Raw genomic sequence first — 57,671 nt, 5'->3', positions numbered from 1 at the left:
TTTTGCAGCGGTTTTTATGTCTTCTTTGTCTTTTTGGGTCAGCGCTTCTGCAGAAAGGCCGCCGCCTTGGCGGTTGATGCCCTTATTGTTAGACAGTTTGCCGCCTACCGTAACAACAGTATGTACTTTGCGATCAACGACTTCGGTAACTTCAAGTTGAATTCGGCCGTCGTCAAGAAGGAGAATATCACCGGCGTTTACGTCGTCAGGCAAGGCTTTGTAGTCTATGCCTACAGTATTGATGTCGCCTTCTTCCTTACCGAGTTCCGCATCGAGAATGAAGGGGGCACCCACAGCCAGTTCTACGGCACCTTCCTTGAAACGCGCAACGCGAATCTTGGGACCTTGCAGGTCCCCTAAAATAGCAACATACTTATTGAGGTTCTTCGCCGCTTGACGTACTTTGCGCGCACGCTCAATGTGATCTTCGGCTTGACCGTGTGAAAAATTCATGCGGACGACGTTGGCGCCGGCAGCGATAATTGCCTCTATCATTTCCAGGGTATCAGTTGCGGGTCCTAGTGTGGCAAGTATCTTTGTTCTTCTAGTCATAGTAATAGGTCACTTTATTTATTTCGTCGTTAAAGGAATGTATCAGTCTTTTAAGACAACAGTGATGAAAATGCGTTCACTCTGTTGTTGTAATGGCTTTACGTAATTTTATTACAGAATAGTAGTGCAATCTGACAATAATGTGAATCTTAGAAAGTTTTTTTGTTACTGGACTTACCAGTAACAATGGAAGACAAGGGTAATATACAAGCCGCTCAGTTGGCGGCATTAAAGTATAAAGGGGCGACAAAACTAGTCGCGTTTGTCGTAGCGGGAGCCGCGCAGTGTATCTTTTACCCGCTTCAGATTCTCTCTGAATTTATTGCCCCGACGCAACGTAAAGCCCGTTGCCAGCACATCGATGAGGGTAAGCTGGGCAATCCGGGAGGCCATGGGCATGTACATATCGGTATCCTCAGGGACTTCCAGAGACAATACATGAGTGCATTCTTTTGCCAGTGGGCTGTCCGCTGACGTAATGCCAACTACTGTAGCGTCATTGCTTTTGGCGATCTGTGCAATTTCTACCAGGCTTTTGGTACGTCCGGTGTGTGATATCAGCACTACAACGTCACCGTCTGAACAGTTCATGCAACTCATGCGCTGCATAAGGATATCTTCGAAGTACACCACGGGCACATTGAATCGGAAAAACTTGTTTAAGGCATCATGGGCAACAGAAGCCGATGCCCCTAAACCAAAAAACGAAATTTTCTGTGCCTGGGTTAACAAATCGACCACACGGTTGACGGTGGCAACATCAATAGATTGCTTCGCAACTTCAAGCGATGCCATGGTAGATTCAAATATTTTGTTGGTGTATTCGCCAGGACCATCACTTTCATCCACGTGACGGTTTACGTAAGGCGTACCATTGGCGAGGCTTTGGGCCAGATGGAGTTTAAAATCGGGAAACCCCTTAGTGTCCAAGCGACGACAAAACCGGTTTACCGTCGGTTCGCTGACATCCGACATTTTTGCCAGGGTTGCTATACTGGAGTGAATGGCTGTTTGTGGATTTGCCAGGATCACTTCTGCTACTTTGCGTTCAGACTTGCTGAAAGCCGTTTTGTTTTGTGTAATTTTTTCAAGAATATTCATACGGATATAACAAATAATAGGGTAAGGTTATTGTCATTCTGGTTCTCTATATTACGCAATGTGTCACGGGTGACAAGAAAAATGTAATTTTTTGACAAGAGAAACGACAAAACAGGGGGTATTCAGACAAAAAATGCCCCTTTATTTATATATAAACGAAGCAAGTTGTAATTTTACTACATTTAGTGTTAACTATGTGCTAACAACAACGGGAACAGGATGCAGGTATTGCCTGTCCGACATTTTGTTTCTGCGGATTATCATTAAGAAGGTCGACAATTATGGTAATGGATAATTCCTTTGAGCCCTGTGATTTTGTGCTTTTCGGCACCCTGGGGGATCTGTCACGACGGAAGCTGTTGCCGTCTCTCTATCAACTGGAAAAAGCTGAACTCATTCATCCTGATACGAAGATTATCGGGGTAGCGCGTCACGAAATGACCGATGAAGCCTATCGCAAGGAAGTGCGGGCCAATATTGAAAAATTCAGTGATAAAAAAACCTGTGAAGAAACCTGGGCTCGTCTGGAAGCACGTTTGAGCTACGTTCGTGTCGATATGAAAGACATGGAAAGTTACTGTGTCTTTGACGGCGTAGTAGACGCCGATAGAACAATGGTGTGTTACCTGGCGACGCCGCCAGCCATTTATGGCGACATCTGCCGCGGCTTACACAGTTGTAATATTATCGATAGTTCTGTTCGCGTGGTACTTGAAAAACCCATTGGCCACGATCTTGAATCGTCAAAGGTTATCAATGATCAGGTTTCGGAATATTTCAACGAATCGCAAATTTACCGTATTGACCACTACTTAGGTAAAGAAACAGTTCTGAATCTTATTTCGTTGCGATTTGCAAATTCAATATTTGCCACTAACTGGGACCACAACTCCATTGACCACGTGCAAATTAGCGTGGCGGAATCAGTGGGAATTGAGGGGCGCTGGGGTTATTTTGATGACGCCGGACAAATGCGGGATATGGTACAAAATCACCTGCTGCAAATTCTCAGTCTGGTTGCTATGGAGCCACCAGCCACACTGGATGCAGACAGTATTCGGGACGAAAAACTGAAAGTATTAAAAGCACTGCGCCCGATTAACATGAGTAACGTTAACGAATCTACTGTAAGAGGGCAGTATACGGCCGGTTTTGTCAAGGGCGAAGAAGTACCGGGTTATCTAGAGGAAGAGGATGCCAACACGAAGAGCCAGACTGAAACGTTTGTCGCCCTTAAGGTCGACATCGACAATTGGCGCTGGGCAGGCGTGCCGTTTTATCTTAGAACCGGTAAGCGTTTGCCAACGAAAGTGTCTGAGGTTGTGATCTACTTTAAACGTCAGCCTCATAACTTGTTCGGCGACAGTTTCCAGAAATTACCACCTAACAAACTGGTTATTCGTCTGCAGCCTGATGAAGGCGTTGAAATCACGGTTATGAATAAGGTGCCGGGTCTTACCAGTTCGGGCTCCATGGATTTACAAAAGTCAAAACTCGATTTGAGCTTCTCTGAAGCGTTTGGTGAAGAGCGGATCCCCGATGCATATGAAAAATTATTGCTAGAAGTTATGTTGGGTAATCAGGCGTTGTTTGTTCGCCGCGATGAAATAGAACAAGCTTGGTCTTGGGTTGATTCTATTTTAGATGCGTGGAAACAAAGTAATGAACCACCTGAGCCATACCAGGCGGGTACGTGGGGACCGGTAAACTCCATTGGTTTGCTGGCACGGGAAAATCGCAGTTGGTATGAAAGTAAAGTTACGCGGAAGAAAAAATAATATGTCATTGAAAACAGAAGCTTTTGACACGGCCGATGCACTGACGGACGCGTTTGCCAACAAGCTGGTTGCACTTCTGCAGGAAGGCATTACAAAACGGGGCCGAGCAAGTCTTGTAGTTAGTGGTGGGCGCACGCCATTGGCACTGTTTAAGCAACTTAGTCACGCGACGCTCGATTGGAGCAACGTGGATATTACGCTTGCCGATGAACGATGGGTAGACGAGTCCCACGAGGCGAGTAATACCGCACTGGTGAAACAGAATTTGATTCAAAACAAGGCGTCAAATGCGCATTTTGTATCGTTAAAAACGGATGATCATGACGCCAATGATGGCATTGCAGAAGCGGAAAGCCGTTTGAGCAGTTTCAGCCAGCCTTTTGATGCATTGATCCTGGGCATGGGAGAAGACGGTCACACGGCGTCGCTGTTCCCTTGCTCTGAACAGGTTGCCGACGGACTTAACATGTCCAGCGGAAAAGTGTGTATTGCGGTGCAACCTACAACCGCTCCTCATCAGCGTATTTCTTTGACGTTGCCGGCATTGCTAAACAGCCGGAATATTTTTATTCACCTGACCGGTGAAAAGAAAAGAGCCGTACTCGAAGACGCACTGAAAAACGCCACTGAAATTGAAAAGCCCATTACGGCGGTGGTTAACCGCGCCGACGTAACATTAATGTGGGCACCATAGGAGAAGATAATGAATTCTCAAATAGCAGAAGTTACTCAGCGCATCATTGAGCGCAGTAAAGCTACGCGTAAAGCGTATTTAGAAAAAATTGAACATGCACGTCGTGCAGGCCCACACCGTGGAGTCCTCTCCTGCGGAAACCTTGCTCACGGCTTTGCGGCTTGTGGAACGGAAGAAAAAGCCGATTTGCGTTCGATGACAAAGGCAAATATCGCGATTATTTCGTCATACAACGACATGTTGTCAGCTCATCAGCCTTACGAAAATTATCCGGCTATAATTAAACAAGCCATTCGCGAAGTAGGCAGTGTTGCTCAATTCGCCGGCGGTGTTCCTGCCATGTGTGATGGTGTTACCCAGGGTAACCCGGGGATGGATCTCAGTTTGATGAGTCGCGACGTGATTGCTCAAGCCACTGCTGTTGGCTTGTCTCACAACATGTTCGATGGCGCCATGATGCTAGGGATCTGTGACAAAATCGTACCCGGTCTGTTGCTCGGTTCATTGGCGTTTGGGCATTTACCAACGGTTTTTGTACCAGCCGGTCCTATGCCATCAGGTTTGCCGAACAAAGAAAAAGCCCGAGTGAGACAAGAGTTTGCGCAAGGAAAAGTGGGGCGCGACGAGTTACTCGAAGCTGAATCACAGTCTTACCATTCTGCTGGTACCTGTACGTTTTATGGCACAGCAAACTCTAACCAGCTAGTGGTAGAAACCATGGGGCTGCATTTACCTGGTTCATCATTCGTCAACCCGGGAACGCCTTTGCGCGATGCGTTAACTAAAGCCGCATCAGTGCAGGTTACTCGCTTGACAGACCTCGGTGACAACTACACGCCAATTGGGCATATCGTAGACGAAAAAGCGATTGTTAACGGCATCGTTGCGCTGTTGGCAACCGGTGGCTCTACGAACCATACGATGCACTTAGTTGCGGTAGCACGTGCAGCGGGAGTGATCATCAACTGGGATGATTTCTCAGATATTTCGAATGCGGTTCCCCTTATTACGCGCATTTACCCTAATGGTTCTGCGGATATCAACCACTTTGTAGCTGCTGGCGGTATGTCTTTGTTATTTAAACAATTACTAGACGCTGGTTTGTTGCATAACGACGTTAAAACGATTTGTGGAGACGGGCTAGATTTGTACACCAAAGAGCCCGTATTACTGGATGGTGAATTAGAATGGCGTGATGGCCCCAAAGAATCCCACGACAAAGAAGTGATTGCATCAATCGCGTCACCCTTCAAACCCGATGGCGGCGTTTGTGTGTTAAGGGGAAATCTGGGCCGGGGAGTAATCAAAACCTCCGCGTTGCGTTCACCAGTGTGTCATATTAAAGCGCCGGCTGTGGTATTTGAGGATCAATTTGAACTTGATGCGGCATTTAAATCCGGTGAGCTGAACAAAGATTGTATCATCGTTGTTCGCTTCCAGGGGCCATCTGCCATTGGTATGCCGGAATTGCACCGCCTGACTCCACCATTAGGTGTTTTGCAAGACAAAGGCTTCAAAGTTGCACTGGTAACTGATGGCAGGATGTCTGGCGCGTCTGGTAAAGTGCCCGCAGCTATTCACGTCACCCCAGAGGCCTATAAAGGCGGCATGCTGGCGAAAGTGCAGGCTGGTGATATTATTGAATTAAACACAGAAACAGGTGATTTGACACTTCACGTAGATGAAGAAACCTTAGCCAAACGGGAAGCTAAACCAGCTGATTTGGCTCACCATCAGATTGGGATGGGCAGGGAGATATTCGCTGGTTTCAGGGCGACATTGTCCGGTGCCGAAGAAGGAGCTTGTTCCTTGTTCGCGACACAGGAGCAGGCACTATGACGCACAAGTTTGTGGCGGATGTCGGAGGAACAAACATCCGCCTGGCTAGGGTCACAGAAGATGGCTTGCAAGATATAATTAAATATCAGTGTAGGGATTTTGCCACTATAGATTTGGCAATACAGCGATATTTCACTGATCTCCCTGATTACGCGTTTACTCAGGGCTGTATTGCTATCGCTTGTCCCGTACTGGGCGATCAGGTTGAGATGACCAATCACAGCTGGGCATTTTCCCAGCTTGCGTTGCGTAATCAGTTAAACCTTAATGCCTTGTTTGTGATTAACGACTTTACCGCAGTTGCGCATTCGCTCCCCGGGTTGTCTGATGAACAGGTAATTCAAATCGGCAACGGTACGCCAAAGGAAAACGGCAATATAGCCGTTTTTGGTCCCGGCACGGGGCTGGGCGTTGAACACATCACTATGACTTCATCGGGATGGCAAACGCTAGATGGCGAAGGGGGTCATGTCGACTTTGCGCCAGTGGATGAGACAGACGTTATCGTTTGGCGCTACTTACAGGAAAAATACGGTCGTGCATCTGCCGAAGAACTAATGTCCGGACGTGGAATAGTCAACATTTATACCGCGCTTGCAATGAATGCCGGTGTTGAGGTCGCTTTTTCTGAACCGTCAGATATCACAGAAAATGCGTTAGCAAAACGTTGTGACATCTGCGTGCGTTCCCTGACTCAGTTTTGTCGTGTAATGGGGAGCTTTGCCGGTAATCTGGCGTTGAATATGGCCACAACGGGCGGGGTTTTCATTGGTGGTGGCATTGCGAATCGTTTTGTTGATTTTATTCAGCAAAGTGATTTCCGCGCCCGCTTTGAGGCGAAAGGACAGATGAAACACTACGTTAAAGACATTCCCACATATCTCATTGCTGAGCCCGATCACGGATTATTAGGTGCTGCAGCGTACTTGAACCAACATACTGCGAGTTAACTATGACAATGAATTGGAAATATTCACCGGCGGATGTATTTGCTGCTGGTCCTGTGGTCCCGGTGTTAGTAATTAAAGACCTGGAAAAAGCAGTGCCGCTAGCAAAAGCATTAATGGCTGGTGGCATCAAAGTACTGGAAGTTACGCTTCGTACGCCAGTAGCACTGGAAGTCATTAGAAAAATAGCAGATGAAGTACCAGATGCGATCATCGGAGCAGGGACGGTAACTAATGCACAGCAATTGAAACAGGTTATAGAAGCAGGGGCTAAATTTGCCATCAGCCCGGGCTTAACGGAAAACTTGTTACAGGCAGGCAAAGAGTCGCAGATCCCACTTATTCCAGGCATTTCATCTATATCAGATTTAATGACCGCTAAAGATGCGGGTTACGACCATCTCAAATTCTTCCCAGCGGAAGCTTCAGGTGGTGTTAAAGCCATTAAATCCATCAGTGGGCCGTTTCCTGATATTACCTTTTGCCCGACGGGCGGTATTGGGCCAGCCAACTACAACGACTATCTGGCATTGAACAGTGTTAAGTGTGTAGGCGGTTCCTGGGTTGCCCCTGATGACGCCATCGAAAACGGTGATTGGGATGCTATCACCGCCTTGGCAAAAGCTGCATGTGAAGGTGCCGCGTAACAGTCTGTTTCCTCGTCTGGCTGTTTACAGTTATAAAAAAACCAGCTTGTGGCTGGTTTTTTTTGCTGTTAGTCGGCTTACCTTACCAGTTGAGTCACAGTGTGTTTTTCGTCCGGGGACAGGGGACAACCGTTGGTGATAGCTGTTTCTACACACATCATGTGTTTGAAACCAAATGCATCCATATCTGCAATTGATGCAGCACCTTGCCATGGATTCCAGACTACCATGGAGTCATGGCCGCCACTCTCTACAACCGTAAATTCTGTCTGCTGGTAGTTAATTGTCACTGTTTTTGCCGCGTGGTTGTGAATTCGGTCAGTTTCCCCATTTATGCTATATGGATTGGGTGTCGGCTTTTCTGCCCAGTTTTCGAGCTTGTCTTTGTACTCGCCCGAAATTCCCTCCAAAGTCACTTGGGCAATGTCCGGCACACTAAAATAAGTGTGCAATGCAGCGTTAAAGCGAAAGGGCACTATACCGGTGTTGCGAGTTTCCAGTGATACGGTAAGGGCTGACCCTACCATAACTTCATAACTCACCGTACAATCGTATTCGAAGCCGTCTCCACGACTGAATGCCGGTGACAACACAATGCGAGTGCCTTCAGGGGTTTCTTCTGCGTATTGGATTTGCCATACCTGCGTACGTAAAAAACCGTGAGCGGGCAGGGCGCCTTTCTCTCTGCCGTGGTCGTCGGCAAACCATGGCCAACAGATCGGAATGCCCCCGCGAATGGGGCGCTCGCCATTGAGATAAGCATGCGGACTTAACCACAATCTGTCACGATTGTCTGTTTTTGGCGTGAAAGACAGAACGTGGGCGCCGTAAAGACTAATCCGGCACGACGCGAATGCGTTATCAATATGTAAGAAAGTAATACCTGCCGATTCGTCTACCCTGATTGTGTCGGGAATACTCACGAAATGTCTCCTTGACAATAAATGCGTGTGAATTTGTTTTATTGTGCATTGAAAATAAAAAAGGTGCGATAAAAATCACACCTTCTTTTTCAATTTGCGCCGAGGGCGCTTTTAATACGGGTAGATTAGGCTGAAATGTGCTTCACCAAGTCCAGAACTTTATTGGAGTAACCCCATTCGTTGTCATACCAAGAAACCACTTTCACAAAGGTGTCAGTTAAGGCAATACCCGCGTCGGCGTCGAATACAGACGTTCTCGCATCACCCAAAAAGTCGTTAGATACCACTGCGTCCTCAGTGTAACCAAGAATGCCTTTCAACTCTCCTTCAGCGGCCGCTTTCATGGCTTCACAAATCGCCTCATAAGAAGTGGGTTTAGCCAGGTTTACTGTTAAATCGACCACCGATACGTTAGGAGTAGGTACACGGAATGCCATACCGGTTAACTTGCCATTGAGAGCGGGAATAACCTTACCAACAGCTTTTGCAGCACCAGTAGATGAAGGAATGATGTTCTGGCTCGCGCCACGACCACCGCGCCAGTCTTTATGAGACGGGCCATCTACGGTTTTCTGGGTCGCTGTGGTGGCGTGAACGGTTGTCATCAAACCATCTACAATTCCGAAGTTGTCGTTTAGCACTTTCGCGACGGGGGCAAGACAGTTTGTGGTGCACGACGCGTTGGAAACAATGGTTTGACCTTCATAACTATCGTGGTTGACTCCCATTACAAACATGGGCGTGTCGTCCTTAGACGGCGCTGACATTACCACTTTTTTCGCGCCAGCTTCAATGTGAGCCGCTGCAGTTTCCTTAGTAAGGAACAGACCTGTTGATTCTACTACTACATCAACGTTGACATCACCCCAGGCTAAATCTGCAGGGTTTCTTTCGGAAGTCACACGGATTGTATTACCGTTTACCACCAAGTTGTTGTTCTCGATAGCGATCTCGCCGTCAAAGATACCGTGGGTGGAATCGTATTTCAGCATGTAAGCAATATAATCTGTGTCTAGCAGGTCGTTAATTGCAACAACTTCAATGTCGTCCCGTTGTTGAGCTGCGCGCATTACTAAACGACCGATGCGTCCAAAACCATTGATACCGATGCGTATTGTCATGACATACCTCTAAATTTGGTATTAGTGAAAATAAATTACGTAAAGTATGGATCAAAATGGCATAATTGGCAAAACAAAATGCGATTGATGTTGCAAAATTACAGTAGTCGGCTATGCAATCGTATTCAATTTCGCCTTTCGCATCTTTAATCGATAATGTTAAAAAATTGTGCGTTGGCTGCTATGCTGGAGATGTATCCACCATGCTCGACGCTGTTAAACAGGAAAAGACGACTATGACAAATCCCGTTTTGCAACAACTTGTTGAGATGCGAGGAATTGAAACTCACTATATCGATGCATGGGGTAAACCCGCCGTTATCTCAGAAACAAGTCAGACAAAACTATTAAATGCACTGGGTTACAACACCCATGACAAAGACGCCATTGTATCTCAACTGCACGATGAAGCGAGACGATTTTGGCAGTCACCGTTAAACCCGGTACAGGTGTTACGCCAATCAGATGCCACGTTGTTTACTATTCGGTTGCCTATTGAACTGGTTACCGACTCTTATACTGTAGCTATTACAACGGAAAAGGGGCAAGTCTTCGATCACAGTTTCACACCGGTTGATGAAACTTTAGTTAACGTTGCGCATATAGATGAAGTGGAGTTCCACGAATATCAGATTCAGTTGCCCCTCTCATTGCCCATGGGGTATCACACCTTGGCATTGTTTGTGGAGGGCGACGATGAGGCGTTGGGTTACATGCGCATTATTATGGCACCTTCTCGTTGTTATATTCCTGAGGAGATTGCAAAAGGCAAAAAGCTCTGGGGGCTGAGTGTTCAGCTCTATTGCGTAAAAAGTGATACAAATTGGGGCATGGGTGACTTTTCTGACCTTGCGTACCTTATTCGCAATGCCGCAAATAGAGGCGCGGATTTTATTGGATTGAACCCCATTCATGCCTTGTATCCTGCGAATCCAGATGCTTGTAGTCCATATGGCCCGTCGTCCCGTCGCTGGTTAAATTACTTATATCTGGATGTAACCGCACTGCCTTGCTACGAGGATCCCAGGGTACAATCGCTCGTCAATGACACTGAATTTCAGCGTAAACTAAATGCCGTAAGGCAAACCGATTATGTTGATTACGCCGGGGTAGCAGCGCTTAAACTGGCGGCGCTCACTGCGTTATTTGATGCTTACTACGAACGTTATTTGACCAAAAATACGCGACAGCGCAAAGCGTTTGCAGCCTTTGTTCAGGAGGGCGGTGAAAGCCTCGACATGCTAGCGGTATACGACACCCTGCAAGAAGCACTGGCGGAAGAAGGTAAGTTGTCTTGGGGATGGCCGGTATTTCCTGAGTCTTTGTCTGATTATCACAAAGACGGTGTTGCGGCTTACCGAAAGAAACATGAAAAGCGGGTTAAATTTTTCATGTTTCTACAATGGCAGGCCGCGCTGCAGTTGCAAAAGGCAAGCGATGTTGCCGTCGAAGCCGGCATGACGATAGGTCTGTACCGTGATCTGGCGGTGGGCGTAAGTGAGGGGAGTGCTGAAATCTGGGGGAATAAAGATCTCTATTGTATTGATGCCTCCGTAGGTGCCCCACCAGATATACTCGGACCTTTAGGACAAAACTGGGGTTTACCACCGATGGATCCCCACAAACTCTACGAACAGCAATATCAGCCAATTATCGATTTGTTTTCATCTAACATGGCAGGTTCAGGAGCGTTGAGAATCGACCATGTTATGGCACTATTGCGGCTGTGGTGGGTGCCGAAGGGAGACGACGCTAAAGACGGCGGTTACGTTTATTATCCCGTTGATGACTTACTCGCCATTCTCGCACTGGAAAGCCATCGTAATAAGAGCTTAGTAATAGGCGAAGATTTAGGCACAGTTCCTGAAGAAATTCGTGAGAAACTAGCTGAAAATGGCGTCTATTCGTATCGTGTTTTCTTTTTTGAACAGGCCGAAGATGGCGGTTTTTTCTCGCCTTCTCATTATCCTGTGCAATCAATGTCTACCCTGACCACCCATGACATGCCAACTCTCAAGGGCTTCTGGCATTGCCTGGACCTTGAATTGGGCAAAGAAATTGGGCTGTATCCTACCGAAGCTATTTTGTCGCAGCTATACACAGACAGACATGACAACAAACAGGCGATATTGGATACTTTACACGGGCATCACAGCATTAGTGAGCACATCAGCCATGATGTAAACTATGTGGGTATGACCACTGAGCTAAACAGGGGAATGCAGCTACATATGGCAACGGGTTCAAGTGCTTTATTGAGTTTGCAACTTGAAGACTGGCTGGAGATGGACAAGCCTGTTAATGTACCTGGTACTTTTAATGAATATCCCAACTGGCGAAGAAAGTTGTCCCATACGTTGCAGCAGATATTTAATGACGAAACCCTTGATGCCCTTGCCTATAAGCTGACAGAAACAAGAAGAAAAGCCAGTACAGAGTAAGGTATGCGGTATTGGTATCGCAAGGCCTGTCGGCTAAACCGGCAGGCGAGAGGAGTAAAAAATGGATGTAGAACAGCAATTATCCCACGCAAAGTGTCGTGATCCGTTCTCAATACTTGGAATAAAAATTAACGATAATAAGGTTAGTATTACCGCGTATGTGCCTGACGCCCAAGCCATCGACGTTCACTTCGGAGGTGAATCTGCTGCTATTACTTCATTGAAGCGGGTTAAAAAGTCGGATTTGTTTTCCGCCGTCGCTCCTCTTTCATCCTTTAAAGGCCCCTATTATTTGCGGGTTACCACAAAAGACAGTGAGTATAGTTACTGCGATCCATACCAATTCCAAGATGCTGCGTATCACGGCGTGCATTTTATTGATCACGAACCGCAAAATTTGTATCGGCAGGGTGGAGCGCAGCTTATTGAAGTCGATGGAGTAAAGGCGACGCGCTTTATTGTTTATGCTCCCAATGCATCTGCGGTGTCCGTGATTGGTGATTTCAATCATTGGGATGGCAGACGTCATGCGATGCAACAAACGGATCTGGGTTACTGGGTACTGGTCATTCCCGGCGTAAGCGAGAGCGCGCGCTACAAATATCAATTGAAGGATGCGTGGGGTAATGATTTACCACATAAAGCCGACCCGCTCGGGTATGCCGCTGAGCAATATCCTTCCCACGCATCTATGGTGTATAACCACGATAGGTATCAATGGCGAGATAAGCAGTGGATGCAAAGCCGGGAAGGGGATAAATACACTCGTCCTATGAGTATATACGAAGTGCATTTGGGTTCCTGGCGTCGCCCTGATGCAACATCAGGTTCTCGCTATTTATCTTATCGTGCGCTGTCTGAGTCTCTGGTTAGTTATGTCAAAGAGATGGGGTATACCCATATTGAATTGCTTCCCGTTTCTGAATTTCCTTTTGACGGTTCATGGGGCTATCAGCCTGTTGGCTTGTTTGCTCCCACTAGTCGGTTTGGTTCACCGGATGAGTTCAAGTATTTTGTCGATACCTGTCACCAGGCTGATATTGGTGTGATTATCGATTGGGTACCTGCACACTTCCCCGAAGACGCCCACGGTTTGGCGCGTTTCGATGGTAGCCACGTCTATGAATATGATGACCCAAGGAAAGGATGGCACCCTGATTGGAACTCGTGTATTTATGACTTTGGCAAAGACACAGTCCGTCAATTCTTGGTAGCTAATGCCCTATACTGGCTTGATAAATTTCACGTAGATGGTCTTAGGGTTGATGCGGTTGCGTCAATGCTTTACCTGGATTACTCCAGAAATGAAGGCGAATGGATCCCTAACGTTGACGGTGGCAATGAGAATTACGAAGCCATTAGTCTTTTGAAATGGATGAACGAGGAAGTTTACAAACATTTCCCAGGCGCAATGACGATTGCTGAAGAATCCACCTCTTTTCCCAGGGTTTCACGGCCGGTTTATGAAGGAGGCCTGGGTTTTGGCTTCAAATGGAATATGGGGTGGATGCATGATTCCTTGCACTACATAAGTAAAGATCCTGCATACCGTCGTTATCATCACGGCGATATTACTTTCAGCATGGTTTACGCCTTCGATGAAAATTTTGTCCTGCCTATTTCACATGATGAGGTAGTGCATGGAAAAGGAAGTTTGCTGGGAAAAATGCCAGGCGATGAGTGGCAGCAGGCGGCTAATTTGCGCTGTTATGCCGCTTTTATGTATGGACATCCTGGTAAGAAGCTCAATTTTATGGGTAATGAATTTGCGCAAGCAAGAGAGTGGAATCACGATGGTGAACTCGACTGGCATTTACTTGAGTTTGACAAACACAAAGGTGTTCAGACCTTGTATAAAACGCTGAACCATACGTACCAGTCTTTCCCTGCGCTTCACGAGTTAGATCATCATTTTGAAGGCTTTAGCTGGATCGATCACAATTACGCTGAACTCAGCGTGTTGTCCTTCGTGAGAAAAGCGAAGACGCAACAAAAAGTGTATGTAATATGCAATTTTACGCCAGCACCGCGCAGTAAGTTTCGCGTCGGGGTAGAAAACCCAGGAAGCTATCGGCTTATTCTCAATACAGACGATGGCCAATACTGGGGCAGTGAGTTCCCGGTTCCCGGAGAGGTGAGTGCAGACAACATTCCATGGAACGATAAACCGTATTCCATTGAAATTGAATTGCCACCCTTGGCAACGCTGTACTGGGTTTATGAATAGGAGCCATAGTGGCCGTGCAGACAGAATTATCATCTCAATGGCAGACCAAACGGGGACTGCCTTCACCCTTGGGGGCTACCTTTACTGGTGAAGGCGTAAATTTTGCGGTTTATTGTCCAGGGGCAAAGTCTGTTACCTTGTGTTTATACAGCCATGACACAGAGGAACTCCTTATTGATATCGACCTGACAGGCAAAACCGGCGATATATGGCATCTTTTCGTTGCTGGTGTGCAAGAAGGGCAATTGTACGCTTACCGCGTAGTTCGAGCTGAGCAATTCTTGCATACGGTAACGTCTGAGAAATTGCTTATCGATCCTTATGCCAAAATGCTCAACAGGCCGATTCACTGGAATGCCAGACAGTACGAAACCGATACGGCGTTTATGATCCCTCGTAGTGTCGTAGTAAAAACACCCGAAATTTCCGCTTCAGCAAAACCTGAGTTCAAGCCCCATGAGCGTATCTTATATGAAGCTCATGTAAAAGGCATGACCATGAATCACCCTGCGGTGCCTGAATCTCATAGAGGTACGTACGTAGGGGCCCGTCATCCAGAGGTCATTGCACACATAAAGGCGTTAGGAGTAACCACTGTGCAATTTATGCCTCTCGCCAGTTTTATGCCGGAGCCTTACATCACCGAGAAGGGGATGACGAATTACTGGGGTTACAATCCGGTTAATTTTTTCGCACCGGAGCCGCGTTATGGGGTGAAAGATGCCTTTAACGAATTGAGGGATATGGTTGATGCGTATCACGAGGCAGGACTCGAAGTGATCGTCGATGTGGTGTTCAATCACACTGCAGAAGGAGGCGACGGCGGGCCCGTACTATCGTTTAAGGGATTTTGTCCTCAGCAGGCCTATCTACTGGAACAGGCGGCGACTGGTGAACTGGTTTACAGTAATCATTCTGGCTGTGGCAATACGGTACACAGTGCGCAGCCCTTTATGATGACACTTATTATGGATGCCCTGCGACACTGGGTGACGGTGTTTGGTGTTGATGGTTTTCGCTTTGACCTTGCAGTGTGTTTGGGTCGAGATCCCCAGCAATTTACCCCTCACTCGGGTTTGCTTAGAGCCATTGCGCAGGATCCCGTGCTAAGAAACGTTATTCTCATTGCCGAACCTTGGGATATCGGTCCTGGCGGGTATCAGCTCGGAGCGTTTCCCTATCCTTGGTTGGAGGTCAGTGACCGCTATCGGGACACTGTTCGCGCGTTTTGGCGAGGTGATCACGCTATAACCCCCGAATTTGCTACTCGCCTGATGGGTTCCAGAGACATCTTCCACAAGGGGAGCAAGCCCATCACTACATCGGTGAATAATGTCACTTACCACGATGGGTTTACGCTACACGATTTAGTGAGTTACGCCCAGCGGCACAATGAAGCCAATGGCGAAAACAACCGTGACGGGCACGGGCACAATCTGTCTGCCAATTACGGTGTGGAAGGTGAAACGCATGACGAACAGATCCTTGCGCTGAGAGAGCAACAAAAACGAAATTTGTTTGTTTCGTTGCTGTTGTCTCAGGGGACACCTCACATTCTCGGAGGAGATGAGTTAAGTCGTACTCAATTGGGTAATAACAATGCTTATTGCCAGGACAATGATATTAACTGGTATCAGTGGTCGCTCAACAAGCGGCAGACAGATTTTCTTCACTTCTGTCAACACGTTATTCACCTCAGAAAACGCAGTGTTTTGCTGCAGCAGCTCTTAATGGAAGATGACGATTTTCAAAGGGAACAAAATGTTGCGGCCATAAGGTGGTTTAAGCCAGATGGACGGGATAAAGTGTCTGAAGACTGGCAATCGCCTCAGAGCAAGGCCTTTGGCGTTGAAATCAAGGGCTGTGCAGTTGCTTCGGATGAACCGGAACACTGGTTTTTGTGTTTCAATGCCAGCAAGGAAGACAGGCGGTTTAATTTGCCCAGTTTGTCAGCGAGGGGGGCGTGGCAATTAGAGGTTGATACTCGTTATGCGTCTTTATCAGAACAACCTCAAATAAGTATTCAGCGGGTATTTTTGCAGGCTGCCAGAACGGTTGCAGTGTTTAGCTTTCAACCGCTGAGACCTTGAGCACCTTTACTAGTGTTCGCTAGCTAACCGGTCGGTACACTTTCAACCCTAATTCATCAGTAAATAAACAAACTTTTAGTGTGGGCTCTGGCCGGGAGTGGTATGATCCGCAGCCATCTGAAACGTGAGGTGAGACCAAAATGCAAAAAGAAGATGGAAAGCAACCAGAACCAAAATGTGATATCGGATTCATTGGCCTGGGCGTGATGGGCGCCAATTTGACATTGAATCTTGTCGATCATGATTATCGGGTTGCCTGTTTCGACCTAGACCAATCAAAAGTTGACGCCATATTGGCTAAAGACGAAGAGGAGCGCGGTGATTTGCCTCCACGGGTTGAAGGTTGTAGCTCCTACACGGAGTTGTTGAGCAAACTCACGTCACCTCACATGATTATTGTTTCCGTTCCGGCCGGAGCACCTGTTGACCATGTGTGCTCACACCTCATCGATGCTGGTATTCAGGCTGACGACATTGTTGTCGATACAGGAAACAGTTTGTGGACTGATTCAGTAGAGCGTGAAGAAAGATACAAAAGCAAATTTATATTCTTTTCAACGGCCGTTTCTGGCGGTGAAGTAGGGGCCCGATTCGGCCCGTCTCTTATGCCCTCGGGCAATCCGTATGCGTGGACTCGACTTGAACCCGTATTAACAGCCATTGCTGCCAAGGTTGATGCAAAAACCGGCTTGCCCCTTGAGTCATTTGTCCCTGGACAGCCTGTTACCGATGGCGAACCTTGTGCTACCTATATTGGCCCTGTTGGTGCCGGCCACTATGTAAAGATGGTTCACAATGGCATCGAATACGCAGATATGCAGCTTATATGTGAAACGTATCAGGTCATGCGCACGTCTTTACACATGTCACCGGCGGAGATTGCTGAAGTATTTCGTCGGTGGAATCATGGCAAACTCAACAGTTACTTAATTGAAATCAGTGCTGAAGTACTTGAACAGATAGATCCTGACACGGGCGTCCCCCTGGTAGATGTCATTTTGGACAAAGCTGGGCAGAAAGGTACCGGACTGTGGACAGCGGTAAGTGCTCTGCAGGTTGGCAGCCCCGCGCAGACCATTACCGCCGCAGTATTTGCACGCAGTATTTCAAGCTTAAAAGAAGAGCGTGTGGTGGCCAGTAAAGTACTCAGTGGACCGGCTGTGAAATCGCTTTCTGATTCAGAAAAAATGGCTGCAATAAACAAACTTGAACACGCCTTATATTGTTCAAAAATTTGCGCTTATGCACAGGGGTTCCAGCTCATGGCAACGGCTTCTAAAGAACGCGGCTGGGAGCTTGATTTTGGTGCTATCGCACGTATTTGGCGTGCAGGCTGTATTATTCGCGCAGTGTTTTTGCAATCAATCGCGAAGGCCTATGAGACCAATGAAGAATTGGCAAACTTGCTGCTGGATCCATTTTTCTCTGAGCAAATTACCCAATATCAGGCTGATTGGCGGGAATCTTTAGCTGAAGCAGCGCTGGCAGGTATACCATGCCCAGCCATGATGTCGGCGTTGAGCTACTACGATTCGTACCGCACCGCTGTGTTGCCGGCGAATTTACTGCAGGGGCAGCGAGATTATTTTGGCGCCCATACTTATCAACGAGTTGACAAACCAGTTGGGAAGAAATTCCACCTCGATTGGAGCGATCCTGCACGCCCTCAACATGCGGTAAAAAAATAGCTTAAAGGTGGTGATCATGACGGACCGAACAAACTGGAAAGCCAAGTTGTCCTCAGACGCATACCATGTCACACGGCAGGCAGGAACAGAGCGACCGTTTACTGGTGTTTTGCTTAACGAAGATCGATCTGGAACTTATTTGTGTAAGTGTTGTGGTAGTACACTGTTTGATGCGTCAGCTAAATTTGATGCCGGTTGCGGCTGGCCGTCTTTCGATAAACAAACATCAGATGGCAATGTAGGCTATCGGGAAGACTCTAGTCACGGTATGCAAAGGGTAGAAATTTACTGTTTGTCCTGTGATGCGCACCTAGGCCATGTTTTCCGCGACGGACCAACGGAAACTGGCCAGCGATATTGCGTGAACTCCCTCTCTATGGATTTTAAAACCTCAGATGGAGAAAAAATCGCGGGATAAATAACTTAACTTCACATGTGGTTAAAAATTAAACGCCTCCTCATTTGTAGGCGGTGTTTTTGTTTTGTATCAATCATGATTACAGTGAAACATCACATGAGAAGATGAAAGTTGCTTACAACATTATCGTCGTTTTACAGTTTAGTAAGTCCCAAAGAATCAGCATTGAAAGCGCCATCACTCAGCGCTGCGGTGACTTCATCGGCTACGTCGTCCAGTAGCGATACTGGTAACTGATATTTATTTGCAATTGATGATAATTGGTTGTCATTGATACCAGCTTCATATTCCTGACCAACCCTGGACCAAATATACACCAGACCAAATTTCCCTTCTTCCAGAGCAATGGTCGCCAGAGATTGGAAAACGGATGTATCCATATTGTCGTCGTCTTCATACATGCTAAGGGCTTTGTGTAGGGATTGTTTAGCCGCTGAAAGATCGCGCTTAACCTGAATAGATGCCAGTGCTATAAGCAGCTCTGGCGTGCGCAGCTCGCCGCGGTTTGCCGCGTCTAAAAATCGTTTTCTCGCATTTACGTCGCTAAAACGAGACCAGTGATAATACGCCAGTAGCGGGTGTGAGCTATCTTTCGATAGCCTCGATAGGCGGTCTAACTCCTTTCGCGCGGTAACCACACCTTTCATGCGACCGCCTTCGATATCCCGATACTTTTTATGGGTAATCCCCGACGCCTTGGTAATGCAGCGTTGATAAGTTTCAAAGATCAAGAGTTTTCGATAGTGCTGTTCTTCGTTTAGTTCATCAGGGTGACGATATCTGTGTCTGATAATGTCTGCTTTTTCAGACCGACACCATTGGTCGGGGTTTAAATCTTCACACAGAGCCGGATTGTCCTTACAGATAGTAGCGACTTTGGGTTCAAACATATCGTTGCAACCTGAGAGGATGGCGACGAGAAAAACAAGTCCCGCGAGGCAATTGATTTTTGTGGAAAAATTACCAAACAAATGACAGTCGACAGTGGATTTTGGGGAAATACTGAAAATTTTCAACAATTTGGTCTTCCTGATTGAATTATTTACACTTGAGGTCGTTCCACGCAGACAACGATATTACACCTTAGTGTACCCTACAATTAAATGTGTGACTGCCTGGATGATGACACAAATTTTATTCTATAAAGGCAAAGCATGAATCAACAGTTTGAACAGGAATTACAAAGTAGCTGGCAGGAACGGCAAGAATACGCTGAAATGATGCTGCCCCTAGTAGGTAAACTGTACCGGAACCACGCAGTTGAAATTTCAGTCTATGGTCGCTCATTGTTAGGGGCCAGTGTGATTGACATCATTAAATCACATCGCAAAGTACGCTTGCACGAAGGGATTAAACTGCGTCTGAGAGAGAGCTTCCCGATTCTGGAAGCGCTTGCGTCAATGACGCTATCACCGGCACAGATAGATATCGGTAAGCTGGCATTTGATTTTCACTACGGCTCTGCCGTTGATGAGCAAGATTTACAGGCTTACCTGCGAGGCAAACTGTCAGCGGTTATCAATAAGGGCGACAAACAAGAATCCCAGGATGTAGTGCTCTACGGTTTTGGTCGTATTGGTCGTTTGTTGGCCCGGCTGATGATAGAGCGCCAGGGCAAGGCGAATAAGCTTAGGTTGCGCGCCATTGTTGTTAGAGGCGGGACTGACGGCGATCTGGAAAAGCGCGCCAGTCTATTGCGCCGTGATTCCGTACACGGACCGTTTAACGGCAGTATTACTGTAGATCATGAACGTCAGGCTTTAAAAGCTAATGGTGCCTACATTCAGGTGATTTATGCCAACAGCCCAGATGAAGTAGACTATACCCAATACGGCATTAACAATGCTATCGTGGTAGATAACACAGGCATGTGGCGAGACAAAGAAGGCCTTGGGTTACACTTAAAAGCCAAAGGTGCTGATAAAGTATTGCTTACCGCCCCCGGAAAAGGCGAAATCAAAAACATTGTTCACGGTGTCAATCACGGCGATGTTAAAGCTGATGATACCATTTTATCGGCTGCAAGCTGCACTACCAATGCTATTACACCCGTGCTCAAAGCCCTTGATGAAGAGTATGGAATTGCGTCTGGTCATGTTGAAACGGTACACAGCTTTACCAATGATCAGAATCTGATTGACAACTATCACAAAGCAGATCGTCGTGGCCGCAGCGCTCCGTTAAACATGGTTATCACCGAAACGGGCGCCGCCAAAGCGGTCGCGAAAGCGTATCCGAAGCTGGCTGGTAAGCTCACCGGAAATGCTATTCGAGTCCCCACGCCAAACGTGTCGCTGGCTATACTGAATCTTCATCTTTCAACTGACACTGATAAACTGGCGGTAAATGAATTCCTCCGCGATACCGCGTTATTTTCAGATCTTCAGCATCAAATTGACTACACGGCGAGTAAGGAGATCGTATCTACCGATTTAGTGGGCTCCCGAGCGGCAAGTGTGGTGGATTCCCAAGCTACTATTGTGGCTGAAAACCGACTCACACTGTATGTGTGGTACGACAATGAATTTGGTTACAGTTGTCAGGTAATGCGTGTGGTCCGAGACATGGCGGCACTTACTTTCCCCTCGTTGCCTGCTTAAGTAGCAGCAAGTGTACAGACCGGTGCATTTGTACCGGTTTTTTTATCTCCGCTAGTTTTCAATTTGTCCCGCAAACTTGGTATAACGCCTTCTATCATGGTATTTCCCTTTGCGTCTGTGCTAAATTAGCAAAAAATTAGAAAGGCACGACAGATACATGCAAATTTCAAGTCAGTTCGACAGTGGTAACATCACTGTTTTAGAGGCGACTTCGCCACAAAATATCAAACTTACTATTAATAAGGACAACCAGTCTAACTACTATCAGTGGTTTCATTTCCGACTCTTTGGCGAAGTGTTTGAGCCACACAGCATTACCATTTCTGAGCTAGCAAAATCTGCTTATCCACAAGGCTGGAAGGACTACAATGTTCTCGCCTCTTATGATAGACAGCATTGGTTTCGCGTGCCTAGCGAGTTTGACGGTGACAATTTAACCTTCACTTTCACCCCAGAACAGCCCTCAGTCTACTTTGCCTACTTTATTCCCTACAGCTATGAACGCCACCTCGATTTGATCCACGATGCGCAAATGGCCTTGTTCTGTGAACACAGATTGCTTGGCGAGACCTTGGATGGCAGGGATATCAACATGTTGGTGATTGGTGAGGAAACCCCGGCTAAAAAGAAGATATGGGTCACAGCGCGTCAACATCCAGGTGAGACGATGGCCGAGTGGTGTACAGAAGCCCTTATTTACCGCCTGCTTGATGAACAGGATGGTGTGGCCCGCGCGCTGTTGAAAGAGGCTGTTTTTTACGTAGTGCCGAATATGAATCCCGACGGTGCTGTAAGGGGGCATTTGAGAACAAATGCGGTGGGGACAAACCTCAATCGAGAATGGGCGGCGCCGAGTGCTGAAAAAAGCCCTGAAGTACTATACGTTTTGCAAGCGATGAGTGATATTGGGGTGGATATGTATCTGGATATTCACGGTGATGAAGCCTTGCCCTACAATTTTGTAGCGGGTAGTGAGGGGATCCCTGGCTATTCGCCGCGCCTGAAACAGCTGGAGGACACGTTTAAAGCGGCTTTACTTGCCGCTACGCCAGAGTTTCAGGACGAATACGGTTATCCAAAAGACAAACCAGGTGAAGCGAATTTGACTGTGGCATCCAATGCAGTTGCTCATAAGTTTGACTGCCTGGCCTATACGTTGGAGATGCCGTTTAAAGATAATAATAATTTACCGGATCCGGTTTACGGCTGGTCAGTGCAACGCTGTCGTCAACTGGGTGAAGATTTACTGATTGCCGTGCGTGCGGTAGTGTCCACATTGCGATAATAACAACACGCAAAATAACAACAATATATTGAGGGGAACATACCTTGGAAGGGCTATACGATTTTTTGGTGTCGTTAGATGGCATATTGGGGGGGGCTGACTGGTTCCCATTTGTTTTGTTAGGTGTAGGGCTTTTCTTCACCATTTATCTCAAGTTTCCACAGATTCGATTTTTTAAACACGCATGGCTAGTGGTAACTGGCAAGTACGACAAGTCTACCGATGAAGGTGATACTACTCATTTTCGCGCTTTAACCACGGCATTGTCTGGTACCGTTGGTACAGGAAATATCAGCGGTGTAGCATTTGCCATTTTCTTAGGTGGGCCCGCAGCCCTTTTTTGGATGTGGGCAACGGCGTTCTTAGGGATGACGACAAAATTTGTGGAAGTGACTCTTTCACACAAATACAGGGTTAAAACGCAAGACGGCACTATGGCCGGCGGCCCTATGTATTACATGGATCGTCGTTTAAACATGAAATGGTTGGCCATCGCTTTTGCTGTCGCCACGGTTATTAGTTCGTTTGGTACGGGAAATCTGCCGCAAAGCAATGGGATCGCTCAGAGTATTGAAGCTACCTTCGGCTTTGAACCCGTGGTTGTGGGAAGTGTACTGGGAATTTTACTGGCTCTGGTTATTCTCGGTGGTATTCAGCGCATTGCAGCATTTACTTCCAAAGTTGTGCCCATTATGGCCGTTATTTATCTAATTGGCGCACTAGCTGTTATTTTTGCCAACATAGAGAATATTGGCCCTTCTTTTGCGGCTGTTATTTCTGACGCATTTACAGGGTCGGCAGCGGCAGGAGGTTTTCTAGGTGCATCCTTGGCCTATGCATTTAATCGGGGGGTAAACCGGGGGCTGTTTTCCAATGAAGCCGGGCAGGGGTCCGCACCGATTGCTCACGCCGCGGCAAAGACCGACGAGCCAGCATCAGAAGGGATGGTATCGCTACTGGAACCTTTTATCGATACCATTTTGATTTGTACAGTAACGGGGTTGGTTATCCTTTCTTCAGGCGTTTGGAAAGAAAAGCATGAAAATGTATTTGACCGCTCAGATATGTATTTTGTTGAAGGACATTACGACGACAGCAATGAAGCGGATCGCACTGCACTGTATCAGTATCTAAATGATCTGGAAGGCAACAAAATAGTGCCTTATAACGGCGCCATAACGGTGGTAAACGGCACCGCAGTAAGCGACGGTTTCACTCTGATTAATGCGCGTTCAATTGCGGAAGATGTCAAGTATTCCCTGGGCGTTGAAGATGCATATACAGGTACCTTACAAATAAAAGACGGTAAGCCTGTTAAAGATAACCTCGAAGTCTCCGGCAAATCTCTGGTACACTCTGCTGCGTTGACGACCATTGCCTTTACCCGCGGTTATTTCGGCAATTACGGGCAGTACATCGTTTCCATTGGCCTGATGTTGTTTGCGTTTTCCACTGCCATTGCCTGGTCGTATTACGGTGACCGTGCCATGACCTACTTACTGGGGCCCCGTTCCGTCATGCCTTATCGGGTTATTTATGTCGCGGGTTTTGTCTGGGCCTCTTTTTCTGATACTACGCTGGTGTGGGCACTCTCTGCTGTAGCTATTGTGGTTATGACAATACCGAATCTGTTTGGTATAGTCATGCTCAGTAAAGAGATGAAACAAACTGTGAACGACTATTGGTCGAAAGTGAAAGACGAATAGTCTGCTGGCAGTGTACAGCACGCATAGACGTGTTTAGTCAGAATAAGGACACGGCTGTGTCCTTTTTTTGTTTTCACAATAGCTGCTAAAAATTAATCAATACATGAACTGACAGGAGCCAAAATGGCATTAACTGATTGCCCGGCGTGCGGCAAAAAAATTTCCGATAAATCTTCTGTTTGCCCCCATTGTGATTTTGGTGTGGGCGATGCATCCGCGGAAGATATTCTGCGCAAGCAAAATTTGCAGCGATATAAGAAAAAGCAAAGCATACAAAACCAGTCACTGATGGCGGTGTTATTGTTTGTAACCGGGTTTGGGTTGCTTTACTGGGGGCGTCCAGCACCGGGTGATACGCAATTTAATATTGCTATTTTAACAGCGATAGTTGGCTTTATGTGGTATGTTGTCAACCGAGTCAGATTAGTCATTATTAAACGATTTTCTTCATGAATATAGATGCTTTACTTGCCGCAATGACGCCCGACATTTACCAGCGTTTGCGTCAGGCTGTGGAAACGGGTAAATGGTTGGACGGCGCGGTTTTAACAGAAGAGCAAAAGGAAAGTTGCATGCAGGCTGTGTTGTTGTATCAGTCTAAAATTGAAAAATCTTCTGAGCACATGACAGTTAACGAACACGGAGACATTGTGCAAAAAAGTAAAAGAGAGTTCCGTGAAGCACTGCACAAGGAACAGGATGAGAACACCATAGCCCGGTTTAAGCAGGATGATATTTAGTCGATTTTTTACCCCTCCCTACGCGAGTCGTGATCCGCAAAAACGTATTAAAGCTATTGCCGAGCTGTCTCCGCAGAAAGCGAAAGAGCGTTCTGCACTGCACGAGTTGGCATTTAATGACAGTGAATCCGAGGTTAGTTTAGCCGCACTGGAAAAACTCAATTCCTTTCCACTGTGGCTTAAAATGTCGCAAACGGCGAAAGATGAACGTGTTCAACGCCGGGCAAACCGGCAGGTGGAACAGACTATTCTCAATACCGATTGCCAGGTTGTGTCAGCTGAAGAGTTGACAGAGTTTCTTCTCAAACAAGCTCCCGTTGATCTAGTCAAAAAGGTTTTGCTTTCAAACAAGGTTTCTGAACTGAACCAGGAAGCTGTGTTGGTGCTACTCGATAAAGTCGGTACGCAGGCATTTATTACGCGTTTCTTTTTCTGCCAGCAGAGTGACGGAATAAAGATAGCATTGATAAACCGCACAACGGATGACGGTCAGCTGACAAAATGGCAAAAGAAATCCCATTCGAAAGATGTTCTTCTCGCGTTGGAGAAGCGCATTGAAGCGTTAAAGCAAGCTAGGGAAAAGCCGATTCAAATTGAAAGAAAAGCTACCCTTGCTTTATCCAAACTTCAAGCATTGACTGAGCGCTTTGATTATCAGGATGTGGTGGAGCGGCGAAAAGAATGCGAAACTGAATTTGAAGGGGTGCAATCGGATTTCGCGGTATTGTGCAGTGATGTTCGCCACACATTGGAAAACAAATATCAGCAACTAAAAGATAAAGTGCATAGCCACGAACAGCGTTTGAAGGATGACTGGGAAGCAAAGGCGTTACAACAGCGAACAGAAGACGCCTGGAAACAACTCAGGCAGGATACGGGCGCAGTAAATAAAGAAGTTGAATGGCTTTTTTCAGAGCGCCTTAGCGACGCAACGCTTGCTGATGTAAGTGCAGTAAATGATAAATTGCGGGAGTTGGAAAACAGGATCACAACGTTTTCCCCAGACCAGGTAACTCAGTTCAGCCGCATAGCACAGCAGATTAGCAGTTTGAACAGCCGGCTTGCCCGGTTTAATGAGCAACAGCAAGCCGGTCAGCGGTTACTAAAAATACTCACTCAAGCAGAGAACGAAATTAAAGAAGATGAATGCGACTTTGTTAACAACCGCTGGGCAGAGGTGAAGTCACTTTGGCAGCTTGAGTTGTCTTCGCTAGATGTTATTCCCGCAGCATATAAAGAACGCTGGAATACTATTTCGCAACACGTGCAACGCAAGAAAAGCGAACAGCAGCTTAATGAACAGAAGGCCACTAAAGAAGCTCGTCGCTTACTCTCACTTGTGAGTAATCTTCACGATGCCGGGCGTTATCGACAAGCTATCGCGAGATTTAGGGATTTATCTACGGCCGTAGAAGCGTTACCGCCATCTGTCGCTCAGCAGTTCTCTCGCCGGTATGACACTATCGCTGAGGCGATAACCCGTTTAGCTGATTGGCAAGCTGATATAGCCGCGCCGAAGAAACCGGCATTGCTGGCAGAAGCTCAGGCTTTGGCTTCCACCGAGGCTGAAAACATCGCTGACAGAGCGAAAATAATTAAATTGTTGCGGCAACAATGGCAGTCATTGACTATTCCTGGTGAAGAGGATCCAAGCAAAGCGGAGTTTGATGATGCCCTGGAGGCTGCCTTCGCACCCTGTAGGGCTTTTTATGCCGCACAAGAACAGGAAAGGCAGAAAAATGCGTTGGTACGTCTGGCTTGCATCGAAGAGATGGAAAAAGCTGCACAAACCATTACGGATCATGCGCAACTGGCCAAAGTCAGCGAGAAATTAAAACAGCAATGGCGTCAGGCCGGCAGTGTTGAACAGTCAGTTTATGAAAACCTTCGAGAACGTTGGGATAGCGCTGCGGCACACGTCAACAGGCTTGTCTCTGACTGGCATGGTAAGAATCGGCAGTTGAAAAAAGCCATCATTGAGAAAGCCAAAATGCTGCTTGATGAAAGCACTTTGACTGAGAGTTTAGAGCAGGCCAAGTTACTGCAGCAAGAGTGGAAAACGATTGGCAGTGCAGGCAGACGTCATGACACCAAGCTGTGGCAACTGTTTAAAGAAACCAATGATATTATTTTTCAGCGGGCCAAAGCGCGTAGGGATGATGAAATGTCCCTGCTCAATGATCAGGTGGAAATATTGCTCAATGACGTTAAAGCGATTGCTGCGCAATCAATTACCTCAGATGAAGCACTGGAGAAAGCGCTTGAGCCAATTCTCGAGAAAATGTCGTCATTGCATAGTGGCAAGCAGGCTGTAATTCAACAGCGCGTGTCAAAGTTGAGAAAAGCGGTGAAAGCCAGACAAGAAAAAGCTTGGATCGGCGCTCAAAAGTCAGTAATTCACGGGTTATTGAGTTTGCTCAATTCGCGTGATGCTGCACAGGGCTGGGATAAAAACAGTGAAGCCTGGGCCAGTCTGCCTAAAAGTTGGCGAGAAGTATTAACGTCGGATTCTGCGGCTACAGGTAGCGCAAAGCCCAGTGAGTGGTATCTTACGCAGTGTGAAATTTTGGTAGATTTACCGTCACCTGAAGGCCGTCAGCGCGTTCGTTCGGAGGTACAAATGACCATGATGGCTGACAAGTTACAACACGGTGATGACGTGAATCTGGCGCAAAGTATTAAGTGCTGGTTTGCCAGTTCACTGTCGTCGGAAACTGGCGAGTTTCAGAGAATGGCTGCGCTGCTTAATCATATTGAAAATGACCTCAGTTTGTTGGAGAAATTTGCCCAATGAGAGTAGAGGTTGAGTTTATTTTTCCGTCTCAGCCAGCTGCCTATCGTTTTTTGAATACGGTCGGGCACCTCGATGTCAACAACCTTGCCGTTAAGCGAGGAAAGACAGATCATCACGTTCTCATCGGCTACCAATATACAACTGGAGATTTTGACGAGACAGCATCTAAGCTAGACGATTTAGCCCGTGAGATGGGGGGAGAAGAATGCAGGTAGCTTGATCTGGCCGGCCTGCATTTGACATGAGCTTAAGGGTTACTGGCTGGATAAGGAAACCTGGTAACCTGCGTATTTTCTTAGATTTATTACCCTGTCGTCGTCAAGTAAAAGGTATTGCCCCTTGATGCCGTGTAACAGACCTGAAAACGTCGGCGTTTTGTCTAAATTGATAGATTTGACTTTTACAGGGAAATGGTTTACAGGGTAATGAATTGCGACAGGTGGACTGCTAACATCCTCGACAGCATCCTGGCCGTGCTGTTGTTTAATTCGGGTTAATTCCGGCGCTATTTTTTCAAGGATCCCACGTTTTATATCACTTAATGCGGCAGGTTCGGGCTGACCTTTGAGCATGGTTCGCCAGTTTGTTTTGTCACCAATATGGTTCTTGCATGCGGTTTCCACTAAGCCACTTATCAAACGGTTTTTCACTTTTAAAAACACCATGGCCTCTGTGGCACCCTGATCAATCCAGCGACTAGATATTACTTCGGAGACATGTCTGGTGATGCCGATTTTTACCGCCCCCGTGTTGGCAAGATACACGTAGTGATCGCTAAAACAATGTGCTTTTCCCCATTCAGGTTCTCTGCACGTACCCTCGTGATAGTGGCATTTCTCGGGTTTTATCATGCAGGAATCACACTGTGCAAGAGTGATGAGGCATCGATAGCAATACCCTTGGTTAAAACTTTTCTTCGTTTTTTTATCACAATTCACACAGCGAATCTCACCTTGAGAAACCAGTTCAATGTGTTTGCCTATTAGGGCATTCATATCAATGGAATTCTCGCCTAGCTTGAGTTTGTAAAACACATCGCCTTTTGGGCCTGCCGAAACGCACATTTTGTGCAAAGCGCCTTCATAATATGTCATAAATTGTCTTTATAGGCTGAGTTCACCACGTAAGTCATGGGTGAGTTTATGTTGGATCTCATTGTAACTAAGAGACTGGCTTAGCAGGTAATGGAGTTTTGCCAATGCGGCTTCCGGAGTCATATCACTTCCGGACAATACTCCGGCTTCTTTAAGGCTGTTTCCCGTGGCATAACCGCCCATGTTCACCCGCCCGCGAAGACATTGAGTACAATTGAGTACAGGGATTTCCCGTTCAGCGGCAAAGCGAAGTTGCGCCAGTAATGCCGGGTGTTGAGGGGCGTTACCCACGCCATAGCTCAGTAAGATGAGTGCCCTAACCGGTTGTTGTAGCGTGTTTTTAATGACTGCTGGTGAAATACCAGGATACAGGCTGACTAAGCCGATAGGTTGAGCCGTGACCTTGCTGATTCTGAGCGGTGCATCACGTGATTCTGCCAATGTGCCCGCTTTTAGCCGTATATTAATTCCCGCTTCTAACAAAGGTGGAAAATTTGGCGAGTCGAAGGCGTCGAAACCATCGGCATCAATTTTTCTACTGCGGTTTCCCCGCAATAAACGGTTGTTAAAAAACAGACTGACTTCCGCAATGGGGTAGTTTGCAGCAACGTATAATGCATTGAGTAAATTCACCTGGCCATCAGACCTTAATTCGGCGAGGGGAATTTGAGAGCCGGTAACAATAACCGGTTTTGCCAGATCCTCCAGCATAAAGCTGAGTGCTGAGGCCGTGTATGCCATGGTGTCGGTGCCATGGAGTATAATAAAACCGTCGTATTTATGATAATTTGCGGCGATATCGTCGGCAATGCGCTGCCAGTCATCGGGGTTCATATCGGACGAGTCAATCAAATTGTTATATTCATGCAATGTATAGAGAGGCATTTCAGGGCGGTGAAACTCTGGCATATTCGCCAATGTAGTTCCGAGGAAGCCCGCTGCTGGAACATAGCCCTGGTTGGAGGGCTTCATACCAATGGTACCGCCAGTGTAAGCGATATAAATGTGTTTGCGCATATCCGCTCCTTTTTTTCGCGCTATTGTAACAGCATTATGGGGTAATTCACCCCGACGGGCAGATTGTTCCTGCTAAGGTGTAAAGCATCCAGATAGAAACAACAGGGAAGGGGGTCCGCGTCAACGAGGTTGACGCGGAATGAAAGGCTATTTGACTTCTTTACCGGCAGCTTGCTGGTCGGCATGGTAGCTGGAACGAACCATTGGACCACACGCAGCGTGGGTGAACCCAATTTCCTTGGCATAGTCACCTAACGCATCAAACTCGGTAGGGTGTACGTAGCGTTTAACCGGAAAATGGTGGCGTGATGGTTGTAAATACTGACCTAAGGTCAGCATATCTACGTTGTGAGCGCGCAAATCTCTCAACACGGCCTGAATTTCTTCATTTTTTTCACCCATGCCCATCATCAATCCGGATTTTGTTTTTACGTCAGGGTGTTGTGTTTTGAATTTTTTAAGTAAATCCAAAGACCATTGATAATTAGCTCCCGGCCGACACTCGCGATAAAGACGGGGAATGGTTTCGAGATTGTGATTGAACACATCAGGTACCCCTTGTTTGAAAATTTCTAAGGCGCGATCCATGCGTCCGCGGAAATCTGGTACCAGTACTTCAATGGTGGTTGAGGGACTGTGCTCCCTAATGGCATTGATGCAATCTACAAAATGTTGTGCTCCGCCGTCCCGTAAATCATCTCTGTCAACCGATGTAATAACAACGTATTTGAGTTTCATTTCGGCAATAGTACGAGCGAGCTTTTCCGGTTCTTCGGCGCTTGGCGGAAGTGGCTTGCCATGGGCAACATCACAAAATGGGCACCTGCGCGTGCATATATCACCCAGAATCATGAACGTTGCCGTACCGTGGTTGAAGCACTCTGCCAAGTTCGGGCAAGACGCTTCCTCACATACAGAGTGGAGTTTATTCTTGCGCAAAGTCTGTTTGATTTCGTCAATGCGATCTGTGGTTCGTGGGAGTTTAATTTTTATCCACGAAGGTTTACGCAACATCTCTTCTTTTTCAGTCGGGACGATTGTAATGGGTATGTGCTTTACTTTTTCATCATCGCGGAGTTTTACTCCGGCTTTAGGACGTGCGTTACTCATCGAAACCTTCTTTTTGAATCGTCTGTTTGATATTCAGGATATTCAACAAATGATGTGTTAATGACATTCCTGCTTTTTCCAGCGAATCCGGACCATTTAACCTGGCTGTATCGGTCATTTCCATACCAGCATAGCCACAGGGGTTTATGCGGGAAAAAGGCGACAGATCCATATTAACATTCAGTGCCAGTCCGTGAAACGAACATCCCTTTCTAATCCTCAATCCCAGTGAACACACCTTTTTATCGTCACAATATACACCTGGTGCATCTTTTTTGGCGTACGCTTCAATACCGAATTCAGCCAAAAGTGCAACAACGGAATCTTCCATTGCAGTCACCAACTGCCTGACCCCGAGTTTGCGCCTTTTAATATTCAGTAGCAAATAAATGACCTGCTGGCCCGGACCGTGGTAAGTCACCTGACCGCCGCGATCCACATTGACCACCGGGATCTCGCCGGGCATTAGCACGTGTTCTGCCTTTCCTGCCTGCCCCTGGGTGAACACGGGTTCATGTTCTACCAGCCAGATTTCGTCAGTGGTTTCACTGTTTCGAAGATCAGTGAAAGCTTGCATTTTTTGCCACACGGGCAGGTAAGGTTGCAAACCCAATTGGCGAATGATAACCGGGTTATTAGAATGACGTTGAATCACTTACAGCACAACCCTGACCAATTCGAGTTTGGCGAGTTCCGTGTAAATGGTTTCCATATGTTCTTTACTCGTTACCCTAACACTCACTGAAACCGAGTGATAATTGCCTTTCTTACTTGGCTTTACCGTCGGAGAGTAATCTCCGGGTGCATGCGCCTGCAAACAGGTTACAACATGCTGCGGCAAATCTTCATGGGCGATCCCCATTACTTTAAAAGTCTGGGAACAGGGAAAATCGAGTAGCTCATCGAAACGGGTATCCATGAGATATCCTTACTTCATAACTAAATAAAACGGCCAGATTATAACAATCTGGCCGTCCATGAACAAAACAAAAAGGCAATTGAGGATAAATTAAAAATTAGTCATCCCAGCCTATTTGTAACATAAGATAATCCATCATACGGTCAAATAATCCACCCTCATTTACTTCCTGAAGCGCAACGAGGGGATACTCTGCAACGTCATTCCCGTCAAGTTGCAAGTAGAGTGTGCCGACAACCTGGCCTTTCGCCAACGGTGCTTCGAGCTTTTTATCAAGTTCAAAATTTGCTTCGAGGTTAGCCGCCTGACCGCGTGGAATGGTAATGGGGGTAGATTGATTAATTCCAAGGTCTACATTTTCTCTGTCGCCCATATAAATGCGGTGGGAAACAAAGCTGTCACCGGCAGAGTAAGGCGTAACCGTTTCATAGAAACGAAAACCATAGCGCAGGAGTTTTTTGTTCTCTTCCTTGCGTGCGCGTTCACTGTCCGTACCCATCACCACAGAAATAAGGCGCATATCGCCTTGTTTTGCCGATGTTATCAAACTGTAACCCGCATCTGAGGTGTGGCCCGTTTTAATGCCATCCACATTTAGGCTTTGATCCCACAGCAAGCTATTACGGTTGTATTGTTTTATGCCGTTATAGGTGAACTCTTTTTCGCTGTAAATACTGTAAATTTCCGGTGTTTCTGACACCATGGCTTGGGCGAGGATGGCCATGTCCCGGGGCGTGACATAGTGGTCGGGATCGTGAAGTCCATGGCTGTTAACGAAATGGCTTGATGTCATGCCCAATGCCTGAGCATGAGCATTCATCATACTGGCAAACGCACTTTCCGAACCGGCGATGTGCTCTGCCATGGCAACACAGGCGTCATTACCCGATTGAACGATAATGCCTCTTACTAAATCCGATACTTTAACTTGGGTGCCAACTTCAATGAACATTTTGGAGGATTCTGGAAAATTCTTTGCCCATGCATTTTCTGAGATCGTGACGACCTCATCCATACTAATATTGCCGGCTTCTAATTCCTTGCCAATAACGTAAGTCGTCATCATTTTAGTAAGGCTGGCCGGGGGCAATTGCATGTCAGCGTTTTTTTCCGCAATGACCTGGCCCGTTTCATTGTCCATTAATACAAACCCTTCGGCGGCTACAGTGGGAGGCGGAGGAATAACAATGTTGGCCTGAACGCATGCACTGAAGGCAACGGCGAACAAGAGATTCAAAAAGGCAGACGGTTTAGCGCAAATTATCTTTTTTAGCATGGGAGTGTTTATTACCGTTTTTTTAATGTGACAATAGTTGGGAATTTTATCGCAACCCCAGTTGTTGGACTAGGTTTTACCTGAAAAGTTTAGTTAAAAACAGACTTACCTGCTGATTTCCTCGGCAATGCCCCTAAATCGACCGATGAACGCCATGTTTGTGTAGAGGATTACAAGTTTTCAGAAACTGCATAGGCACCTGGGTAGCCATTTTGCTTGAGATCATCAAGTAGCATCTTTACCTTAAATCGGTCAGTTACTGGGCCTAAACGAAGTTTGTAAATATTATTTATAAAAGGCATTTGTGCCGGCACCTGGTACAGTGTAGACAGTACCGTAGAAACAGACTTGGCACGTTCAGGATCACTGACCGCGGCGACTTGTATATAAACACCATCAGAAACAAGTTCTTCCTGTGCGTTTTTACTGTCGGCTTCAATGGGACTTAAACCCGCATACTGGGCGTAAGTAACGGTGGGGTGTTTGCCCACAGTAACATTGTTGTTTTCGTCGAAGTGTATTACTTCCAGTTTTACTTTTGCCGTACCGTGTTGTTGATAATCCAGCTTTTTCGCTGCTGCATAAGACAGGTCAATAATTCGGTTTGAATGGAAAGGCCCACGGTCGTTCACCCTCACGATTACCGATTTGTTGTTACTGAGGTTTGTTACACGAACAAAAGAAGGCAAGGGCAGGGTTTTGTGCGCTGCTGTCATTGCAAACATGTCATAGGTTTCGCCATTAGAGGTAAGATGCCCATGAAATTTTTGGCCGTACCAGGAAGCAAGTCCGACTTGTTCGAAGCCTTTGCCCGTTTGCAGTGGAAAATAGCGTTTTCCCAATACTTCATAGGGGCGGCTATTCCATTCCCGGTATGGCTCATACCGAGGTTGGGCATCTGTGTAATCTGGTTCGTCGTACACGAACGTGGGCGCAGAGTCGGTATGTTGGGCATAGCGGCTCTGCGATTGACACGCAGATAACAGTACTGCAGTCATGAGAAGTAACCCGTATTTAGCGCACATTTTCATAGTCTTTTTTATCGGGACAAAAATCTTTTCTGTGTTCCAATGGCCATTAAAATGCCAAAACCTGCCATGAGCGTTACCATAGACGTTCCACCGTAACTCACCAGAGGGAGTGGCACACCAACAACCGGTAACAGGCCGGACACCATGCCCATGTTTACAAATACATAAACAAAAAAGGTCAGGGTGATGGAGCCTGCGAGTAGTTTACTGTAGGCGTCTTGCGCCCGATTGGCAATAATCAATCCGCGAATAATAATACACAGATAAATGACAAGTAATAGGAGTACTCCTATCAGGCCAAATTCTTCACTGAATACCGCGAAAATAAAATCCGTGTGACGCTCGGGCAAAAACTCTAATTGCGATTGTGTTCCCTGAAGCCAGCCTTTGCCCTCAAGTCCACCAGACCCGATGGCGATTTTTGATTGAATAATATGGTATCCGGCGCCAAGGGGATCGCTCTCCGGATTTAAAAAAGTGATAACGCGTTGTTTTTGGTAGTCTTGCATGAGGAAGAACCACATGATTGGCGCAAAGGCGCCAGCCAGTGCGCTTAACACACCAATTAGCCGCCAACTCATGCCTGCCAGAAATATGGCGAAAATACCGGAACTAGCGATGAGCAGTGAGGTACCTAAATCCGGTTGCTTTGCGATTAGCAGTGTCGGTACGATAACAAGTACAAAACCAGACAAAATGTGTATAAGCCTTGGAGGCAAGGTGAATTTACTGATATACCAGGCCACCATCATGGGAACGGCAAGCTTCATCAGTTCAGAAGGTTGAAAGCGAACAAATTTAAGATCAAGCCAACGCTGTGCACCTTTGCCCATATCGCCAAACAACAGAACAGCAATGAGCATGCCTAAACCCAGTACATAAGCATAGACGGATAACCTTCTGTAAGCCATTGGGGGGACCTGGGCCATGAATACCATTACGCCCAGTGCAATGGCTAGACGGGTAAACTGACGCTCCATTTGTGATGCATCCTGGCCGGAGGCTGAGTATAAAGTGTACAGCCCTACTGTCATAAGTACTAATAAGCCCATGAGCAACCAGCCGTCAATGTGGAAACGTTGCCAGAATGTCGTGCTGTTCTGTTTAAGTTGTGTCCGTTTCACGCTATTCACTCTGCCTTATGTGACACAACACCATCTAATTGAGGTTGCATAAATTCGTGTTCGCGAAAGTAAAAGTCCATTACTTGTCTGGCGACTGGTGCTGCATTAGTGCTGCCGCCTCCCGCATTTTCTACCACCACGGTCGCAGATATCTCTGGTGACTCGAATGGGGCAAAAGCGACGTACATGGCATTGTCACGCAAGTGCTCTGATACGTCATCTTCGTTGTAAGTTTCGTTCTGCGCCACTGAGAAAAGTTGCGCTGTGCCAGATTTTCCTCCGGACTGATAAGGGGCATCGGCGAAGGATTTTCTGCCCGTTCCTTCTTCTCCGTGGTTAACCTCATGCATGGCGCTTAGCATTAACGCCCAGTTATCTCTGTTTTTAATCATAATTGGGCGCATGGTTTTAGGCTCAGATTTGACTATTGTGCCATCGGGTTGCATAAACCCCATCATGATCTGGGGAACAAAGCGCTCGCCATAGTTAATCAGTGTATTCATTGCCTGGTTTAGTTGAACTGGCGTGGCTGTCCAGTAGCTTTGCCCAATGCCTACTGGAATGGTGTCACCGATGTACCAGGGCTCGTTAAATCGGGCGCGTTTCCAGCCGCGGCTGGGCATATTGGCATCTGACTCTTCATACAAATCGATACCTGTGTAGTCTCCAAAACCAAACTCAGACATGCTGTCACTGATGCGATCGATACCCAGTTTGTAAGCCAAATCATAGTAAAAGGTGTCACACGATACCGCGATGGCTCTTTCGACGTTTACTTTCCCATGACCCCATTTTTTCCAGTCTCGCCATACGTGGCTTACATTGGGCAAGCGGTATCGACCAGTGTCATTAATGGTAGTATCCCTGTCTATGATGCCTTCTTCCAGTCCGACTAAGCCGAGTAGCGGCTTAATCGTAGAAGCTGGCGGGTATTGCCCTTGGGTCGCCCGGTTTATCAAGGGCCGGTCAGATGACTGTAAAGCGCGGTACTTTTTACTGCTAATACCATGGACAAACAGGTTGGGGTCATAACTTGGACTGGAAAACATTGCCAAAATACCGCCATCTTTTGGCGACGACATGACGACGGTACCACGTTTACCCTGAAGGGCTTTCTTGGCCGCTAATTGAAGGGGCAAATCGATGTTTAAAACAATGTCTTTTCCGGGGACGGGCGGATCGATACTCAAGGTGCGAATAATACGACCCTGGCTGTTCACTTCCACCTGTTGATAACCCACTTTACCGTGAAGCAATTCTTCGTGATATTTTTCGATCCCCAGCTTGCCAATGTCATAGGTTGCCGCATAGTTGGCTTCCAGTCCTGCTTCCACCAATTTTTGCAGATCTTTCTTATTAATTTTCGCCACGTAGCCAAGCACATGAGTAAGGGTATCGCCATAGGGGTAAAACCGCGACAATCTCGCTTCAACAGATACACCTGTGAACCGATGTTGTTGCGCAGAAAACCTGGCCACTTCTTCCTCGCTAAGCTGAGTTCGCAGTGCAATAGGTTTAAAGCGGCGCTGACCACGGTAAACTTTTAGAAAATTTTCTTTTTCTTCTTCGGTAATTCCCATCAATGCGGATAAACGGGCGAGGGTTTTCTCTAAATCGTCCACCTCTTCCGGGACAACTTCAAGGCTGAAAACGGGTTTGTTTTCAGCCAGTAAAATGCCATTTCTGTCATAAATGAGGCCGCGGTTTGGAGCAATGGGAAGGACTTTAATTCGATTGCCGTTTGAGCGTGTCTGGTAAGCTTCGTGTTGCTCGACTTGAAGTACATACAGATTACTTACAACAATGCCGAGCATCACGATAACAATAAACAGCGCGATAATCGCCCGTCTTGTAAACAGGTTAGCTTCAGCAGTGTGGTCTCGAATTGGCTGGCGCTGACGTGACATTGCTATTCCCTGTGGTAGGGATGATTCTGGGTAACTGACCAGGCGCGATAAAGGCTCTCTGCCACAATAATACGCACCAGAGGGTGCGGAAGCGTCAGATTTGACAGCGACCATTTTTGCTCAGCCGCCGCGATACAAGCGGGTGCCAGTCCTTCCGGGCCGCCAATCAGCAGGCTCACGTCACGGCCATCCATTTTCCAGGCATCTAGTTTTTTGGCCAGTTGAGGCGTATCCCAGGGTTTACCTTTAACTTCTAACGTTACAACGCGGTTGCCCTTGGGGATAGCCGCGAGCGTTGCCTCACCTTCTCTTTGTAGGACTCGGGGAATATCTGCGTTTTTGCCTCGCTTACCAGCGGCAATTTCAGTAAAGTAAACAGGAAGATCAGTGGGAAAGCGGCGCAGAAATTCCTCCACGCCACGATTAACCCAATCGGGCATTTTTGTTCCTACAGCAACAATTTGAATTTTCACCGTCAGCTACATCCCGGTTATTTCACAACAACAATTCCACACTGCATTGGCAGCCGGTGTAAAATACAAATTTAACCCCAAAGCTTTTCTAACTGATAGAAATCCCGGGCTTCGTCTTGCATAACATGAACGATAATATCGCCCAGATCTACCAAGACCCACTCGCCGGTATCTTTGCCTTCTACGCTTAAAGGTGGGTGACCGGCGTGTTTCATCTCTACTTGTAAATTATCTGCAATGGCCATTACGTGACGTTTTGAATTACCAGAACAGATGATCATGAGATCTGTGATACTGGATTTACCTTTAACATCCAACTGAATAATATCGCGGGCTTTCAAATCGTCAATTTTGTCGAGGACAAATTGTTTGAACTGATTACTCTCCAAAAGTTCTCCTTAAGATGAACAAAAATAGTGTTACATCGTTATTATAGCGAATCTCTCGCGCTTTTTGTTTTCAACGTCACAACTCGTTGTCAATAAGGGGAATGTGCGCAAGGGGCACTCCCATAAAAAGCATACAAAGGTGTGCTAATTTGACGTAGGGTCGTGATATTACGTTCTGCTTAAATGCCAAATCTGCGTTTTCAACCTCACGCCTGATATGTTCAAGTGCATCGGGAGAGAGTCGTTGTAAAGCAGACATGTACAGATTTTGTCGGTTTTTCCAAATTCCCAGTTTTGGCCACTGAATGGGCTGATTTGAGAGCTGCAATTCCTTGAGTTGTTGAAGGGTTTGCCACTCGCGAATAAACGCCCAAATGAGGATGTTGGGTTCAAGCCCTTCACTCTCCAGACGATACAATATTTTGATACAACGGGATTGATCACCCGCCAGCATGACGTCAATGAGTTGAAAGACGTTAAACCTGGACTGATCGACGATGGCGGCTTCTACCATGTCGCTAGTGAGTACCTGATTGGGGTAAAGTAGCGCGAGTTTCTGAATTTCCTGATGGGCCGCAAGCATGTTGCCTTCGGTCATGTCAGTAATCATTCGCACACAGCTGGTGTCAGCCTGTAAACTGAATTCATTCAGGGTTTGTTGAATCCAGTTACTCAATGACTTTCCTTCCAGTGGATAGCACATGGCATGGACGCCGATACTATCGAGCACCTTGAACCATTTTCCCCTTTGCACGTCTTTGCCAATGCGAGGGCCATGCACGATTAGCAAGATGTCTTGGCCGAGGGATTGCGCCACGGTTTGTAAAGTCTGGCTGCCTTCCGGGCCTGGTTTACCGGTGGGCAATTCAAGTTCAATCAGTTGTTGAGAAGAGAAAAGAGACATGGATTGTGTGGCTTCAATAAGTTGAGACCACTGAAAACCGCTGTCGGCAACGAATACGTGTCGCTCTGTAAAGCCGGCTTCTTTGGCGCAAGTCCTCACCCTTTCGATCATGGAGTACTTTTGCTGTGGTTCATCTCCAAAAAACACATAGCAGGGTTTTAGACCCTGTTTTAGTTCTTGCTCAAACCGATTGGGGTAAACTTGCATAATCGCTAGCTACTTTGCCAATGCGTCATTGGCGTGGCCAGATAACCGCCGGATTATGTTGTCAGCAGCTTCTTGCCGCATTTCGCTCAGCACTAAATCAAGTTCTCTCGACTTTGCCAGTACCAGATCGGGATCGTCCTGATAGTCGCGAAGCACCTCAAAATACGCATTCAAAGGTTGTTTACCGGGAAAGATAACTTGATAACGCACGCCGTAAATGAGCTCATACTCAGCAACCTGACCGCTGGCAAATACAGATAACAACCGTCGTTCCAACTGTTCAGGCATTATATGGATCATGACGGAATGTTCAGGTGAGGTGCTATCTGCTAGAGTTCCGCCGTCAATGTCGTAAACATCAAGGCGTTTCTTCAGGGCTCTAGCAAGAGGTGCGTGAGCCTGTGAGGAAGACACTGCGACGTAGTTAACTGAAGGTGGCAATGACTGATTGCCACGCAAATGAAAACCACACGCAGTGGTGCCTGCCAACAGCAAACCAACAATAGCAAGCTTTATTAAGCGCTGCATCAGTTAGCCACTATATTGACGAGTTTACCGGGTACCACAATTACTTTGCGAATTGTTTTGCCATCTATAAATTGCTGTACATTCGGTTGAGCAAGGGCTTGAGATTCAACCACGTCTTTAACGGCATCGGCAGCCACTGTCATCTTCGCCCGAACCTTGCCGTTTACCTGGACGACAATGAGTTTTTCATCTTCAACCAATGCGGCTTTATCGACCTGAGGCCAGCCCGCATGTTCCACCGCTGTTTCGTGGCCAAGCTGTTGCCACAAATGGTGACAAAGGTGAGGCGTGATTGGGTTAAGCAGGCGAACAACGGCTTCAATGGCTTCGCGCATCACAGCGTGATCTGAAGCAGAAGATTGCGGTGCTTTTTGTAAGTGATTCAGCAATTCCATCACTGCTGCGACGGCTGTATTAAAAGTTTGTCTGCGACCCAGGTCATCGGTGACTTTGGCAATGGTTTTATGCACTTCGCGACGAAGGGCTTGTTGATCCTTTGACAGAGTTTTGACATTCACAGACTCCGGCGAATCACAAACGCTCAAATGCTCGCTCACGAGTTTCCAAATGCGTTTCAAGAATCGATTTGCACCCTCAACGCCTGAGTCTACCCATTCAAGTGTTTGTTCGGGAGGCGCCGCAAACATAGTGAACAAACGCACGGTATCAGCGCCATATTGATCGATCACCGACTGAGGGTCGATACCATTGTTCTTTGATTTGGACATTTTCGTCATGCCACCGTGCTGAACTTCTGTACCATCCTTTGTCAGCCACGCTTTAACAATTCGGCCCTTGTCGTCTTTTTCCGTCGACACCTCAAGGGGCGAATACCAGGTTTTCTTGCCGTTTTCGTCTTCACTGAAATAAGAATCGGCAAGTACCATTCCTTGGCACAACAAGCGCTTAAACGGCTCATCTGATTCCACTAAGCCCTCGTCTCGCAACAGTTTGTGGAAGAAGCGAGAATACAGTAGGTGTAAAATAGCATGTTCAATACCGCCGATATACTGATCGACTGGTAGCCAGTAGTTGGCTTGTTTGGGATCCAGCATGGCATCGCTATTCTGTGCGCAAGTGTATCTTGCGTAATACCACGATGACTCCATAAAAGTGTCAAAGGTATCAGTTTCCCGCAAGGCTGGCTGACCATTAAATGTGGCTTTCGCCCAGTGTGGGTCGGCTTTAATCGGGGAGGTCACACCGTTCATCTGCACATCTTCAGGCAGCACAACAGGCAGATCATCTGCAGGCACAGGCATAGACTCACCGTTTTCCAAGTTCAGTATTGGAATGGGCGCACCCCAGTAGCGTTGGCGGCTTACCCCCCAGTCACGAAGGCGGTAGTTGATCTTTTTCACACCGCAACCCATGGTTTCAAGCTTTTCTGCGATGGCGCTAAAAGCAGCGTCAAAACCCAGGCCATTAAACTCACCGGAGTTTATTAATATGCCTTTTTCAGTATATGCAGATTGAGACAAATCTGCTTGTACCTCACTGCTGCTTTCAGGTGCGATGACCTGTGAAATTGGCAGGTTGTACTTAGTGGCAAACTCCCAATCACGTTGATCGTGCCCTGGGACCGCCATAACGGCTCCGGAGCCGTAATCCATTAACACAAAGTTTGCTACCCACACTGGAACCTCTTCGCCGGTAAGGGGATGAACAGCTGTGAGACCAGTAGCAAAACCTTTTTTCTCCATAGTGGCGAGATCGGCTTCTGCAACCTTTGTATTTTTACATTCTTCGATAAAAGCCGCTAACGCAGGATTCTGCTTGGCAGCAAATTCTGCCACTGGATGCTGAGCGGCAACACCTACGTACGTGACGCCATAAAAGGTGTCTGGGCGAGTGGTATAAACGGTGAGTTCATCAACATCGCCCGCCGGTTCAGAGAGTTTAAAGGTAATTTCCACTCCTTCTGAACGGCCAATCCAGTTTGCCTGCATCGCCCGAACCTGATCCGGCCAGTCTTTTAACTGCTCTAAATCGGATAGCAGCTCTTCGGCGTAGTCGGTAATTTTAATAAACCATTGAGGTATTTCTTTCTGTTCAACCAGTGCCCCTGAGCGCCAGCCCCGCCCATCAATAACCTGTTCGTTGGCCAGCACGGTTTGGTCTACGGGATCCCAATTTACGGTTGCATTTTTCTTGTAAACCAGGCCTTTTTCATACAAACGCGTGAAAAACCACTGTTCCCAACGGTAGTAATCGGGTTTACACGTTGCTACTTCGCGGTTCCAGTCATAACCAAACCCCAGTGATTTTAACTGTCCCTTCATGTATTCGATATTTGAATATGTCCAGTTAGCCGGAGCTGTATTGTTATTAATCGCGGCGTTTTCCGCCGGTAGCCCGAAGGCGTCCCAACCCATAGGCTGTAAAACATTTTTGCCCTGCATACGCTGAAAGCGGCTGATTACATCTCCAATGGTGTAATTTCGTACGTGACCCATGTGGAGGCGACCACTGGGATACGGGAACATAGACAAGCAGTAGAATTTTTCTTTGGCAGGGTCTTCAACTGCCTTAAACGACTGATTGGTTTCCCAATACTGTTGGGCTTCTTGTTCAATTTGCTTTGGATTGTAATGATTTTCGGCCATTGTTGAGTAGGCTTCCGCGTTAAAATAGGTGACTTGCTGATAAGCCGCATAGAATAACCCAGTGCCATTGGTTCCCACAATAGCGACAACCGACTTTTATCCTTGTGTGGTGAGAAAATACACAAGGTTACCGCGTTTTGCGGGGGAGAAACTATGGCGCAGTCCATCGGCAGCTATTTTTTAAACGCAGGTGTGTGCCTGAGCCCGAAATGGAAAAATGTAGATTAAAAAATGTCAAAAGGTGAATTTTTTTGCCACTATCTGACAATTTAACGGTCAGTGGCGTTTTTTTAGTCATATAAACGTTAAAAGATACCATTTGAGGCTGAAAAAAGACTGTAAGTGGAAAAAATTCCGAGTTTTTCCATCTCTGGGGTTTGACAGTGGTAAGCTTTCGCGTTTCACTTACAAGAAAATGTGTAATCAGGACCTTATGAAAGGCTCAGCCTATCTCACACCTCTGGACGCCAGCGCGCTTACACCAAAAATAAATCGTCGGCAGATCAATCAGGCCCTTAAAGACGACGAGGCGCTTAATACGTCTTTTATTGGGCAGGAACGCGCCCGTGAAGCTTTGTCCTTTGGACTAGGTGTCAATGCGAAAGGGTATAACATTTACGTTATGGGCGAAGCGGCTACGGGGCGTTTTACTTTGGTGAAAGACCATATTGAACGCCACGTGTCAGCACTCCCTCCTCCGGAAGACTGGGTCTATTTGAATAATTTTGATGAGGAGCGGGAGCCCCTCTTGCTTCGAATGGCACCGGGTGAAGGAAAAACGCTGGTTAAAGATATCAGTGATTTAATTGATGATTTACTCGATACGTTTCCTGCTGCTTTTGACAACCCAGGCTACCAAAGACAAAAATCTGCGATAGCACGATCTTTCGAACGCAGGTACGACGAAGCTATTGATGCTGTTGAGCGCTATGCCCAGGCTCACGATGTGGCACTTTACGATGAATCCAACAGCATCACATTTGCTCCGATAGTAAACGGCAAACCTGTAACAGATGAAGAGTTTGCCGGGTTTGACGATGCCAAACGCAAATATTTTTACGATTTGATTGAAGAACTGGAAAACAGACTCACGGAGAGCCTGATAGGTCTACCAGTGTGGAAACGGGAGTCGTCTGAAAAGCTTCGCCAACTCAATAAAAAAACGGCTGAACAGGGTATTCGGCCTTTACTCAAAAGTCTCGAACATAAATACGCTGATCAGTTAGGCGTGTTGAAAACGCTTCGCCGCATGCGTAGTCATTTGGTCGACACAATCGTGTCACTGTTAGCAGAAGAAAACAAAGAAGACAAACCTGACGAACTTGACCGACGTCTCTACCTGGAGGAGTTGTATTTACCCAATGTGTTAGTCGGTCATCACGTGGAAGAGGGGGCGCCAGTCATATACGAAGCAAACCCCACGTATCAGAATTTATTCGGTAAGATTGAATACACTAATGTTCACGGTAGCGTGTACACTAATTATAGGATGATTCGGCCCGGCGCCTTGCATCGCGCAAACGGTGGATATTTACTTCTCGATGCGGATCAAGTTATTGAGCAACCCTTTGTTTGGGATGCGTTAAAATTGGCCATTAAATCCGGCTCTTTGAAAATGGATCTCCCCCAACAGGATGTAGGCATGGTAAATGCCATTACATTGAACCCCCAGCCGGTGGATTTGAACGTTAAAGTCATATTGTTGGGTTCCAGAGATCTTTATTACACCCTGCAGGATTACGATGACGAGTTTGACGAACTGTTTCGAGTACTCGTGGATTTCGACTATGAAATACCGGTTAATCGGCAATCTACGTTTAATTTTGTCGGCAAAGTCAGACACCAAGTTCAAGAGGCTGGACTAAAGGGCATTTCTTCAAAAGCAATGCAGCGTTTAGTGGAATACTCCCTTCGCAGGGCTGAGCATCAAGAAAAATTCTCAGCTCATTTTTCCGAAGTCATCGAGCTCATTCAGGAAGCCCGTTATTTTGCATTTCAGCAGCAAAGCTCACACCTTGAACTGGAACACCTTGAAATTGCACTTAGTGCGAAAAAGCGTCGTACAGGTCGTGTGAGCCAAGCATTGCTGAACGATATTAAGGAAGGACACGTTCTCATAGCCACCGAGGGTACGGCCACTGGCAAGGTGAATGGCCTTACTGTTCTTGAAGTCGGTGGTACCGCTTTTGGTACGCCGGCTCGCATCACTTCTACTGTATATGTGGGGGCCAGCGGCGTGGTAGACATTGAACGAGAAGTGGAATTGGGTCAACCCATACATTCCAAAGGGGTCATGCTGCTAACCGGGTACTTGGGCCATAAATACGCTCAACATTTTCCCCTCACGCTGTCTGCTAACATCGCGCTTGAACAATCCTACGGTCATATTGATGGAGACAGTGCGTCCCTCGCGGAATTGATCGCCCTTATATCAGCCCTGACTGATTTACCCGTCACCCAATCTTTGGCGGTTACTGGCTCGATAAATCAGTACGGTGAAGTTCAGGCCGTTGGCGGTGTTAACGAAAAAATAGAGGGCTTTTTTGATTTGTGTCAGCACCGAGGGCTAAATGGCGAACAAGGCGTAGTGATTCCCAAATCCAATGCTATTAACCTTGTGCTCGATAAAGTAGTAGTAGACGCGGTAAGGAAAGGATTGTTCAGTATCTATACGGTGGAAACCGTAGATGATGCTATTACACTGCTGATGCAAAAAGAAGCAGGGGCCATGTCTTCCCGTGGTCGCTATCACAAAAACTCGGTGAATTACCATGCGGTTAACCGGCTGTATAACATTGCATTAATGGTGAATGGCGGTGAGGACGAATAGCGCGCCTTACTGCTGTAAGGCGCGTTGAACACGTTTTTCAGCGTCTTTTCTGGCTTACTTAGGTTGCATTCTCAAGGCACCGTCTAAGCGGATAACTTCGCCGTTGATATAGCTGTTTTCCGCAATGTGCCCAACTAATTTCGCAAACTCACTGGGCTCGCCCAAACGCTGGGGAAAGGGGACGTTGCCGGCGAGGGCGCCCTGAACTTTTTCTGGCATGGCCAGTAGTAATGGGGTTGCCATAATGCCAGGCGCGATGGCGTTGACGCGAATAGCTGATGAGGCTAAATCTCTCGCCATTGGAAGCGTTAGCCCAACAATACCAGCTTTACTGGACGCGTAAGCAGCCTGACCAATTTGGCCTTCATATGCAGCGATCGACGCGGTGTTGATGATAACGCCACGTTCTCCATTGTCGTTAAGAGGCTGGCTAGCCATGACCTGTGCACATAGTCTGGCGACGTTAAAGGTACCAACCAAATTTATGTTTATCACTTTTTGGTAATCAGCCAGCGCACAAGCTGCACCGGATTTATTTAGTACCCTGACTGCCGGGGCAATTCCGGCGCAGTTTACACACAGGTCAATACCACCGAAGTCATTTTTTATACTATTAATGGCCTGACAAACTTGTTCATCGCTGGTGACATCGGCCTGGTAAAATCTGATTTGTTGGGAAGGTAACAATGTTAACGCCTGTTTAGCATGTTCAGCGTTGACATCGAGAAGCGCAACTTTCGCGCCCACGTGAGATAAATAGGTAGCCGCAGCAAGCCCAAGGCCTGATGCGCCTCCGGAAATAACTGCGGTCGAGTTAACAAGTTTCATAATTGAGCCCGTTGAGTTTACGTTTACGTAAGTGTAACGCGCTGCCTTTTGTTAACAAAGGTGTTACAACCCGGAGGGGTAAATTTGCTTTAATTTTTTGGCAACTGAATTTTACGCTCTTCGGTCGGCCGGTAAATGACCAAAACATGGCCAATGGTTTGTACTTTGGTTCCGTTAGTTTCCCGCACGATGGCATCCATGATCAGTGCTTTTTCTTCTTTGTCATCGGTAGGTACCTTTATTTTGATCAATTCATGGTGACTTAACGCGTAGTCGATTTCGGCGACCACGCCTTCTGTAAGACCGTTGGCACCCAGTTGAACTACTGGCTTTAAAGAGTGGGCCAGGCCCTTCAGAAATTGCTTTTGTTTATTTGAAAGTTTCATTTATCCGTTTTTCTTACAATTAAAATAACGTTATACCTTGAAATGACGTATTCTAACGCCATCTCGGTAACAATCCTAATGACATTGTAGTGGAATGACAAAAAAGAAACATTCGGCCAGCAGTAAACGCTGGCTAAAAGAACACTTTGATGACCAGTACGTGCAACAAGCCCAGAAGCAGGGTTGGCGTTCACGGGCCGTTTTTAAACTGGAAGAAATCCAGAGTAAAGATAAGCTTATCAAACAGGGTATGACGGCTGTCGACCTTGGTGCAGCGCCTGGGGGGTGGTCGCAACTCGCTTCGCAGCTGGTGGGCGATAAGGGACAGGTTATCGCCTGTGATATTCTGGGTATGGATCCCATTGTAGGCGTTGATTTTCTACAAGGGGATTTTCGAGAAGAAGCGGTATTAGAGACATTATTGAACAGAATCGGCGGTAAAAACGTAGATATCGTTATGTCCGATATGGCTCCTAATATGAGTGGAAATAATTCTGTGGATCAGAGCCGTTCCATGTACTTGTGTGAATTAGCACTGGACATGTGTCATCAGGTATTGAAACCAAATGGCAGTTTTGTCATCAAAGTATTTCAGGGGGAAGGGTTCGATGAATATTTCCGATCCATACGGGATGTTTTTAAAACCATCAAAACCCGAAAGCCGGACTCCTCAAGAGCGCGTTCTCGAGAGGTGTATTTGGTGGCTACAGGATACAAATTGTAGTAGGCTGTAGATTGGCGAAGTAGGGAACGCATTTCGTACGGAAATCTAAGGGAAGGTGCGCACTGTTTGGCAAGGATATGACTTACTTAACAGGCGAGGCAGAGAGCCGTCACTCATCCCGGACGTTCCGGTTTTATTAGAGGTTAGTAGCTTGAGCGATATGGCAAAAAATTTAATCTTATGGTTGGTCATTGCCGTTGTGCTAATGTCTGTTTTCCAGAGTTTTTCTCCTGGAGAATCGACAAAAGCGCAAACGGATTACACCACTTTTCTGAAAGAAGCAAACCAAGGAAATATCCGCGAGGTCCGTATAAACAGTGATGCTCGCGAAATACGTGGCACCCGTCGCAACGGGGAAGTCTTTGTCACTTATATTCCTTATTTCGACGATCAGTTGATTTCTGATCTGGTAAAAAAAGATGTGCGAGTATTAGGTGAACCGCCTGAGAAACCTTCTGTTTTGACCAGTATCTTTATTTCCTGGTTCCCGATGCTATTGCTCATTGCGGTGTGGATTTTCTTCATGAGACAAATGCAAGGTGGTGGTGGCCGCGGCGCGATGTCTTTTGGTAAGAGCAAAGCGCGTTTGTTGGGTGAAGATCAAATCAAAACAACGTTTGCTGACGTCGCTGGATGCGATGAAGCTAAAGAAGACGTTGCCGAGTTAGTAGACTTCCTTCGCGATCCGTCTAAATTTCAGAAACTGGGTGGTAAGATCCCCAAAGGCGTATTAATGGTAGGACCGCCGGGAACGGGTAAAACGTTGCTTGCGAAGGCTATTGCCGGTGAAGCGAAAGTGCCGTTTTTTACCATCTCAGGGTCTGATTTTGTCGAAATGTTTGTTGGTGTGGGTGCATCCCGTGTTCGCGACATGTTCGAACAAGCTAAGAAAGCGGCTCCTTGTATTATCTTTATTGATGAGATTGACGCCGTTGGCCGCCAACGCGGTGCCGGGTTAGGTGGCGGGCACGACGAGCGCGAGCAAACACTTAATCAGATGTTGGTTGAAATGGACGGTTTTGAAGGTCATGAAGGCATTATTGTCATAGCCGCGACTAACCGTCCCGACGTACTAGATCCAGCATTGTTACGCCCTGGCCGTTTCGACAGACAAGTGGTTGTTGGTCTGCCTGACATTCGCGGTCGTGAGCAAATTCTTAAAGTTCACATGCGCAAGGTGCCTATAGGTGAAAACGTAGAGGCTTCTGTGATTGCCCGTGGTACGCCAGGTTTCTCTGGTGCCGACCTGGCTAATTTGGTTAACGAAGCTGCACTTTTTGCTGCCAGAGCGAATAAGCGCTTAGTGGCAATGGAAGAGTTCGATAAAGCAAAAGACAAGATCATGATGGGCGCCGAGCGCAAGTCTATGGTCATGACCGAAGAAGAAAAGGCTATGACGGCCTATCATGAAGCTGGTCATGCTATTGTTGGTCGTCTTGTACCTGAACACGATCCAGTATACAAAGTGTCTATTATTCCGCGGGGAAGAGCGCTGGGTGTAACCATGTATTTGCCGGAACAAGATCGGGTTAGCCATTCTAAGCAACACTTGGAAAGTATGATTTCCAGTTTGTTTGGCGGTCGTATAGCCGAGCAAATTATTTACGGTGATGACAAAGTAACTACCGGTGCGTCTAACGACATTGAGCGGGCGACCGATATCGCTCGGAAAATGGTTACTCAATGGGGCCTGTCGAGTAAAATGGGACCCATGCTTTACGCGGAAGACGAAGGTGAGGTGTTCCTGGGCAAGTCAATGTCGAAGGCTTCACATATGTCTGATGATACTGCGCGTGCCATCGATGCTGAAATAAAAGCCATAATCGATAGTAATTATGAGCGTGCGTATAAGATTTTGGAGGAAAACATCGATATTCTTCACACCATGAAGGATGCGTTAATGAAATATGAAACCATTGATGCGAAACAAATCGATGATTTGATGGATCGCAGAGACGTAAGACCACCGGCAGATTGGGATGATCGTGCGCCGAAGGGCGATGGAAATCCCCCTGGTGGAAAACCAGGCCGAGAAGGCGAAATTACTGACGATGGCGTGGATAAACCATCCGTTGGCAAACCAGGCGACTTGCCTAGCTAATAGTAAACTCCATCACTTCAAAAGCGCCAGAAATTCTCTGGCGCTTTTCGCATCACCTCTCCCCATGGGCTAAAATAACATTACTCCCAAAATCAATTTGATAGATATACGCTATGCAATTTAAACATACTGAAATAGACCTTCAAGAGCCCCACGTAATGGGTATACTCAACGTCACACCGGATTCGTTTTCAGATGGCGGGCAACACAATACGGTGATAAATGCAGTGAAGCACGGGCGTAAAATGATAGCCGGCGGAGCTTCGTTTATTGATATAGGTGGAGAATCCACCCGGCCTGGAGCGCCGTTAGTCGGTGAACAGGAAGAACTGGACAGAGTTATTCCGGTGATTGAACAACTGGCGTGTGAAAATGAGGTTGTAATTTCTGTAGATACAAGCAAAGCCGCGGTAATGAAAGCCGCTGTGGAAGCTGGAGCGTCATTAATTAACGACGTAAGGGCACTCACTGAGCCGGGAGCAATAGAAGTCGCGGCAGCTTGCGATGTTCCGGTTTGTTTGATGCACATGAAAGGTCAGCCGGACAATATGCAGAATGCACCGACTTACGATGATGTGGTCGACGAAGTCATTAATTTTTTACTGGGACGAATCGACGCGTGTAAGCAGGCCGGCATAGACGATAGTCAAATTATGCTCGATCCGGGCTTCGGGTTCGGCAAACAGTTGGATCACAACTATCAGTTGCTTGCTGAACTTGGCAGAATAAATCATCTCGGTTACCCCTTGCTTATAGGGATGTCAAGAAAATCTATGATAGGTGATCTGCTAAATAAACCTGTTGATAAGAGAATGGCGGGCAGCATTGCACTGGCCACCATAGCGGCCCAAGCTGGGGCGAAAATCATCCGGGTACACGATGTGGATGAAACGGTAGATGCTGTAAAGATAGTGAAAAAAATTCAACAAATACGAAAAACAATTCAAGGAGCCTGAGATGGGTCAGCGTAAGTACTTTGGAACAGATGGCATTAGAGGGAAGGTGGGTGAAAGCGCTATAAACCCTGAGTTTGTTACCAAATTAGGCTGGGCTGCCGGAAAAGTACTGGCAGGCCATGGCACGAACAAAGTTCTCATAGGGAAGGATACGCGTATATCCGGATATATGTTGGAGTCGGCTTTGGAAGCGGGTCTTTCAGCCGCTGGCATCAATATCGGTTTACTCGGCCCCATGCCTACTCCTGCAATTGCCTACTTGACTAAAACGTTTCGCTCGGAAGCTGGCATCGTTATCTCTGCCTCTCATAACCCTTATTACGACAATGGCATTAAGTTTTTTTCATCTGATGGTTTCAAACTCGATGATGACATTGAGCTGGCGATTGAATCTATGCTCGATGAACCTATGACCTGTGTGGCGTCAAATAAATTAGGTAAGGCAACCCGGATCAATGACGCAGCAGGCCGATATATCGAATTTTGCAAAGGCACATTTCCATCTGATTTGTCGTTAAAGGGGATGAAAATAGTAGTCGATTGTGCCCATGGTGCAACGTATCACATTGCTCCTAACGTGCTATCAGAACTGGGTGCTGAAGTTATCGAAATAGGCACCTCTCCTGATGGCCTCAACATAAATGAGAAAGTGGGGGCGACATCTATGCGTGCGACGGTAGAAAAAGTATTGGAAACCGGTGCCCATCTTGGCTTTGCCCTCGACGGCGATGGCGACAGGATCATGTTAGTCGATCATTTAGGAAACGTACTTGATGGTGATGAAATACTGTATATCGTCGCTCGGGATGCTTTAAAATCAGGCCGCTTGTCCGGTGGTGTTGTAGGTACGTTAATGAGCAATCTGGGTTTGGAAGTCGCTCTTAGCAAATTGGGTATTCCGTTTGCGCGCAGTGCAGTTGGCGATCGCTACGTTATGGAGTTACTACAACAAAAAGGCTGGGCAATTGGCGGAGAAAACAGTGGCCATGTACTCAATTTAAACATTGCGTCTACTGGAGACGGGATTGTTGCAGGATTACAGGTAATTACAGCGATGCTGCGCTCTGGCATGGATTTACATCAATTGAGCAGTGGTTTTGAAAAGTTTCCTCAGAAATTAATAAACGTGAGGTACAATGAAGGCGCGAGCAGTCCGCTGGAAAATGGTAGTGTGAAAGATGCCGTGAATACCGCAGAAGCCGCATTGGGGAAATCAGGTCGAGTATTACTCAGAAAGAGTGGAACTGAGCCCCTGATTCGCGTAATGGTTGAGTCTGATGACGAGATGCATTCACTAAAATGGGCTGAATCTATAGCAGATGCTGTACGTAAAGTGGCCAATTAGTTGATTCGGCTAAAATAATGTTATTTTTAGACTTGTATATTTGGGCGGGAATCGTTAATATCACGCCCGCTTTGAGACAGGGTTTGGTCTGACATGAATACAGTAACAAGAAAACGCCTGGTAGCAGGTAACTGGAAAATGAACGGGTCACGCAATCTGGCCAGTGAGTTTATCTCCGCTCTGAGCGCCTTTAGCAGTGAAACTGTCGATGTGGTTTTATGTCCGCCGGCGATTCTGATATCATCCTTTGAACAAAGTGATGTTATTGTCGGTGCGCAAGATGTGAGTCAGTTTGACAGTGGGGCTCATACTGGTGATTTGTCAGTATCCATGCTAGCTGATTTTGGTTGCAAATTCTGTATTGTCGGCCATTCTGAGCGCAGAGAGGATCACGGCGAGAGTAATGAGCTGGTTGCAGAAAAAGCGCTCAAAGTGCTTGAAGCTGGTATGACGCCGATTATATGTTGTGGCGAGCCACTCTCGGTAAGAGAAAGTGGTGATGTTAAAGATTTTGTCCGTAAGCAATTAGATGCCGTGTTTACACATATTGATGTGTCTTTACTTGGCAATGCAGTAATTGCCTATGAGCCTATTTGGGCTATTGGCACTGGGAAAACAGCTTCTCCGGAAGAAGCGCAGGATGTACACGCATTTATTCGACAGTACATTGCTGAAAAAGACAGTGATTTATCACACTCAATGCTGTTGTTATATGGTGGAAGTGTAAAGCCTGACAACGCTGAAGCGCTGTTTGCAAAACAGGACATCGACGGTGGACTGATTGGCGGCGCTAGTTTGAAAGCAAACGATTTTATTGCAATCTGCCAAGCGGCAAATTGACGAGGTATTTATGTTATACGAAGTGCTGTTAGTGGCTTACCTGATTGTTGCACTCATGCTTATAGGCTTTGTGCTCATTCAACAGGGCAAGGGAGCTAACATGGGAGCATCGTTTGGTGGTGGCGGTTCTAATACAGTATTCGGTTCCAGTGGATCGGGTAACTTTATGACGAAAACAACATCAGTACTGGCGACATTGTTCTTTGTGTTGAGTTTGTTTTTAGGCAACATTACTGCCAACACAGAAAAAGCTGAAGATGGTTGGGATGATCTTTCTGCTCCAGTCGTAGAAGATTCAATACCAGTTGTTACGGAGTCAGAAGTAAATAGTTCTGATGTCCCAAGTGTTGAAGTTGAAGATGTGCCGGTAACGGACAATCAGACTGACGATGTACCTAATTAATGTTTTTGCGGAAGTGGTGGAATTGGTAGACACGCCATCTTGAGGGGGTGGTGACTTCGGTCGTGCGGGTTCAAGTCCCGCTTTCCGCACCAATTTGAAAAAGCTAACTCAATTGAGTTAGCTTTTTTTTTACCATTGGTAAGTTTGTGCATTAAACTTGCTTCATAATGAATAAACTCATCAATGAAAGGAAAGATCATGGATATTATTCGCATTATATTGTCAATTTTACTGCCACCTTTGGGGGTATTTTTACAAGTGGGAATTGGCCCGCAGTTTTGGATAAACATTCTGTTGACCTTGCTTGGTTATATACCTGGTATTGTGCACGCAGTGTATATAATTGCGACCCGCTAGGTGCCGAGGCTCAGTGCCGCGGTGTACGCGTCACTGAGTGCTTTTTGATCGTACTTAGACAGCCTGTGGAAATTGGCACTCTCAAACACTGCATCTACATGGTAGTTGTAAAGCGTACTGTATTGCTTCCCTTCCTCCTGACATTTCTTTAAGCAGGTCAGTAAGTGTATTAATACATCAGGGTGTGCCGCGGCGGCTTGTCGAAGTTGACAAAAAGCAGTGTCGAGCACCTCGGCAAATGATATGGTTTTCCGCACCATCCACTGTTTACTTTGTTGATGTACGAGAGCCTCGGCGGGAAATGTTCGCTTATTCAAATATAAACATATTGTGGTTAACCTGTCTGCGCAGGTCATGGCTGTCATGGGATCATTTATACCGGGCGATAGTGCCCGCAAACTTATTTCTACTATTTGTGTGAGCCCGAATACCGGATCTTGAATGGCTGTTCGTCGTTTGCCAAGTACCAGGTTTTTTTTCAGTGTATCTATTACATCTTTCTTTAGCGGATAAATTGAATAAACGGTAAATACATCCTGCGTGTGGGTAACGTAGTCACCAGCCTTTACATGAATGTGAAAGCCGCTCACAAATTCACGTTGTTGAGATAAAAAATTCTGATAATCTATGCGTTGTACGTAGCCTGCTTGCCCGAGTTTAACGGCGACAGAGTAATGAGGTGGCGATATCATGGCTTTAGGAATTGCCTTGGTCGTTTCCCTGTCGCTATGTTGTGGTAAATACGCTGTCATGCGCAGCAGGCAATCCTTGTAGCAGCGCTCAACAATCTCATCTACCTGTATGAAACGGGCAATATGGTGAATATAGTAAATTAACACCATGGTATCGGCAAAGCCAATGCCCAGGACACTTACCCCTATTGTGGATGCTGACGTGATTTGTGCATCTTTTGAACCGAGATGGTAAATTACAATAAGACAATAGATGAATGTGGACGTCAAAGTCCCCAGTACAATTTGTGTTCCGCGGTCATCCATGAATGTTTGCAGTAATCGGGGGCCAAACTGCGACGAAGCCATGGTTAACGCCACAAGTGTCATAGAAAACGCAATGCTGGTGGCCGTTATAATAGACGTAGCAACAGTGGACGCCAGTGCTCGTGCCGCATTTGGCAAAAGTATGATCAACGCGTCTCCGAGGGGTTCATTCGCTGTAGCTGCTGGCAACCATGACGTACTGATGTAGCCCAGAAAAAACGCTCCGATAATCATTATAGTGGGAATGAACCAATAACTTGCCCTTATGCTTTCCCAATATGGCCTTAGCGTGTTGTATAACAAAAAGTTCGATATTTTCATTAGTTAAACATCCCGACGACCTGTGTGCTCTTGCTCTGAGGATGTTAAAACAGAGAGGCTGGCAGGGACGGTGGTAATAGTAAGTGATTCGTCTTCTTTGATTTCGCCATCGATGGCATAAGGCGTTTTCCCAGGAAGTTCAATATGTACTGTACGTACCTGCTGATGTCTGATTGTGTCTGATTGCTGTTTTGATGCTTTGTTTGTGAAAACCAATTCGGCTAAGGACAAGAGCTGAGTCTCACCTGATGGTTGAGGGAGTAGCCAAGTGATGTCCATAAGACCGTCAGTGATATCTGGTAGGTCACCACCTTGAGCAAGAGCAGTGGTGATAGGGGCTGCATTGGCGATGACGAAACTGGGCGTCTCTATTTCTATAGCGGCTTCATCGTTAAATTGCACGTTGAGTGTCATATTGTTGTTAGCGGATATGGCGTTCCAAAGTCCTTTCAGGTAAGCAAACTGGCCACCACTATTTTTTTCTTCGCGATCAGCTTCGGCGATCATTTCCTGCTCAAAACCTACGGCAGCTACCAGTAGCATCATGTCGTCGTTGCAACGGGTGGTGTCCATGTCGACAGTATGACCTTTTATGATAATGTCACAAGCAGTCTGCACGGGCATTATCTTGCTAATATAGCCATGCAGAACTTGACTTAGCGCATTAGCCGTTCCAAGTGGAATCACCCCCAGTACAGTCTTGTGGGCGACACAGACAGCGGCAACTTCGCTTACTGTTCCGTCCCCTCCGCAGGCAACGAGTGTTTCTGCGCCAGCTTCTGCGGCTTGGATTGCCAGCGCTTTAGCATCTGTTTGAGGGGTGGTTTCATGAATAGTAACTCGGAAGTGTGGGTTTAGCATTGCAAGTATATCGTCTTTTTCTTCTGTCCATTTCCCGCCTCCGGAAACCGGATTTGCAATGAGGTGCAACGAACGAGTTAGTTTGAGGAGGCCCCCTTGTTGAATTGCCCGGAGCGCTTTCATCTGTTTTTTATTTAAACGGGCAGTTTGTCTTATTGATTGAATTTTATTCATTGCCTCTTCAACAGAGAGAGTTGGAGACGTTGCCAGTAAGTAAGCTGCTACCGTTAGTACTGAGCGTCCTCTTCCCAATGCACAGTGCACCACTACCCCTGTACCTCTTTTTCGATGTTGGTCGATAAAATTGATTGCGGTATTAAGTTGCGCCACGGTTGGACTCGTGTGGTCGAGAACAGGAATGTTGAGATAGGCAATATCGTATTGATAAGCTGACCAATCAAGGCCGTCAAATTCAGCTGTTACATCGAGTACTGCACCTACGCCTTGCTTTTTCAAGTTCTCAACGTCGTGGCCAAACAACCGACAGGCGAGTAGCAGATTGTCTTCAATTTTCTGAATTGCCGGAACTTTGTCATTGCTTCGCGCCCATGTGTTATAAGCACCAGTACCCAGGAGAAAAGGAATGAAAATCCAGCGAATATACAAGGGAATCGTACCATCATGTCGTTTGCGAAATAAGCTGGGGTATTCAAAAATATAGGCTACCGAGACGCAAGCCAGCGAGAAGCTTGTCCAAGCAAAAAGCACTGCCACAGGCCAGTATGGAAAAAACCAAGCGAATAAGGCAGTGGCTATCGCTCCCGTAAGGTAGTACTTCACCATTTTCAAAGATGATCTCCTTTATACTCAGGACGTGAACTAACTCTATTTTTCTACGTATATAATTTCAGATACGAAATCTGTGGCATGTGGATTCCTCAATGTTTAAATTTAAGTTGTACTACAGTGAATAAACGCCCGTTAAATAAAGTCATCAACTTTATTTGGTTTCAGGTTATATGGTTTCTGGTTATCTTCCATCAATACACGTATTTATGGGTGGTGGCTTTACTGATTATGGCTCACTTTATGGTCAGTCCATACGGGCGCAACGATATTTGTTTTGCCCTGGCGATTGGCTTGTATGGTTCGGTTGTGGATGGGCTGCTAACGCATTTTGGTATCTTTGTATTTCCAACTTCTGACTTGTGGTTTATACCCATGTGGCTGGTAGCACTTTGGATTGCATTTGGCATAATGCTTCGGGTCAGTCTGGATTATTTACATCACAGGTTTGCATTGTCTGCGTTTCTTGGTGCCGTATCAGGCCCATTGAGCTATTGGGCTGGCGCGCGATTCGGCGCAGTGACATTTCCCTTATCCCTGGCAGCAACACTGACGGTTGTAAGTGCTGTGTGGGCCATTACCGTGCCCCTTTGGATGTGGTTAAACAATCGCTTTGTCAGTTTGTTACGCCAGCAGGGTCTATCATCGAGAGAGGAGAGCAAATGACTTCTACAGTATTGGTCACGGGCGGTAATCGCGGTATCGGTTTAGAAATGGTTAAAGGCTTTGCCAAACAGGGGTGTAAAGTATTACTGGGCTGCAGAGAAGAGGACGATGGTCTCAAAGCTAAAGAAGACGTGGTAGGTGCAGATATTCAGGTGATAGAAATCGATCTGAATGACAAACAGTCTTTACAGGACAATGTGGTTCGCGCTCAAGCGGTATTTGGTGATATCGATGTTCTAGTGAATAACGCCGGCGTTCTCTGTGAAGACAATTGGGAAAGGGTATCTGATGATGCACTTAAAGAAGCAATGCAAGTGCACGTGCACGGGCCAATGGCAATCATCAGGCACGTGTTACCTGCTATGATCGAACGCAACTACGGGCGTATCGTTAACGTTTCCTCTGGCTGGGGCGCATTTAGCGAAGGAATGGAAGGACCTCCGGCATATGCGCTTAGCAAGGCAGCAATGAATGCCCTGACTTTGCATCTTGCGCGGAAAATTGACGCTGACAACGTAAAAATAAATGCGATGTCGCCGGGCTGGGTTCATACCAGAATGGGTGGAAGTGATGCGCCATTAACTCCTGAAGAGGGGGCCGAAACGGCAATTTGGCTGGGTCTTTTAGACGAAGATGGTCCTACCGGAAAATTTTTTCGCGACAAACAATTGATAGAATGGTAGCGCAGTCGTAATCCTGCTGTGGGCGAGGTTTACCTCGCCGCTTCGACCACTTTTGTACTATACTGGCAGAGTATATTGTGTATTGTCGTGGGTGACTGATGCTTATCAATATTAACCACTAGCGCAAACTTCCGGCGCTTAATCGCACTGCGGACTATTTCGATGATGTGAGTACGGTCTGGTCTCAAACCTAGTAACCCCGCAGCAAATAAACCAATGAACAGGCCCGGACTAATAAGCGCTATATAGGTGAAAACCGGGTTGTTTATGGTCAGGGCAGGGCCGTATCTGACAAGCAGGAAAGCCGCAACCATACCCACTGCAAAACCCGCAAAGCCAAGTACAAGGTGAGAGTGCCACATACTGCGGCCGAGTTTACTGCTTTCGACTTCCAACTTTTCACTGAAGCC

The 57,671-nt window shown here is 46.7% G+C and carries 51 protein-coding genes and 1 tRNA gene (2 of these 52 running past the window's edge); 28 read left to right on the top strand and 24 right to left on the bottom strand.

Translation table 11 applies throughout. The annotated features are described in order from the left end of the window. Positions 1–552, bottom strand: the start of a protein-coding gene (pyk, locus tag KO518_RS14765; RefSeq protein ID WP_216026559.1) for a pyruvate kinase. 885 nt of this gene lie to the left of the window's left edge; the window shows 552 of its 1,437 coding nt (coding positions 1–552); it begins with the start codon at positions 550–552; its stop codon lies off the left edge, out of view. Positions 553–804: 252 nt separating this feature from the next. Next, positions 805–1,653: a MurR/RpiR family transcriptional regulator gene (locus KO518_RS14760; protein ID WP_216026558.1), complete on the bottom strand. Its 849-nt coding sequence runs from the start codon at positions 1,651–1,653 to the stop codon at positions 805–807. A gap of 281 nt (positions 1,654–1,934) precedes the next feature. Between KO518_RS14760 and zwf the strand changes: the two genes are divergently transcribed. From zwf to KO518_RS14735, 5 genes are read left to right on the top strand one after another with little or no spacing between them, the layout of a single operon-like run. Then, a complete protein-coding gene (zwf, locus tag KO518_RS14755; RefSeq protein ID WP_216026557.1) occupies positions 1,935–3,431 on the top strand; it encodes a glucose-6-phosphate dehydrogenase in 1,497 nt (498 codons plus the stop codon). 1 nt (position 3,432) lies between these two features. Continuing rightward, positions 3,433–4,125, top strand: coding sequence for a 6-phosphogluconolactonase (pgl, locus tag KO518_RS14750; RefSeq protein WP_216026556.1), 693 nt, complete (start codon positions 3,433–3,435; stop codon positions 4,123–4,125). Between the two features lie 9 nt (positions 4,126–4,134). Then, positions 4,135–5,964 carry a phosphogluconate dehydratase gene (edd, locus tag KO518_RS14745; protein WP_216026555.1) on the top strand — a complete coding sequence of 610 codons (1,830 nt, stop codon included), beginning with the start codon at positions 4,135–4,137 and terminating at the stop codon, positions 5,962–5,964. Further along, positions 5,961–6,914 carry a glucokinase gene (locus KO518_RS14740; protein ID WP_216026554.1) on the top strand — a complete coding sequence of 318 codons (954 nt, stop codon included), beginning with the start codon at positions 5,961–5,963 and terminating at the stop codon, positions 6,912–6,914. The genes edd and KO518_RS14740 overlap by 4 nt, the downstream gene beginning before the upstream one ends. A gap of 2 nt (positions 6,915–6,916) precedes the next feature. Then, a complete protein-coding gene (locus KO518_RS14735; RefSeq protein WP_216026553.1) occupies positions 6,917–7,558 on the top strand; it encodes a bifunctional 4-hydroxy-2-oxoglutarate aldolase/2-dehydro-3-deoxy-phosphogluconate aldolase in 642 nt (213 codons plus the stop codon). Positions 7,559–7,635: 77 nt separating this feature from the next. Here KO518_RS14735 and KO518_RS14730 read toward each other — a convergent pair whose 3' ends face one another. Both KO518_RS14730 and gap read right to left on the bottom strand, forming a co-directional pair. Next, positions 7,636–8,481, bottom strand: a complete 846-nt coding sequence (locus tag KO518_RS14730) for a D-hexose-6-phosphate mutarotase (protein ID WP_216026552.1) — start codon at positions 8,479–8,481, stop codon at positions 7,636–7,638. 125 nt (positions 8,482–8,606) lie between these two features. Further along, entirely contained in the window at positions 8,607–9,602 is a 996-nt protein-coding gene (gene gap / locus KO518_RS14725) for a type I glyceraldehyde-3-phosphate dehydrogenase (RefSeq protein WP_216026551.1), read from the bottom strand. Between the two features lie 236 nt (positions 9,603–9,838). On the opposite strand from gap, the gene malQ reads away from it, so the two are divergent. The 5 genes from malQ to msrB all read left to right on the top strand — a co-directional run bounded on the left by malQ (position 9,839) and on the right by msrB (position 18,466). Beyond that, positions 9,839–12,043: a 4-alpha-glucanotransferase gene (gene malQ / locus KO518_RS14720; RefSeq protein ID WP_216026550.1), complete on the top strand. Its 2,205-nt coding sequence runs from the start codon at positions 9,839–9,841 to the stop codon at positions 12,041–12,043. 61 nt (positions 12,044–12,104) lie between these two features. Beyond that, on the top strand, positions 12,105–14,270 hold the full coding sequence (gene glgB / locus KO518_RS14715; RefSeq protein WP_216026549.1) for a 1,4-alpha-glucan branching protein GlgB: 2,166 nt from the start codon (positions 12,105–12,107) through the stop codon (positions 14,268–14,270). Between the two features lie 8 nt (positions 14,271–14,278). Then, complete coding sequence (gene glgX / locus KO518_RS14710) at positions 14,279–16,360, top strand: glycogen debranching protein GlgX (RefSeq protein ID WP_216026548.1); 2,082 nt, start codon at positions 14,279–14,281, stop codon at positions 16,358–16,360. 140 nt (positions 16,361–16,500) lie between these two features. Beyond that, positions 16,501–18,048: an NADP-dependent phosphogluconate dehydrogenase gene (gndA, locus tag KO518_RS14705; RefSeq protein ID WP_216026547.1), complete on the top strand. Its 1,548-nt coding sequence runs from the start codon at positions 16,501–16,503 to the stop codon at positions 18,046–18,048. 16 nt (positions 18,049–18,064) lie between these two features. Further along, the gene (gene msrB / locus KO518_RS14700; protein ID WP_216026546.1) at positions 18,065–18,466 is read left to right on the top strand and encodes a peptide-methionine (R)-S-oxide reductase MsrB; all 402 of its coding nucleotides are present in this window, start codon (positions 18,065–18,067) and stop codon (positions 18,464–18,466) included. A gap of 134 nt (positions 18,467–18,600) precedes the next feature. Here msrB and KO518_RS14695 read toward each other — a convergent pair whose 3' ends face one another. Further along, positions 18,601–19,437, bottom strand: coding sequence for a DUF2989 domain-containing protein (locus KO518_RS14695; RefSeq protein ID WP_256444458.1), 837 nt, complete (start codon positions 19,435–19,437; stop codon positions 18,601–18,603). A 183-nt stretch (positions 19,438–19,620) separates the two neighbouring features. Between KO518_RS14695 and KO518_RS14690 the strand changes: the two genes are divergently transcribed. From KO518_RS14690 to KO518_RS14660, 7 genes are all read left to right on the top strand, one after another. Continuing rightward, positions 19,621–21,066, top strand: a complete 1,446-nt coding sequence (locus KO518_RS14690; protein ID WP_216026544.1) for a glyceraldehyde-3-phosphate dehydrogenase — start codon at positions 19,621–19,623, stop codon at positions 21,064–21,066. A 157-nt stretch (positions 21,067–21,223) separates the two neighbouring features. Next, a complete protein-coding gene (locus KO518_RS14685; protein WP_216026543.1) occupies positions 21,224–22,351 on the top strand; it encodes a M14-type cytosolic carboxypeptidase in 1,128 nt (375 codons plus the stop codon). 44 nt (positions 22,352–22,395) lie between these two features. Further along, a complete protein-coding gene (locus KO518_RS14680) occupies positions 22,396–24,057 on the top strand; it encodes a sodium:alanine symporter family protein (protein ID WP_216026542.1) in 1,662 nt (553 codons plus the stop codon). 123 nt (positions 24,058–24,180) lie between these two features. After that, complete coding sequence (locus KO518_RS14675) at positions 24,181–24,510, top strand: zinc ribbon domain-containing protein (protein WP_216026541.1); 330 nt, start codon at positions 24,181–24,183, stop codon at positions 24,508–24,510. Continuing rightward, positions 24,507–24,797, top strand: a complete 291-nt coding sequence (locus KO518_RS14670; protein WP_216026540.1) for a YeaC family protein — start codon at positions 24,507–24,509, stop codon at positions 24,795–24,797. Before KO518_RS14675 ends, KO518_RS14670 begins: the two co-directional genes overlap by 4 nt. Continuing rightward, positions 24,787–27,591, top strand: a complete 2,805-nt coding sequence (locus tag KO518_RS14665; RefSeq protein WP_216026539.1) for a DUF349 domain-containing protein — start codon at positions 24,787–24,789, stop codon at positions 27,589–27,591. Before KO518_RS14670 ends, KO518_RS14665 begins: the two co-directional genes overlap by 11 nt. After that, positions 27,588–27,806 carry a hypothetical protein gene (locus KO518_RS14660; RefSeq protein WP_216026538.1) on the top strand — a complete coding sequence of 73 codons (219 nt, stop codon included), beginning with the start codon at positions 27,588–27,590 and terminating at the stop codon, positions 27,804–27,806. The genes KO518_RS14665 and KO518_RS14660 overlap by 4 nt, the downstream gene beginning before the upstream one ends. 39 nt (positions 27,807–27,845) lie before the next feature. Here KO518_RS14660 and KO518_RS14655 read toward each other — a convergent pair whose 3' ends face one another. The 14 genes from KO518_RS14655 to leuS form a co-directional block, all read right to left on the bottom strand. After that, positions 27,846–28,685, bottom strand: coding sequence for a DUF2797 domain-containing protein (locus tag KO518_RS14655; RefSeq protein WP_216026537.1), 840 nt, complete (start codon positions 28,683–28,685; stop codon positions 27,846–27,848). A gap of 9 nt (positions 28,686–28,694) precedes the next feature. Next, on the bottom strand, positions 28,695–29,702 hold the full coding sequence (ansA, locus tag KO518_RS14650) for an asparaginase (RefSeq protein ID WP_216026536.1): 1,008 nt from the start codon (positions 29,700–29,702) through the stop codon (positions 28,695–28,697). Between the two features lie 147 nt (positions 29,703–29,849). Continuing rightward, the gene (lipA, locus tag KO518_RS14645) at positions 29,850–30,812 is read right to left on the bottom strand and encodes a lipoyl synthase (RefSeq protein WP_216026535.1); all 963 of its coding nucleotides are present in this window, start codon (positions 30,810–30,812) and stop codon (positions 29,850–29,852) included. Continuing rightward, entirely contained in the window at positions 30,805–31,467 is a 663-nt protein-coding gene (lipB, locus tag KO518_RS14640) for a lipoyl(octanoyl) transferase LipB (RefSeq protein WP_371742337.1), read from the bottom strand. The genes lipA and lipB overlap by 8 nt, the downstream gene beginning before the upstream one ends. Continuing rightward, positions 31,468–31,731, bottom strand: a complete 264-nt coding sequence (gene ybeD, locus KO518_RS14635) for a DUF493 family protein YbeD (RefSeq protein ID WP_216026534.1) — start codon at positions 31,729–31,731, stop codon at positions 31,468–31,470. 97 nt (positions 31,732–31,828) lie between these two features. Then, complete coding sequence (locus KO518_RS14630) at positions 31,829–33,007, bottom strand: D-alanyl-D-alanine carboxypeptidase family protein (protein ID WP_216026533.1); 1,179 nt, start codon at positions 33,005–33,007, stop codon at positions 31,829–31,831. Positions 33,008–33,177: 170 nt separating this feature from the next. Continuing rightward, a complete protein-coding gene (locus KO518_RS14625) occupies positions 33,178–34,038 on the bottom strand; it encodes a septal ring lytic transglycosylase RlpA family protein (RefSeq protein WP_371742336.1) in 861 nt (286 codons plus the stop codon). A gap of 8 nt (positions 34,039–34,046) precedes the next feature. After that, entirely contained in the window at positions 34,047–35,171 is a 1,125-nt protein-coding gene (gene rodA / locus KO518_RS14620; protein WP_371742335.1) for a rod shape-determining protein RodA, read from the bottom strand. Continuing rightward, positions 35,168–37,069: a penicillin-binding protein 2 gene (gene mrdA, locus KO518_RS14615; RefSeq protein ID WP_216026531.1), complete on the bottom strand. Its 1,902-nt coding sequence runs from the start codon at positions 37,067–37,069 to the stop codon at positions 35,168–35,170. Before mrdA ends, rodA begins: the two co-directional genes overlap by 4 nt. 2 nt (positions 37,070–37,071) lie before the next feature. Then, complete coding sequence (rlmH, locus tag KO518_RS14610; protein ID WP_216026530.1) at positions 37,072–37,542, bottom strand: 23S rRNA (pseudouridine(1915)-N(3))-methyltransferase RlmH; 471 nt, start codon at positions 37,540–37,542, stop codon at positions 37,072–37,074. Between the two features lie 71 nt (positions 37,543–37,613). Next, the gene (gene rsfS, locus KO518_RS14605; RefSeq protein WP_216026529.1) at positions 37,614–37,931 is read right to left on the bottom strand and encodes a ribosome silencing factor; all 318 of its coding nucleotides are present in this window, start codon (positions 37,929–37,931) and stop codon (positions 37,614–37,616) included. 76 nt (positions 37,932–38,007) lie between these two features. Continuing rightward, positions 38,008–39,042 (bottom strand): DNA polymerase III subunit delta, encoded by a 1,035-nt coding sequence (holA, locus tag KO518_RS14600; RefSeq protein ID WP_216026528.1) that lies wholly within the window; start codon positions 39,040–39,042, stop codon positions 38,008–38,010. Between the two features lie 9 nt (positions 39,043–39,051). After that, positions 39,052–39,570 carry an LPS assembly lipoprotein LptE gene (gene lptE, locus KO518_RS14595; RefSeq protein WP_216026527.1) on the bottom strand — a complete coding sequence of 173 codons (519 nt, stop codon included), beginning with the start codon at positions 39,568–39,570 and terminating at the stop codon, positions 39,052–39,054. Further along, positions 39,570–42,176, bottom strand: coding sequence for a leucine--tRNA ligase (leuS, locus tag KO518_RS14590; RefSeq protein ID WP_216026921.1), 2,607 nt, complete (start codon positions 42,174–42,176; stop codon positions 39,570–39,572). The genes lptE and leuS overlap by 1 nt, the downstream gene beginning before the upstream one ends. Before the next feature lie 433 nt (positions 42,177–42,609). On the opposite strand from leuS, the gene KO518_RS14585 reads away from it, so the two are divergent. Beyond that, on the top strand, positions 42,610–45,006 hold the full coding sequence (locus KO518_RS14585; protein ID WP_216026526.1) for a Lon protease family protein: 2,397 nt from the start codon (positions 42,610–42,612) through the stop codon (positions 45,004–45,006). Between the two features lie 54 nt (positions 45,007–45,060). Here KO518_RS14585 and KO518_RS14580 read toward each other — a convergent pair whose 3' ends face one another. Together KO518_RS14580 and yhbY are read right to left on the bottom strand one after the other, a co-directional pair. Beyond that, positions 45,061–45,834, bottom strand: a complete 774-nt coding sequence (locus tag KO518_RS14580; RefSeq protein WP_216026525.1) for an SDR family oxidoreductase — start codon at positions 45,832–45,834, stop codon at positions 45,061–45,063. Positions 45,835–45,923: 89 nt separating this feature from the next. After that, positions 45,924–46,220 (bottom strand): ribosome assembly RNA-binding protein YhbY, encoded by a 297-nt coding sequence (gene yhbY / locus KO518_RS14575; protein WP_216026524.1) that lies wholly within the window; start codon positions 46,218–46,220, stop codon positions 45,924–45,926. A 94-nt stretch (positions 46,221–46,314) separates the two neighbouring features. Here yhbY and rlmE point away from each other — a divergent pair, with 94 nt between their 5' ends. The 8 genes from rlmE (at position 46,315) to KO518_RS14535 (ending at position 52,946) form a co-directional block, all read left to right on the top strand. Beyond that, positions 46,315–46,944 (top strand): 23S rRNA (uridine(2552)-2'-O)-methyltransferase RlmE, encoded by a 630-nt coding sequence (gene rlmE, locus KO518_RS14570; protein ID WP_216026523.1) that lies wholly within the window; start codon positions 46,315–46,317, stop codon positions 46,942–46,944. A gap of 151 nt (positions 46,945–47,095) precedes the next feature. Then, on the top strand, positions 47,096–49,045 hold the full coding sequence (gene ftsH / locus KO518_RS14565; RefSeq protein ID WP_216026920.1) for an ATP-dependent zinc metalloprotease FtsH: 1,950 nt from the start codon (positions 47,096–47,098) through the stop codon (positions 49,043–49,045). Between the two features lie 113 nt (positions 49,046–49,158). Next, positions 49,159–50,001 carry a dihydropteroate synthase gene (gene folP, locus KO518_RS14560; RefSeq protein WP_216026522.1) on the top strand — a complete coding sequence of 281 codons (843 nt, stop codon included), beginning with the start codon at positions 49,159–49,161 and terminating at the stop codon, positions 49,999–50,001. Position 50,002: 1 nt separating this feature from the next. Continuing rightward, positions 50,003–51,346 carry a phosphoglucosamine mutase gene (glmM, locus tag KO518_RS14555; protein WP_216026521.1) on the top strand — a complete coding sequence of 448 codons (1,344 nt, stop codon included), beginning with the start codon at positions 50,003–50,005 and terminating at the stop codon, positions 51,344–51,346. A gap of 93 nt (positions 51,347–51,439) precedes the next feature. After that, a complete protein-coding gene (tpiA, locus tag KO518_RS14550; protein WP_216026520.1) occupies positions 51,440–52,186 on the top strand; it encodes a triose-phosphate isomerase in 747 nt (248 codons plus the stop codon). Between the two features lie 10 nt (positions 52,187–52,196). Beyond that, a complete protein-coding gene (secG, locus tag KO518_RS14545; RefSeq protein ID WP_216026519.1) occupies positions 52,197–52,589 on the top strand; it encodes a preprotein translocase subunit SecG in 393 nt (130 codons plus the stop codon). Positions 52,590–52,596: 7 nt separating this feature from the next. Next, positions 52,597–52,681 (top strand) — tRNA-Leu (locus KO518_RS14540). Positions 52,682–52,787: 106 nt separating this feature from the next. Next, a complete protein-coding gene (locus KO518_RS14535) occupies positions 52,788–52,946 on the top strand; it encodes a YqaE/Pmp3 family membrane protein (protein WP_216026518.1) in 159 nt (52 codons plus the stop codon). Here the strand turns inward: KO518_RS14535 and KO518_RS14530 are convergent. Further along, a complete protein-coding gene (locus KO518_RS14530) occupies positions 52,943–54,265 on the bottom strand; it encodes a DUF2254 domain-containing protein (protein WP_216026517.1) in 1,323 nt (440 codons plus the stop codon). The genes KO518_RS14535 and KO518_RS14530 overlap by 4 nt on opposite strands. A 3-nt stretch (positions 54,266–54,268) precedes the next feature. Then, positions 54,269–55,909: a diacylglycerol kinase family protein gene (locus tag KO518_RS14525; RefSeq protein ID WP_216026919.1), complete on the bottom strand. Its 1,641-nt coding sequence runs from the start codon at positions 55,907–55,909 to the stop codon at positions 54,269–54,271. A 123-nt stretch (positions 55,910–56,032) separates the two neighbouring features. On the opposite strand from KO518_RS14525, the gene KO518_RS14520 reads away from it, so the two are divergent. Then, a complete protein-coding gene (locus KO518_RS14520; RefSeq protein WP_216026516.1) occupies positions 56,033–56,578 on the top strand; it encodes a DUF2878 domain-containing protein in 546 nt (181 codons plus the stop codon). Then, entirely contained in the window at positions 56,575–57,261 is a 687-nt protein-coding gene (locus KO518_RS14515) for an SDR family NAD(P)-dependent oxidoreductase (protein ID WP_216026515.1), read from the top strand. The genes KO518_RS14520 and KO518_RS14515 overlap by 4 nt, the downstream gene beginning before the upstream one ends. 29 nt (positions 57,262–57,290) lie before the next feature. Here the strand turns inward: KO518_RS14515 and KO518_RS14510 are convergent, their stop codons facing one another. Then, a protein-coding gene (locus KO518_RS14510; protein WP_216026514.1) for a hypothetical protein crosses the window boundary here: on the bottom strand, positions 57,291–57,671 show its 3' portion. 171 nt of this gene lie beyond the right edge of the window; the window shows 381 of its 552 coding nt (coding positions 172–552); the start codon falls outside the window, past its right edge; it ends in the stop codon at positions 57,291–57,293.

Source organism: Aestuariibacter sp. A3R04 (assembly GCF_018860805.1).
Taxonomy (GTDB): Bacteria; Pseudomonadota; Gammaproteobacteria; order Enterobacterales; family Alteromonadaceae; genus Alteromonas.
Note: the sequence above shows the minus strand (reverse complement) of the source record. Positions and strands in the feature narration are given on the sequence as shown.

Bases quoted from the DNA above. Each gene is read 5' to 3' on its own strand.
- KO518_RS14760 (WP_216026558.1), bottom strand. From the start codon at position 1,653: ATGAATATTCTTGAAAAAATTACACAAAACAAAACGGCTTTCAGCAAG.
- zwf (WP_216026557.1), top strand. From the start codon at position 1,935: ATGGTAATGGATAATTCCTTTGAGCCCTGTGATTTTGTGCTTTTCGGC.
- pgl (WP_216026556.1), top strand. From the start codon at position 3,433: ATGTCATTGAAAACAGAAGCTTTTGACACGGCCGATGCACTGACGGAC.
- edd (WP_216026555.1), top strand. From the start codon at position 4,135: ATGAATTCTCAAATAGCAGAAGTTACTCAGCGCATCATTGAGCGCAGT.
- KO518_RS14740 (WP_216026554.1), top strand. From the start codon at position 5,961: ATGACGCACAAGTTTGTGGCGGATGTCGGAGGAACAAACATCCGCCTG.
- KO518_RS14735 (WP_216026553.1), top strand. From the start codon at position 6,917: ATGACAATGAATTGGAAATATTCACCGGCGGATGTATTTGCTGCTGGT.
- gap (WP_216026551.1), bottom strand. From the start codon at position 9,602: ATGACAATACGCATCGGTATCAATGGTTTTGGACGCATCGGTCGTTTA.
- malQ (WP_216026550.1), top strand. From the start codon at position 9,839: ATGACAAATCCCGTTTTGCAACAACTTGTTGAGATGCGAGGAATTGAA.
- glgB (WP_216026549.1), top strand. From the start codon at position 12,105: ATGGATGTAGAACAGCAATTATCCCACGCAAAGTGTCGTGATCCGTTC.
- gndA (WP_216026547.1), top strand. From the start codon at position 16,501: ATGCAAAAAGAAGATGGAAAGCAACCAGAACCAAAATGTGATATCGGA.
- msrB (WP_216026546.1), top strand. From the start codon at position 18,065: ATGACGGACCGAACAAACTGGAAAGCCAAGTTGTCCTCAGACGCATAC.
- KO518_RS14690 (WP_216026544.1), top strand. From the start codon at position 19,621: ATGAATCAACAGTTTGAACAGGAATTACAAAGTAGCTGGCAGGAACGG.
- KO518_RS14685 (WP_216026543.1), top strand. From the start codon at position 21,224: ATGCAAATTTCAAGTCAGTTCGACAGTGGTAACATCACTGTTTTAGAG.
- KO518_RS14675 (WP_216026541.1), top strand. From the start codon at position 24,181: ATGGCATTAACTGATTGCCCGGCGTGCGGCAAAAAAATTTCCGATAAA.
- KO518_RS14670 (WP_216026540.1), top strand. From the start codon at position 24,507: ATGAATATAGATGCTTTACTTGCCGCAATGACGCCCGACATTTACCAG.
- KO518_RS14665 (WP_216026539.1), top strand. From the start codon at position 24,787: ATGATATTTAGTCGATTTTTTACCCCTCCCTACGCGAGTCGTGATCCG.
- KO518_RS14660 (WP_216026538.1), top strand. From the start codon at position 27,588: ATGAGAGTAGAGGTTGAGTTTATTTTTCCGTCTCAGCCAGCTGCCTAT.
- KO518_RS14655 (WP_216026537.1), bottom strand. From the start codon at position 28,685: ATGACATATTATGAAGGCGCTTTGCACAAAATGTGCGTTTCGGCAGGC.
- ansA (WP_216026536.1), bottom strand. From the start codon at position 29,702: ATGCGCAAACACATTTATATCGCTTACACTGGCGGTACCATTGGTATG.
- lipA (WP_216026535.1), bottom strand. From the start codon at position 30,812: ATGAGTAACGCACGTCCTAAAGCCGGAGTAAAACTCCGCGATGATGAA.
- ybeD (WP_216026534.1), bottom strand. From the start codon at position 31,731: ATGGATACCCGTTTCGATGAGCTACTCGATTTTCCCTGTTCCCAGACT.
- KO518_RS14630 (WP_216026533.1), bottom strand. From the start codon at position 33,007: ATGCTAAAAAAGATAATTTGCGCTAAACCGTCTGCCTTTTTGAATCTC.
- KO518_RS14625 (WP_371742336.1), bottom strand. From the start codon at position 34,038: ATGAAAATGTGCGCTAAATACGGGTTACTTCTCATGACTGCAGTACTG.
- mrdA (WP_216026531.1), bottom strand. From the start codon at position 37,069: ATGTCACGTCAGCGCCAGCCAATTCGAGACCACACTGCTGAAGCTAAC.
- holA (WP_216026528.1), bottom strand. From the start codon at position 39,042: ATGCAAGTTTACCCCAATCGGTTTGAGCAAGAACTAAAACAGGGTCTA.
- lptE (WP_216026527.1), bottom strand. From the start codon at position 39,570: ATGCAGCGCTTAATAAAGCTTGCTATTGTTGGTTTGCTGTTGGCAGGC.
- leuS (WP_216026921.1), bottom strand. From the start codon at position 42,176: ATGGCCGAAAATCATTACAATCCAAAGCAAATTGAACAAGAAGCCCAA.
- KO518_RS14585 (WP_216026526.1), top strand. From the start codon at position 42,610: ATGAAAGGCTCAGCCTATCTCACACCTCTGGACGCCAGCGCGCTTACA.
- KO518_RS14580 (WP_216026525.1), bottom strand. From the start codon at position 45,834: ATGAAACTTGTTAACTCGACCGCAGTTATTTCCGGAGGCGCATCAGGC.
- yhbY (WP_216026524.1), bottom strand. From the start codon at position 46,220: ATGAAACTTTCAAATAAACAAAAGCAATTTCTGAAGGGCCTGGCCCAC.
- rlmE (WP_216026523.1), top strand. From the start codon at position 46,315: ATGACAAAAAAGAAACATTCGGCCAGCAGTAAACGCTGGCTAAAAGAA.
- folP (WP_216026522.1), top strand. From the start codon at position 49,159: ATGCAATTTAAACATACTGAAATAGACCTTCAAGAGCCCCACGTAATG.
- glmM (WP_216026521.1), top strand. From the start codon at position 50,003: ATGGGTCAGCGTAAGTACTTTGGAACAGATGGCATTAGAGGGAAGGTG.
- tpiA (WP_216026520.1), top strand. From the start codon at position 51,440: ATGAATACAGTAACAAGAAAACGCCTGGTAGCAGGTAACTGGAAAATG.
- secG (WP_216026519.1), top strand. From the start codon at position 52,197: ATGTTATACGAAGTGCTGTTAGTGGCTTACCTGATTGTTGCACTCATG.
- KO518_RS14535 (WP_216026518.1), top strand. From the start codon at position 52,788: ATGGATATTATTCGCATTATATTGTCAATTTTACTGCCACCTTTGGGG.
- KO518_RS14530 (WP_216026517.1), bottom strand. From the start codon at position 54,265: ATGAAAATATCGAACTTTTTGTTATACAACACGCTAAGGCCATATTGG.
- KO518_RS14525 (WP_216026919.1), bottom strand. From the start codon at position 55,909: ATGGTGAAGTACTACCTTACGGGAGCGATAGCCACTGCCTTATTCGCT.
- KO518_RS14515 (WP_216026515.1), top strand. From the start codon at position 56,575: ATGACTTCTACAGTATTGGTCACGGGCGGTAATCGCGGTATCGGTTTA.